The 54,119-nt window shown below is 64.8% G+C and carries 64 protein-coding genes (1 of these 64 only partly in view); 36 read left to right on the top strand and 28 right to left on the bottom strand.

The features are described from left to right. Nucleotides 1-298: 298 nt before the first annotated feature. The 21 genes from ACWV14_RS17010 to ACWV14_RS16910 all read left to right on the top strand — a co-directional run bounded on the left by ACWV14_RS17010 (nucleotide 299) and on the right by ACWV14_RS16910 (nucleotide 10,307). Nucleotides 299-460: a hypothetical protein gene (locus ACWV14_RS17010; RefSeq protein ID WP_455342459.1), complete on the top strand. Its 162-nt coding sequence runs from the start codon at nucleotides 299-301 to the stop codon at nucleotides 458-460. Then, on the top strand, nucleotides 457-642 hold the full coding sequence (locus tag ACWV14_RS17005) for a hypothetical protein (protein WP_455342458.1): 186 nt from the start codon (nucleotides 457-459) through the stop codon (nucleotides 640-642). Before ACWV14_RS17010 ends, ACWV14_RS17005 begins: the two co-directional genes overlap by 4 nt. A 175-nt stretch (nucleotides 643-817) precedes the next feature. Beyond that, on the top strand, nucleotides 818-1,036 hold the full coding sequence (locus ACWV14_RS17000; protein ID WP_455342457.1) for a hypothetical protein: 219 nt from the start codon (nucleotides 818-820) through the stop codon (nucleotides 1,034-1,036). Continuing rightward, a complete protein-coding gene (locus tag ACWV14_RS16995) occupies nucleotides 1,033-1,221 on the top strand; it encodes a hypothetical protein (RefSeq protein ID WP_455342456.1) in 189 nt (62 codons plus the stop codon). The genes ACWV14_RS17000 and ACWV14_RS16995 overlap by 4 nt, the downstream gene beginning before the upstream one ends. Further along, nucleotides 1,218-3,119 (top strand): replication endonuclease, encoded by a 1,902-nt coding sequence (locus ACWV14_RS16990; RefSeq protein ID WP_455342455.1) that lies wholly within the window; start codon nucleotides 1,218-1,220, stop codon nucleotides 3,117-3,119. The genes ACWV14_RS16995 and ACWV14_RS16990 overlap by 4 nt, the downstream gene beginning before the upstream one ends. Beyond that, nucleotides 3,103-3,249 carry a hypothetical protein gene (locus ACWV14_RS16985; RefSeq protein WP_455342454.1) on the top strand — a complete coding sequence of 49 codons (147 nt, stop codon included), beginning with the start codon at nucleotides 3,103-3,105 and terminating at the stop codon, nucleotides 3,247-3,249. Before ACWV14_RS16990 ends, ACWV14_RS16985 begins: the two co-directional genes overlap by 17 nt. 3 nt (nucleotides 3,250-3,252) lie before the next feature. Then, nucleotides 3,253-3,552, top strand: a complete 300-nt coding sequence (locus tag ACWV14_RS16980; RefSeq protein WP_455342453.1) for a hypothetical protein — start codon at nucleotides 3,253-3,255, stop codon at nucleotides 3,550-3,552. Nucleotides 3,553-3,569: 17 nt separating this feature from the next. Next, nucleotides 3,570-4,046, top strand: a complete 477-nt coding sequence (locus tag ACWV14_RS16975) for a hypothetical protein (protein ID WP_455342452.1) — start codon at nucleotides 3,570-3,572, stop codon at nucleotides 4,044-4,046. Beyond that, the gene (locus ACWV14_RS16970; RefSeq protein ID WP_455342451.1) at nucleotides 4,030-4,674 is read left to right on the top strand and encodes a hypothetical protein; all 645 of its coding nucleotides are present in this window, start codon (nucleotides 4,030-4,032) and stop codon (nucleotides 4,672-4,674) included. Before ACWV14_RS16975 ends, ACWV14_RS16970 begins: the two co-directional genes overlap by 17 nt. Before the next feature lie 255 nt (nucleotides 4,675-4,929). Continuing rightward, nucleotides 4,930-5,769, top strand: a complete 840-nt coding sequence (locus ACWV14_RS16965) for a major capsid protein P2 (protein WP_455342450.1) — start codon at nucleotides 4,930-4,932, stop codon at nucleotides 5,767-5,769. A 27-nt stretch (nucleotides 5,770-5,796) separates the two neighbouring features. After that, nucleotides 5,797-6,267, top strand: a complete 471-nt coding sequence (locus ACWV14_RS16960; RefSeq protein WP_455342449.1) for a hypothetical protein — start codon at nucleotides 5,797-5,799, stop codon at nucleotides 6,265-6,267. Beyond that, nucleotides 6,267-6,746, top strand: a complete 480-nt coding sequence (locus tag ACWV14_RS16955) for a hypothetical protein (protein ID WP_454902729.1) — start codon at nucleotides 6,267-6,269, stop codon at nucleotides 6,744-6,746. The genes ACWV14_RS16960 and ACWV14_RS16955 overlap by 1 nt, the downstream gene beginning before the upstream one ends. Then, entirely contained in the window at nucleotides 6,719-7,096 is a 378-nt protein-coding gene (locus ACWV14_RS16950; protein WP_454902728.1) for a hypothetical protein, read from the top strand. Before ACWV14_RS16955 ends, ACWV14_RS16950 begins: the two co-directional genes overlap by 28 nt. Continuing rightward, a complete protein-coding gene (locus ACWV14_RS16945; protein WP_454902727.1) occupies nucleotides 7,093-7,623 on the top strand; it encodes a hypothetical protein in 531 nt (176 codons plus the stop codon). The genes ACWV14_RS16950 and ACWV14_RS16945 overlap by 4 nt, the downstream gene beginning before the upstream one ends. Next, the gene (locus ACWV14_RS16940; RefSeq protein ID WP_454902726.1) at nucleotides 7,620-8,366 is read left to right on the top strand and encodes a hypothetical protein; all 747 of its coding nucleotides are present in this window, start codon (nucleotides 7,620-7,622) and stop codon (nucleotides 8,364-8,366) included. The genes ACWV14_RS16945 and ACWV14_RS16940 overlap by 4 nt, the downstream gene beginning before the upstream one ends. Further along, nucleotides 8,366-9,106 carry a glycoside hydrolase family 24 protein gene (locus ACWV14_RS16935; protein ID WP_455342448.1) on the top strand — a complete coding sequence of 247 codons (741 nt, stop codon included), beginning with the start codon at nucleotides 8,366-8,368 and terminating at the stop codon, nucleotides 9,104-9,106. Before ACWV14_RS16940 ends, ACWV14_RS16935 begins: the two co-directional genes overlap by 1 nt. Next, entirely contained in the window at nucleotides 9,103-9,300 is a 198-nt protein-coding gene (locus ACWV14_RS16930; RefSeq protein ID WP_454902724.1) for a hypothetical protein, read from the top strand. The genes ACWV14_RS16935 and ACWV14_RS16930 overlap by 4 nt, the downstream gene beginning before the upstream one ends. Further along, entirely contained in the window at nucleotides 9,297-9,809 is a 513-nt protein-coding gene (locus ACWV14_RS16925) for a hypothetical protein (RefSeq protein ID WP_454902723.1), read from the top strand. Before ACWV14_RS16930 ends, ACWV14_RS16925 begins: the two co-directional genes overlap by 4 nt. Before the next feature lie 2 nt (nucleotides 9,810-9,811). Then, nucleotides 9,812-9,979: a hypothetical protein gene (locus tag ACWV14_RS16920; RefSeq protein WP_455342446.1), complete on the top strand. Its 168-nt coding sequence runs from the start codon at nucleotides 9,812-9,814 to the stop codon at nucleotides 9,977-9,979. Then, entirely contained in the window at nucleotides 9,976-10,143 is a 168-nt protein-coding gene (locus ACWV14_RS16915) for a hypothetical protein (protein ID WP_454902721.1), read from the top strand. Before ACWV14_RS16920 ends, ACWV14_RS16915 begins: the two co-directional genes overlap by 4 nt. Beyond that, complete coding sequence (locus tag ACWV14_RS16910; protein WP_454902720.1) at nucleotides 10,140-10,307, top strand: hypothetical protein; 168 nt, start codon at nucleotides 10,140-10,142, stop codon at nucleotides 10,305-10,307. Before ACWV14_RS16915 ends, ACWV14_RS16910 begins: the two co-directional genes overlap by 4 nt. On the opposite strand, the gene ACWV14_RS16905 is transcribed toward ACWV14_RS16910, so the two are convergent. The 5 genes from ACWV14_RS16905 to ACWV14_RS16885 form a co-directional block, all read right to left on the bottom strand. Further along, entirely contained in the window at nucleotides 10,304-10,651 is a 348-nt protein-coding gene (locus tag ACWV14_RS16905) for a hypothetical protein (RefSeq protein ID WP_455342445.1), read from the bottom strand. The two genes, ACWV14_RS16910 and ACWV14_RS16905, sit on opposite strands and share 4 nt — an antisense overlap. 324 nt (nucleotides 10,652-10,975) lie before the next feature. Beyond that, nucleotides 10,976-11,326, bottom strand: coding sequence for a Tn3 family transposase post-transcriptional regulator TnpC (gene tnpC, locus ACWV14_RS16900; RefSeq protein WP_454902718.1), 351 nt, complete (start codon nucleotides 11,324-11,326; stop codon nucleotides 10,976-10,978). Beyond that, a complete protein-coding gene (locus tag ACWV14_RS16895) occupies nucleotides 11,323-14,349 on the bottom strand; it encodes a Tn3 family transposase (RefSeq protein WP_454902717.1) in 3,027 nt (1,008 codons plus the stop codon). Before ACWV14_RS16895 ends, tnpC begins: the two co-directional genes overlap by 4 nt. Nucleotides 14,350-14,472: 123 nt before the next feature. Continuing rightward, a complete protein-coding gene (locus ACWV14_RS16890) occupies nucleotides 14,473-14,820 on the bottom strand; it encodes a YkvA family protein (protein WP_454902716.1) in 348 nt (115 codons plus the stop codon). 147 nt (nucleotides 14,821-14,967) lie between these two features. Next, complete coding sequence (locus tag ACWV14_RS16885; RefSeq protein ID WP_454902715.1) at nucleotides 14,968-17,178, bottom strand: copper-transporting P-type ATPase; 2,211 nt, start codon at nucleotides 17,176-17,178, stop codon at nucleotides 14,968-14,970. Nucleotides 17,179-17,252: 74 nt separating this feature from the next. Between ACWV14_RS16885 and ACWV14_RS16880 the strand changes: the two genes are divergently transcribed. Continuing rightward, nucleotides 17,253-17,531 carry a hypothetical protein gene (locus ACWV14_RS16880; RefSeq protein WP_454914112.1) on the top strand — a complete coding sequence of 93 codons (279 nt, stop codon included), beginning with the start codon at nucleotides 17,253-17,255 and terminating at the stop codon, nucleotides 17,529-17,531. 404 nt (nucleotides 17,532-17,935) lie between these two features. Here the strand turns inward: ACWV14_RS16880 and ACWV14_RS16875 are convergent, their stop codons facing one another. From ACWV14_RS16875 to ACWV14_RS16860, 4 genes are all read right to left on the bottom strand, one after another. After that, on the bottom strand, nucleotides 17,936-18,241 hold the full coding sequence (locus ACWV14_RS16875; protein WP_454902713.1) for a DUF2933 domain-containing protein: 306 nt from the start codon (nucleotides 18,239-18,241) through the stop codon (nucleotides 17,936-17,938). A gap of 76 nt (nucleotides 18,242-18,317) precedes the next feature. Then, complete coding sequence (locus ACWV14_RS16870; RefSeq protein WP_454902712.1) at nucleotides 18,318-18,623, bottom strand: cell envelope biogenesis protein TolA; 306 nt, start codon at nucleotides 18,621-18,623, stop codon at nucleotides 18,318-18,320. A gap of 475 nt (nucleotides 18,624-19,098) precedes the next feature. Then, on the bottom strand, nucleotides 19,099-20,511 hold the full coding sequence (locus ACWV14_RS16865) for a heavy metal sensor histidine kinase (RefSeq protein ID WP_454902711.1): 1,413 nt from the start codon (nucleotides 20,509-20,511) through the stop codon (nucleotides 19,099-19,101). Then, entirely contained in the window at nucleotides 20,508-21,182 is a 675-nt protein-coding gene (locus ACWV14_RS16860) for a heavy metal response regulator transcription factor (RefSeq protein WP_454902710.1), read from the bottom strand. Before ACWV14_RS16860 ends, ACWV14_RS16865 begins: the two co-directional genes overlap by 4 nt. Nucleotides 21,183-21,347: 165 nt before the next feature. Between ACWV14_RS16860 and ACWV14_RS16855 the strand changes: the two genes are divergently transcribed. After that, nucleotides 21,348-21,686 (top strand): hypothetical protein, encoded by a 339-nt coding sequence (locus ACWV14_RS16855; RefSeq protein WP_454914111.1) that lies wholly within the window; start codon nucleotides 21,348-21,350, stop codon nucleotides 21,684-21,686. A gap of 115 nt (nucleotides 21,687-21,801) precedes the next feature. On the opposite strand, the gene ACWV14_RS16850 is transcribed toward ACWV14_RS16855, so the two are convergent. From ACWV14_RS16850 to ACWV14_RS16800, 11 genes are all read right to left on the bottom strand, one after another. Next, on the bottom strand, nucleotides 21,802-22,170 hold the full coding sequence (locus tag ACWV14_RS16850) for a copper-binding protein (RefSeq protein WP_454902708.1): 369 nt from the start codon (nucleotides 22,168-22,170) through the stop codon (nucleotides 21,802-21,804). A gap of 250 nt (nucleotides 22,171-22,420) precedes the next feature. Next, nucleotides 22,421-22,876 carry a DUF411 domain-containing protein gene (locus ACWV14_RS16845; protein ID WP_454902707.1) on the bottom strand — a complete coding sequence of 152 codons (456 nt, stop codon included), beginning with the start codon at nucleotides 22,874-22,876 and terminating at the stop codon, nucleotides 22,421-22,423. Then, nucleotides 22,873-23,187, bottom strand: a complete 315-nt coding sequence (locus ACWV14_RS16840; RefSeq protein WP_454902706.1) for a hypothetical protein — start codon at nucleotides 23,185-23,187, stop codon at nucleotides 22,873-22,875. The genes ACWV14_RS16845 and ACWV14_RS16840 overlap by 4 nt, the downstream gene beginning before the upstream one ends. 233 nt (nucleotides 23,188-23,420) lie before the next feature. Beyond that, nucleotides 23,421-26,588 carry an efflux RND transporter permease subunit gene (locus ACWV14_RS16835; protein WP_454902705.1) on the bottom strand — a complete coding sequence of 1,056 codons (3,168 nt, stop codon included), beginning with the start codon at nucleotides 26,586-26,588 and terminating at the stop codon, nucleotides 23,421-23,423. Continuing rightward, entirely contained in the window at nucleotides 26,585-28,198 is a 1,614-nt protein-coding gene (locus ACWV14_RS16830) for an efflux RND transporter periplasmic adaptor subunit (protein WP_454912774.1), read from the bottom strand. Before ACWV14_RS16830 ends, ACWV14_RS16835 begins: the two co-directional genes overlap by 4 nt. A 26-nt stretch (nucleotides 28,199-28,224) precedes the next feature. Beyond that, a complete protein-coding gene (locus ACWV14_RS16825; RefSeq protein ID WP_454908287.1) occupies nucleotides 28,225-29,544 on the bottom strand; it encodes a TolC family protein in 1,320 nt (439 codons plus the stop codon). Between the two features lie 143 nt (nucleotides 29,545-29,687). After that, nucleotides 29,688-30,155, bottom strand: coding sequence for a hypothetical protein (locus ACWV14_RS16820; protein ID WP_454908288.1), 468 nt, complete (start codon nucleotides 30,153-30,155; stop codon nucleotides 29,688-29,690). Next, a complete protein-coding gene (locus ACWV14_RS16815; protein ID WP_454908289.1) occupies nucleotides 30,155-30,415 on the bottom strand; it encodes a hypothetical protein in 261 nt (86 codons plus the stop codon). The genes ACWV14_RS16820 and ACWV14_RS16815 overlap by 1 nt, the downstream gene beginning before the upstream one ends. Nucleotides 30,416-30,464: 49 nt before the next feature. Further along, entirely contained in the window at nucleotides 30,465-30,911 is a 447-nt protein-coding gene (locus ACWV14_RS16810; protein ID WP_454912773.1) for a copper-binding protein, read from the bottom strand. Nucleotides 30,912-31,136: 225 nt separating this feature from the next. Then, a complete protein-coding gene (locus ACWV14_RS16805; protein ID WP_454908291.1) occupies nucleotides 31,137-31,595 on the bottom strand; it encodes a hypothetical protein in 459 nt (152 codons plus the stop codon). Nucleotides 31,596-32,024: 429 nt separating this feature from the next. Then, nucleotides 32,025-33,194, bottom strand: a complete 1,170-nt coding sequence (locus ACWV14_RS16800; protein WP_454908292.1) for a tyrosine-type recombinase/integrase — start codon at nucleotides 33,192-33,194, stop codon at nucleotides 32,025-32,027. Nucleotides 33,195-33,309: 115 nt separating this feature from the next. On the opposite strand from ACWV14_RS16800, the gene ACWV14_RS16795 reads away from it, so the two are divergent. The 4 genes from ACWV14_RS16795 to ACWV14_RS16780 all read left to right on the top strand — a co-directional run bounded on the left by ACWV14_RS16795 (nucleotide 33,310) and on the right by ACWV14_RS16780 (nucleotide 36,697). Then, nucleotides 33,310-34,356, top strand: coding sequence for a DNA-binding protein (locus ACWV14_RS16795; RefSeq protein WP_454908293.1), 1,047 nt, complete (start codon nucleotides 33,310-33,312; stop codon nucleotides 34,354-34,356). A 306-nt stretch (nucleotides 34,357-34,662) separates the two neighbouring features. Continuing rightward, nucleotides 34,663-35,133: a hypothetical protein gene (locus ACWV14_RS16790; protein ID WP_454908294.1), complete on the top strand. Its 471-nt coding sequence runs from the start codon at nucleotides 34,663-34,665 to the stop codon at nucleotides 35,131-35,133. 327 nt (nucleotides 35,134-35,460) lie between these two features. Next, the gene (locus ACWV14_RS16785; RefSeq protein WP_454908295.1) at nucleotides 35,461-35,667 is read left to right on the top strand and encodes an antitoxin VbhA family protein; all 207 of its coding nucleotides are present in this window, start codon (nucleotides 35,461-35,463) and stop codon (nucleotides 35,665-35,667) included. 10 nt (nucleotides 35,668-35,677) lie between these two features. After that, complete coding sequence (locus tag ACWV14_RS16780; protein WP_454908296.1) at nucleotides 35,678-36,697, top strand: hypothetical protein; 1,020 nt, start codon at nucleotides 35,678-35,680, stop codon at nucleotides 36,695-36,697. Nucleotides 36,698-36,711: 14 nt separating this feature from the next. Here ACWV14_RS16780 and ACWV14_RS16775 read toward each other — a convergent pair whose 3' ends face one another. From ACWV14_RS16775 to mltG, 6 genes are all read right to left on the bottom strand, one after another. Further along, on the bottom strand, nucleotides 36,712-37,392 hold the full coding sequence (locus ACWV14_RS16775) for an ankyrin repeat domain-containing protein (protein WP_106934495.1): 681 nt from the start codon (nucleotides 37,390-37,392) through the stop codon (nucleotides 36,712-36,714). Beyond that, a complete protein-coding gene (locus ACWV14_RS16770; protein WP_454908297.1) occupies nucleotides 37,389-38,195 on the bottom strand; it encodes a TatD family hydrolase in 807 nt (268 codons plus the stop codon). The genes ACWV14_RS16775 and ACWV14_RS16770 overlap by 4 nt, the downstream gene beginning before the upstream one ends. Before the next feature lie 87 nt (nucleotides 38,196-38,282). Further along, nucleotides 38,283-38,669 (bottom strand): PilZ domain-containing protein, encoded by a 387-nt coding sequence (locus ACWV14_RS16765; RefSeq protein ID WP_454908298.1) that lies wholly within the window; start codon nucleotides 38,667-38,669, stop codon nucleotides 38,283-38,285. Further along, entirely contained in the window at nucleotides 38,666-39,679 is a 1,014-nt protein-coding gene (locus ACWV14_RS16760; RefSeq protein WP_454908299.1) for a DNA polymerase III subunit delta', read from the bottom strand. Before ACWV14_RS16760 ends, ACWV14_RS16765 begins: the two co-directional genes overlap by 4 nt. After that, nucleotides 39,676-40,347 carry a dTMP kinase gene (gene tmk / locus ACWV14_RS16755; RefSeq protein WP_454908300.1) on the bottom strand — a complete coding sequence of 224 codons (672 nt, stop codon included), beginning with the start codon at nucleotides 40,345-40,347 and terminating at the stop codon, nucleotides 39,676-39,678. Before tmk ends, ACWV14_RS16760 begins: the two co-directional genes overlap by 4 nt. Next, nucleotides 40,344-41,366, bottom strand: a complete 1,023-nt coding sequence (mltG, locus tag ACWV14_RS16750; RefSeq protein ID WP_454908301.1) for an endolytic transglycosylase MltG — start codon at nucleotides 41,364-41,366, stop codon at nucleotides 40,344-40,346. Before mltG ends, tmk begins: the two co-directional genes overlap by 4 nt. A 113-nt stretch (nucleotides 41,367-41,479) precedes the next feature. On the opposite strand from mltG, the gene ygfZ reads away from it, so the two are divergent. Both ygfZ and ACWV14_RS16740 read left to right on the top strand, forming a co-directional pair. Then, entirely contained in the window at nucleotides 41,480-42,415 is a 936-nt protein-coding gene (ygfZ, locus tag ACWV14_RS16745; protein WP_454908302.1) for a CAF17-like 4Fe-4S cluster assembly/insertion protein YgfZ, read from the top strand. A gap of 142 nt (nucleotides 42,416-42,557) precedes the next feature. Next, nucleotides 42,558-43,451: a hypothetical protein gene (locus ACWV14_RS16740; protein ID WP_454908303.1), complete on the top strand. Its 894-nt coding sequence runs from the start codon at nucleotides 42,558-42,560 to the stop codon at nucleotides 43,449-43,451. Between the two features lie 19 nt (nucleotides 43,452-43,470). On the opposite strand, the gene ACWV14_RS16735 is transcribed toward ACWV14_RS16740, so the two are convergent. Continuing rightward, complete coding sequence (locus ACWV14_RS16735; protein WP_454908304.1) at nucleotides 43,471-44,346, bottom strand: YbgC/FadM family acyl-CoA thioesterase; 876 nt, start codon at nucleotides 44,344-44,346, stop codon at nucleotides 43,471-43,473. Continuing rightward, complete coding sequence (locus tag ACWV14_RS16730) at nucleotides 44,343-45,314, bottom strand: alpha/beta hydrolase (RefSeq protein ID WP_454908305.1); 972 nt, start codon at nucleotides 45,312-45,314, stop codon at nucleotides 44,343-44,345. The genes ACWV14_RS16735 and ACWV14_RS16730 overlap by 4 nt, the downstream gene beginning before the upstream one ends. Before the next feature lie 134 nt (nucleotides 45,315-45,448). On the opposite strand from ACWV14_RS16730, the gene ACWV14_RS16725 reads away from it, so the two are divergent. The 7 genes from ACWV14_RS16725 to ACWV14_RS16695 form a co-directional block, all read left to right on the top strand. Continuing rightward, nucleotides 45,449-46,585: an iron-containing alcohol dehydrogenase gene (locus ACWV14_RS16725; RefSeq protein ID WP_454908306.1), complete on the top strand. Its 1,137-nt coding sequence runs from the start codon at nucleotides 45,449-45,451 to the stop codon at nucleotides 46,583-46,585. A 140-nt stretch (nucleotides 46,586-46,725) separates the two neighbouring features. Further along, complete coding sequence (locus ACWV14_RS16720; RefSeq protein WP_454908307.1) at nucleotides 46,726-49,068, top strand: type VI secretion system Vgr family protein; 2,343 nt, start codon at nucleotides 46,726-46,728, stop codon at nucleotides 49,066-49,068. Between the two features lie 12 nt (nucleotides 49,069-49,080). After that, a complete protein-coding gene (locus tag ACWV14_RS16715; protein ID WP_454908308.1) occupies nucleotides 49,081-49,515 on the top strand; it encodes a hypothetical protein in 435 nt (144 codons plus the stop codon). A gap of 7 nt (nucleotides 49,516-49,522) precedes the next feature. Beyond that, nucleotides 49,523-52,168 (top strand): DUF2169 family type VI secretion system accessory protein, encoded by a 2,646-nt coding sequence (locus tag ACWV14_RS16710; RefSeq protein WP_454908309.1) that lies wholly within the window; start codon nucleotides 49,523-49,525, stop codon nucleotides 52,166-52,168. Beyond that, nucleotides 52,165-53,277 carry a pentapeptide repeat-containing protein gene (locus ACWV14_RS16705; protein WP_454908310.1) on the top strand — a complete coding sequence of 371 codons (1,113 nt, stop codon included), beginning with the start codon at nucleotides 52,165-52,167 and terminating at the stop codon, nucleotides 53,275-53,277. The genes ACWV14_RS16710 and ACWV14_RS16705 overlap by 4 nt, the downstream gene beginning before the upstream one ends. Continuing rightward, nucleotides 53,274-54,008 (top strand): DUF3540 domain-containing protein, encoded by a 735-nt coding sequence (locus tag ACWV14_RS16700; protein WP_454908311.1) that lies wholly within the window; start codon nucleotides 53,274-53,276, stop codon nucleotides 54,006-54,008. The genes ACWV14_RS16705 and ACWV14_RS16700 overlap by 4 nt, the downstream gene beginning before the upstream one ends. Nucleotides 54,009-54,026: 18 nt before the next feature. Next, nucleotides 54,027-54,119, top strand: partial view of a DUF4150 domain-containing protein gene (locus ACWV14_RS16695; protein ID WP_422086680.1) — the 5' portion only. Its footprint extends 294 nt past the window's final position; 93 of the gene's 387 nt are visible here — the first part of the coding sequence; it begins with the start codon at nucleotides 54,027-54,029; the stop codon falls past the right edge of the window.

The following is a 54,119-nucleotide window of genomic DNA, read 5'->3' as shown; positions in this document are numbered from 1 at the left end:
GCCAACGTACGTCGGCTTGACGTGGTGACCCGGCCAGGTCTCGCACATCGCTGTCCATTTCGGCGGGTAGCTTTGGGCGGAGGCGCCCGTAACGTACAGGGCGAAGAGCAGCAAAAAGGGGGTGGAAAGGCGTCGCATTCCCGTAACGTACGGGAAACCACCTTGGGCGTCAAAGGTGAAAGGACTTGTGACGGTAAAGGGGGTGTGATTAAATCCGGCCGCCGCGGCGGGTTTTTTCTCCCTCCCACCTCGATCCGTCGCGGCCTTCTGATCGAGGGGGAGGGTAGAGGTGGGCTCTATGCAAAGTTTTGAAAAGCCGTACGTTGCGACGTGGGCGGGCGTCGATGGCCCCTGCGTCCAGCGCTTCGAGGACGCGCGCGGCCTCCTGAGCTGGCTGGTGGGCTGGTGCCATCAGGGGCAATGCGTGTTGGGCGTGTCGCCGATGGAGGTGCGTCTGTGAAAACCACCGTCAAGCTCGATCTGCACAAGTCGGTTGTGATCGAACCCGAAAAGGAGGGCGTCAAGCTCTCGATTCGGGTCGGTTCCGTCGTCGTCGGCTCGCTGGTGCTCCGCAAAGAGCTGGTGGGCGCGGTCCTCTCCGGTATCGAGCACGCGGCCGGCACCCCGGCCCCGCTGCTGTGAGCGCCGGCGTGCCGGTGGTCCCGGCAAACCTGTTTATCGCGGACGTGATCGAGGCAACGGGGGAGGTTTTCGAGCTTCCCCCGCTGCTTCGCCCCGTCCGCCCTGGCGCTGAACGCCGCGCCGTGTGCGGGCGCCGGTCGAACGGCTTTCCGTGCGAGCTGCCCGCGGGCTCGAAATGCCCCGATTGCTCTTCGTGCGGGCTGATGTGAAACAGGCCATCGTCGCGCCGCAGTTCGGCGTTTGGTCCTCCCTGGCGCCGATGACCGACAACCCGGCCGCGCAGCCGCCGAAGCCGGCGCCGTGCGTGCTGGCGCATCTGCGCGTGCTGCGCAACGAGGCGCACGCGCGCGCCGTGGCCCAGGTGCGCCGCGCGCCTGAGGTGTGGCGGCTGTGAAGCGCGTATCTGTCGCCGTGACTGATGAGCAGATTCAAGCGGTCGACCGCTTGATTCAAGAGCGCAATAGAGAGTCGTGGCTGCTGGGCGGTGGGCGCTGGTCACGGGATCGCGTCATCGGTTCACTTTTCGCCGCTGAGCTGCGCCGGCTCGAGAAGTTGAATCAACCGCTCGAGCAGAAATGAGCCTGAGCAGCTACCTCGACCGGTACGACAAAACCCGCCTTCGGTGGGTGATCGATCGTTTCCCGCTGTCGTGGCAAGCCAGGCTCACGAAGTCGCTCTCCAAGCTCACGGACCTGAACTACCACCGCTGGAAAGAGCGCGTTCTCCAGCTGACCGAAGCGGAGCGCGCCGGCCTGCGCCCCGACGCCACCGATGCGGACATCTGCGCGGCGGCCGAGCTCACGGCCAACGACTTCGCGCGCCGGCTGCGCCACATGCGCGCCATCGCGGAGCGCGGCCAGGCGCACGCCCCCATGCGCGAGCGCTTCGGCGCCGGCTGGGTGGGCCTGTGGCTCTCGCACCAGGCGCGCGCCCTCATGGATGCGCGCGGGATGCTCGACCTGTGGCCGGATGGCCCGACCGTGACGCGGGCCGGCGCCGTGGCGCGCATGGCCTGCGCGCGCTGGTGGCGCCGCACGCTGCGCAAGCTGCACGCGCGCACCGTCGAAGCCTGCGCCATCGGGATTGGCCTTGTGGGCCGCCACGCGGGCCTGTACGCCAGCGACGAGGCGGTGAGGCGCAGGGCAGGGCAGAACGCCCGCAACGCCGCAGCGCTGCAGTCCGTCACGGCGGTGAACGACCTGATGCAGGCGCAGACCCTGGCCGAGCTGGCCGCCAAGGGCACCGCGAACAAGGCGATTCGCCGCGTGGAGCTGCTGACCCGCATAGCCGGCTTCGATCTGATCGCGAAGGAAATGGGGCACGTCGGTTGCATGGTCACGATGACCTGTCCGAGCCGCTTCCACAAGAAAACCACCATCAAAGGACGTGTCCATGACAACCGGAAATATGACGGCTCGACCCCCAGCGAGGCGCAACGCTATCTCTCTCTCGCTTTCTCTCGATTCCGAACTGCCGCGGCTCGCGCTGGCCTGGACCTATACGGGTTCCGAATCGCCGAGCCGCAGCATGACGGCACGCCGCATTGGCATTGCCTGTTCTTCTTCCGGGAGGGGCTTTTTGGAAAGCTGTCCGAGCTGGTCCGGCGCTATTTCCTTGATGCCGATTCGCCGGACGAACCGGGCGCCCAAAAGCATCGCGTTGACTTCGAGCTGATCGACCGGGCGAAGGGCTCGGCGGTCAGCTACGTCATCAAATACGTCTCGAAGAACATCGACGGCTACGGCGTGGGCACTGACCTTGAAGGGAACCCCGCCATTGAGTCGTGCCAGCGCGTCGAAGCCTGGGCATCGACGTGGCGAATTCGCCAGTTTCAGCAGCTCGGCGGCGCGCCGGTCGGCGTGTGGCGCGAGCTGCGCCGCATCAATCCCGACAACATCGGCGAGCACGCGCCTGAGGCGCTGCGCGTGGCCGTGTCCGCGGTGAATGCGAAGGGCGAGCCTGGAACACAGGCAATCGCCTGGATGCGCTACACCATGGCGCAGGGTGGAGTCGGCTGCAAGCGCGCGAGCCTGCGCATGCGCCTGCTCAAGGGCGAGCGCAGCGCGGCCGACGCTGGCAGGGTAGGGCGGTACGGTGAGACCGTGCCCGCGCGCCTGCTCGGCGTCGATGCAGACGGCGTGCAGCTCTTCCGCAACCACATTCACGTCATGAACCCGGCCGCGCCGGCATTCGAGCGGAAGCTGTTCGCCTCCGTTGAGTCGGAGCGGTGCGCCTGGGTCGTGACGCACGGCGAGCGCGCTGAGGCAGAGAGCGCGGCGCGCGTGGTATTCGAGCGCAGCGGCGAAGCCGCGAGCACTCGGATTCATGTCAATAACTGTACGCACCGGGACCTCTCGCGAGTCAGCGAGTGGGCGCCCGTTCGTGAGTACAGGCCCAGATTGCGGCGCTTTGTCGCAAGACCGAAGCCACCGGGACCCGTGGCGATACAGGAAACCGAAGATGACAACCCCTACTGAGCACAGCGAAGCCGATCAGGTACTGATCGACGAGCTGAAACGCGTCGAAGAGGAAGGCCCGCACGAATCCGACCCGCGAAAGCCCGCGGTCGATGTCGCCCGCGCCCTGCGCGCCTGGTTCGAAGCCTAAGCCGTGGCCGCCGAGAAAATCGGCGACGGCAAGTGCCCGCTGTGCGCGGGCGCTATGCGCGTCAGCCTGTCCAAGAACCAGCTCGCGGTCATGACGTGCAACAGCTGCAACTGCCAGCTGTTCGCGCGCTCGGGTCGATCTGACGAACTGCTGCGCGCCTGCATCACGCGGGCCGCCAACGCGCCGGAGCCGGCACCCGCACCTACCCCCTCACCAACGCCCGTTGCGCCTGCTGTGGCGCCATCGGCACCCGCTCCGGCGCCCGCCGTGCGGAAAACCTTCGGATTGATCTCATGGCCTTGACAAACGAAACTCCCGACGTGACCGACGTGGTCGCGAAGCCGGGCGGCGCGGCGCCGGAAAGCCTCGACAACATCGCGCGCGAAGCCGACTTGCTCGACACGTCTCCGGAGCGCGAGGCGCAGGCCGGCCAGGTCGCGCAGGCCGAACAGGTCACGGCCAACAACGAAAGCGAATTGCTCGTGACGCTGCAAGCGATGCGCGCGATGGCGTTTCCGATGTTGGCAATGGTCACCGACGAACAGCGCATGAGCGCACTCGCCAACGTCTGGAACGATGGGGTACTCGGCGCGTCGGCAGCAGCTGGCGCCCAGGTTCTGGAAAAGCATGGCTGGTCGATGGGCTCGCTGATGGGCGACTACGGCTGCTACGTGATGTTGGTGGCCGCGCTCGCGCCCCCCATCGTCTTGACGAAAAAGATTCTCGAGACTCCGAAGGAAAAACCTCGGGCCCCAGCGCCCGCACCAGCGCCGGCCGCCAATGGACAACAGCAATAAACCGAGCCTGCGCCTCTACTGCGGCGCGACGGGCTCGGGGAAGGGCGTCAGCCTGCGCGAATACCTGCGCGGGCTGCGCGCGCCGCGCATGCTCGTCTGGGACCCGCTGGGCGAATACGGCGACCTCGTGACGGTCACCACGTCGAACCTCGGCGACGTGGCGCGCCAGGCGAAGAAAGCCAGCTTCAAAGTCGCCTACTACCCTGGCCCGGATGCCCGTACGTACGAGGAAAAGTTCGCCATCTTCTGCCGCATCGCCTTCGCGGCCGGCAAGCTGGTGATGCTGGTCGAAGAGCTGGCCGACGTGACCTCTCCAACGCATGCGCCGATGGCCTGGCGCCAGTGCACGAAGAAAGGCCGGCACGCGGGCTTGCAGATCGTCGCGGCCACCCAGCGGCCGGCCGACATCGACAAGCACTTTCTGGGCGGCTGCACGTACATCCGGTGTTTCACCCAGCGCTTTCCCGCCGACCGCAAGGCCATGGCCGGCGCGATGTCCGTGCCGGTGGCCGACATCGAGGACCTGCACACCATCGAGCAGGGCAACGTGACGGTGCTCAACTGGATCGAGCGCGATTTCCGTACCGGAAAAACCACGCGCGGCAGCAAAAAGATGTCGGGAAAGTGAGCGGGCTACGTAGGCCCTACGTACGGGCCTCGGAGCTATGTGGTGTACGGGCTGTCGGGTGGTAATGGCGGCTCCTTCACCTCACCATTCACAGGACCCGCAAATGCAAAGCAAGCTCAAAGACGCGCTGATGACCACCGCTGTCGTTCTCGCAACGATTTACGTGCTGAACAAGGTTTCGTTCACGCGCAACGTCGTTCAGACCGCACTGGCCTAAGCCCGTCGCCTGACCCCTCAACTCCAAGGAAACACGCGATGACCCGCAAGGTACAGCTGAACCAAATTCAAAACGTCGGCCCGGTGTCGCGTGCAACCATCCGTCTGCCCCTGGGCGTGACGTACAACAAGATCGTGATCTTCACGGCGGGCAACATCACGGCCTCGCTGCTGTCGAATATCGTGCTGAAAGTCAACGGCTCGGAGCGCATCCGCTGGAAGAGCTACACCCAGGTCGCGGCCCGCAATGCCTACAACGGCAACGCCACCGACCCCAACGTGCTTGAACTCGACTTTGTCGAACGCAACGGCAAGGACGAAGCCTCGATGACCCTGGGCGCCTATGCGGCCACGGCAGAGGCCGGCGTGCAGGATATGACGATTGAGTTCGACATCGCGACGTACACCGTCACGGCCGCATCGGTCATCAAGGCCGTGGCCGAAGTGGACGTGCCGAGCGCGAATCGCTTGATCGTGCGCAACCGCTTTTTCCAGAAGACGCTGGCCGGCGCCGTCGAAGAACAGGTGATCATTCCCTTCGGCATGAACGGCGAGCAGCTCAAGCGCATGTACATCTTCGGCACGCTGGCGAACATCGACTCGGTGCGCGTGCGCCGCGAGGGCGCCGACGAATACGAAGCGCTCACCCAGGTGTGGAACGAGTTCTTCCAGAAGACCTACGGCAAGGTCCCCCAGGCCGGACTGTTCACCGTCGATTTCACCGAGCACAACCTGATGGGTCACATGCTCAACACGGCCAACATCAACGTCGGCAGCAAGTCCGTGCCGATCCAGAACCTGGACATCCGACTCAAGACCACCGCGGCCGGCACCTTCGACATCTACACCGAGTCCATCACGCTGAACGACCGTCCCTGATCGTCGGCACCAACACAAGGAGCTGATATGGCATGGGGATCTTTCACGGGCGACGGCCTGTCCGGCAATGTCTTCGACATTGGCGGGCCGACCAGCCTTGCAACCGACTTCTACGACGGCTACGGCGGAAACGGCGTGTCGCTCGCGGAGGCGGCGGACGTGCGCAACGGGTCGTACGACTACAGCGGCTCGTCGGGCGGCATCACGGCATGGGCGGCAACGTCGCGCGATGCCGTCGAGCAGGCGCGCATGGGCGCGGGCTACCCGGACAACGGCAAGCCCTGGGACTGGAACGCGGCAACGATGGGCGTCTCGCGCCTGATCGACAGCGCGAGCCGGGCCTATGCCGTGGCGAACGGGTCGATTTCGCCGACGTACGCGGGCCAGAACGGGTTGACCTACCAGAACGGGCGCCAGGTGCGCTCGCTCTCTATCGGTAGCAATCTGCTGCCCCTGCTGCTGATCGGCGGCGCGTTCCTTCTGCTGAGCAAGAAGTAATGGCATTCAACGCGGCAGGTTCAACGGCCGGGGCGGCTGCTGGCGCAGCTATCGGGTCGGTCGTACCGGGCATCGGAACTGCCATCGGCGGGGCAATCGGTGGCATCGCGGGCGGATTCATGGGAGGCCCCAGCGTTGCGAGCGGCGGCGCGGCCGGTGGCGGCGCTTCGGCAACGCCCCAGGCCACCCAGGCGGCCGTCTTCGGCTCGGGCCTCGATGGCTCGGGCTGGCAAGTCAACTTCGGGTCCGGCGCATCGCTGAGCCTCGACAACCGCCAGGACAAGACGATCACCAGCGAGGGGCCGATTGCATCGGCGAACCCCAGTGCGGGCAAAAGCCCGTACGGCAGCTACTACGACGATCCCTACGCCGTGGGCGGCCTCGGGCTCGATTCGCTGGGCCTGGGCGGCGTGCCTCCCGTGGTCTGGCTGATCTTTTTCGGAGCCGTCGCGTGGAAGCTGTTCAGGTCCAAGAAGTAACCGCGGCCGATGCCGCGGCCACCATGCGCGCGGCGGGGCTGAGCGCGCCGCTGTCGTGCGACACGCCAGAAGATATCGCGGCCTTCGGCAAGTGCTTCGAACTACGCACGCCCGAAGGCGTCGGCGTGTTCGTCGTGCGCGTCAAGGGCGGCGTGCTGTGGATCGACGGCGCCGGCTCGCGCAGCGGGGCAGGGCTGACCGAAGTAGGGCTCGCCCTGTTCGATCAGATGGCGCGGATGTCCGGCTGCACGCATGTGGCGTTCGAAACGAAGCGCGTCGGCCTGGTCAAGAAATCGAAAAGCGCCGGCTACAGGGTGGCCGGCTTCATCATGAAAAAGGCGGTCGCATGATCTTCAAACGATGGGAGCGCAGGCACTGCGCCGACCCGCTCGAAACGCGGCTGTACAAGGGCGGCAGCAGCACCAGCACCAGCGCCTCTCTTGCGACGACGACCGTCAACAGCGACAGCCGCGCGGTGCTCCAAGACTCGGTACAGGTGGGCAGCGGCTCGACGGCCAATGTGAACCTGTACAGCGCCGACGCGGAGGTGCTCAAGACCCTGGCGAACACGCTGCCCGATGCGGTCGCGGCGCTGGGGCAGATGAGCGCTACCACGCTGCGCGACGTTGGCGGGTCCGTGGTGAACCTGAACAAAGACAGCCTCGCGGCCAACTCGAAGGCTTGGGACAGCACGCTCCAATTTGGGGCCGGCGTCGTCGACAAGCTGATCGATCAGATGTCCGAAGGCTACGGCCTGGCGGGCAAGGCCATCGACAGTTTCACCCCGACCGAAAACAAAAACGCCGACATCGGCAAATACGCCATGTGGGCGGCTGCGGCCGTCGCCGTGGCCGTGCTCTTCAAAGGCTCCAAATGATCGAAATCATCGACGGCACGTGGGCGGCCGGGGAAACCAAGACCTTCCACATCAACGGCGAATACCTCGAATTGCTCGATGCGCTGTACCAGTGCGACGTGTACCTGATGGACAAATCGGGCGCGCAGCTCTCGATCATGCGCAAGTGCGAGGTTTCGTTTTTCTCGAAGCCGACGGGAGGTTTCAACAGCCTGCAGATCTACAGCGCCCAAGCGCAGTACATCCGATTCTTCGTGGGCTCGGGCGATGCGGGCACGCGGCGCATTTCCTCGACGGTACAGGTGGTGGACGGCGGGCTGCGGCGCACTCTTGCAGGTTCGGCTTTCATGGGCGCCGTCTACAAAGCGCCAGTGGCCAGTCAGTATTCGCGGGTCCAGCTGTGGAACCCGGCGGGCAGCGGCAAAAATCTGATCCTGAAAAGCACCACGGCAGGATCGGCAACGGCGCAGGCCCTCAAGGGGGCGTTCTATAACACGGCGTTCGGGACCCTGGTTGCCACGCCGTCCAAGCTCAACGGCGGCGCGCCAGGTGCTGCCATGTTCGGCACGGATGCGGGCGCGGCGACGTTGTTCCCGTCGATGACAGCGGTGTCCGACTACGTGTTTGCGGCGGCGTCGCTGAGCTCGTTCCGCATCCTTCAGGAACCGCTTTTGATCGGCCCGGGAAAGGGCTACGTCATGGAAACGTCAACGACAAACGTTGACGTGCTCGCGGTCTTCGAATGGACGGAAGAGGCCATCTGATGAGCCGCGCCCGCGTCCTCGTCTCGTTCGCCGTGCTGGGCCTCGGCGCCCTGGCGCTGGCAGCGTACGCGCGCGGGCAGCACACCAACACGGACATCGAAGAGGCGCCCACCGACAACGGCGGCGCCTGGGGATCCTTCGACCCCGGCGCCTGGTTCGATTCGGCGTTTCCGATCGATGACATCACCCAATCAATTGCGAACCTCGGCAGCGAGGTGGAAGCCATGACACAGCAGCCCTCCGGATTCAGCGTCGAAGCCAACGTGCGCGCCTTCCTCGAAACCATCAAGCAATGCGAGGGCACCGCCAACGCCGCGGACCCCTACCGCGTCTGCTACAGCTACCGGCACACCGTGCAGGACCTGTCGGACCATCCGGCCGTCACGGGCGAGTGGCGCGGCGAGACGCTGCCCGCGGCGATGTGCGCGGCCTCGGGCTACGGCCCGGGTTGCGTGAGCACCGCGGCCGGCGCCTACCAGTTCATCAAGCCGACGTGGCTCAAGCTGAAAAACAAGCTGGGCCTGCCGGACTTCGGCCCGGCCTCCCAGGACGCGGCGGCCGTCCAGCTGCTGCGCGACTGCGGCGCCTATGCGCGCCTGTCGGTCGGGGACCTGGCCGGCGCGGTGCGCAAAGCCTCGTCGCAGTGGGCCAGCCTGCCGGGCTCGACGGCAGGGCAGGGCGGGCGCTCCATGGGCCAGGTGCAAGCCTGGTACGGCGGCTTTGGCGGCGGTGCTGCATGAAGCAATCCGAACTCCTGATCGTGTGCGCGGTCGCCGCGGCGGCCGGCTACTACTTCTGGAAGATCAAGCCGACAGAGAAGCCGGCCGCGGCGCCCGCTGTGCCGTCGCCGGCCGGCGCGCAGCTGCAGGCCCAGGTGGGCCAGCTACAGGCGGAAATCGACGCTGCTAAGGCCGTCGTGCCGACACCCGCATGAAGCTGAACACGGACACGAAGGTCATCATCGCTGGCGTGCTGGTGCTGGGCCTCGGCGCCTGGTACGTGCAGCGCCAGGCGCGCGCGGCTGCGAGCGGCCTGATCGACGGCGTCGGCGATGCCTTCGGAAACTTCTACTCAAGTCTCGCCGACGGCGTCGGCGGCGCCTGGGATTCGGTCAGCACCACGGTGCGCGATTCCGGCGATGCCGTCGCGGCGGCGCTCGGCACCCAGGGCCAGATCGATCCTGTGACGGGCGGCTATGTGCCGTTCGGCGCGGTCCCGAACCCTCCGCCCGGCACCTCGTACAACGTGCCCTGGTACCTGGGCGGCGGCACGTCGAACCTGTTCAGCGCGGACGGAACCTACCTCGGGCCCGGCGTCTGGAACTCGACGGCCACGCGCCAGGCGGAACAGGCCGACGTGCGCCGGCTCGACAACGCCATAGCTGACGGCAGCTACCGTGCCCCTTCGAAGTGGGCTTTCCTCTTTCCCAACTACGCAATGTGACCATGGACATCCTTCTCAAACGAATTCGCGAGCCCTCGACCTGGGCCGGTATCGCTGCGCTCGGCGCGCTGTTCGGCCTGCCGCCCGACACCATCGGGCTGGTCGGCCAAGTGGCGATGGGCGTGGGCGGCCTGGCCGCGGTCGTGCTGGCCGAGAAAAAGCCGTCGTGAACTCGCCCGAACTGCTGGCCGTCTGCGCGGCCTCGATGGTCGGTAGCGCGCTGGCGGTTTGGGGCGTGGTGCGCCACGAACTGCACAGCATGCGTGCCGAGATTCAGCGCGCGCATGCGCGCATCGACGTACTGCCGCACGCGCGGCCCGCGGGGGTGAAATGAAAGCCTGGATCCCGACGCTGCCAGAGATTGGCCGCGAGACGCTGATCATCATGGCCGGCGCGCTGATCGCGGCGCTCGTGCTCTCGCGCATGCCCAAGGTGCGCGACTTCATCCAAAGCAATGCGGCCTTCGGCGGCTGTAACTGCGACAAAGAGGCGGCCTAGACCGCGTACACGGGCGCGTTCGCGCTGCCCCAGTCGTACTCCGTCTCAAGCCTGGCTACCACGCCCGCCAGGCGCTCGCATTCCCGTTTCCACGTCGCGGCCTCGGCCGCGCTTTGCCGTGCCGCGTTGAATGCATCCGTCTCGATGTGCTGCACGCCGTAGAAGCTCTCCCAGTACAGCGCCAGCTCGACGGTGCGCGGAGCCGCGCCACGCGCCCGCCAACGGGCTAACGTGCGCGGGGTGACACCCAGGTAGCGGGCTAGCTTGTCTAGGCCATGTGGGTTGGCCTCGATGAGGGCGTCAAGCGCCGGCAGCGAGCGGGGCGCACGAAAAAGCGGTTGCACGGTCGTTGTCTCTCTGATCCTTCTCCGGCTGAACACTTTGGTTCGCCAGGAGGGGTTCGGGCATCCCGTGAACAAGCGATTGCCACAGGCGACGGATACCGCGAGCGACAGCGCGACGAACCCTGCGCACTCGATTTAACATAATGCACATTGTGTGGATAAACAAAGTTCCCGACGCTCCCGCACAACAACCCACATGAACATGGGACTTTCGTCCCATGCGCCATCAGCGCATCCCACCTGAGGGCAAGCCAGGATAAGGCCAGTTTTGGCTCATAAGCCCTCAGGTTGTTTGGACCAAACCTTTTATGCGATTTTCGCCGCTCAATCGCGAGACTGAAGGCTCTCCAACGGTTCGATCAGTTTCACCCACCCTTGCAGCGTAGAGATCGTTTGCAGAATCTCTGCAGTTGCATCGAAGGCCAGCTCCGGCAGACTTTCCTGGCTCGTGGAGACCGACAGCCCTGCGCCATTGATCACAGCGTGGGCCATGCCGTGCAGCCGCAGCAGGATGTCTCGAAGGCCATCCTGCCCTCGCGCACGCCCAACAATCTTGTCCAGTTCCTCGACCGCACTCAGCAGTGCTGTCGTGTCGTAGCTAGTCTGCGCACGCGTCAGCGCAGCCCGGTCCAGCCGGCCGTAGGCCGTGACGATGGTGAGGTCCAGATCGCTCATGCGCCAGCTCCTTTCTGGTTGGCGCGCTGCGCCTCCGCGGCCGCAGCTCGCGCGCGCTTGGCCGCCTCCCGAAACTGCGACTCCTTGACCCAAGGCTCCGGCGGCCGTTTCAGGTCGAGGTGGTAGTTGCCGAAACGCTTGATGCCCGAAGTCATGTACGGACTCAGGTATTCGACGTCAGCGGCGGAAACCGGCTCCCCGTCGGCGTACATCTCCTGCAGCACCCGCATCATGTCGACCGTGTTCTGCAAGATCACCGACGACGCTACCAGGTCGATGAAGCGAACCCGCTTCTGCTGCTCGTTGGGGTCGTTCTCGTTGATCACGTCACCGCCGAAGTCCAGCCATTTTGTGAATGCGTGGTACGACTCGATCTTGTTCGTCGTGGCGCTCACCTCCTGGCGCATCTCCTTGCTGGAAATCCAGCGCAACAAATAGACGGTGCGCAGCACGCGGCCGAGTTCGCGCGCCGCGGCAAAGAGCCGGTTATGCCGTCCTTCCTGGCTGAGCTTGCGTAGCAGCATCGGCGAGGCGATCCGTCCGGCCTGGATCGAGATGGACACCTGCATGAGATCTCGCCAGTGGTCCCGGATCAGCTTCCAGTCCACCACGTCAGTGAACAAGCGATCGACATGACGGTAGCGTGTGCCCTTCTCGGGTCGGTAGAAGCGCAGGTCCTTCCAGTTCCGGATGCGGGGCATTAGTTGGATGCCCGCCAGGTGTGTGAAGGCGAAAACAGTTTCCGATTGCCCATGGGTGTCCGAATACACCGTATCGGCCTGCACGCTCAGACCGGCCTTCATCAGGCCCTCAATGACATAGACCGCTTCGAGTACCCCTGGTGGTATGAAATGGCGAAACACCGCGATGTAGTTGTCGGCCACATGCCGATAAGCCACCGCACCCATGCGCCGGTACCGGAAATGCATGCCCACCAGCAGGTTCTGGTCGTAGAAATCGTGCTGTGTGCCGTCGGCCGCCACCTTCTTGCCCTCACCCCACAGCTTGGGCAATTCGAGCCGCAAGTACAACTCGGTCAGATCGCGGCAGGCGTTGTCCAACTGGTCCAGGCTCATGTGCCGCTGGTTGGCATAGGACAGCTGATGCGGCGTCACACCGTTTGACAGGTGGCGCGCGGCCTGGTTGGGTCCGAGGTTGCAGCCCATCGCGAACACGGTCAGCAAGTAGCGCTCGCGTGCGTTGCGCAGTTTGGGATCGTCGCCTGACTGGGGACCGAAATTGCGAGTGAATCCGGTCCAGTGCTCGATGTTGGCCAGAACATCCAGCAGGTTGCGCGGCACCGTGCGATTCTCGATGGCTGCATGCAAAGCGATGGCCGACGCCGGCACTTCGCGTGCGGCGACACGCCGCAGGGTCGGCTCGCCAGTGCTGCCGATCACCACGTCGCCCGCATGCTGTGGGAACTCTTCGTCGACTTTTTCGGCGGTCTGGGTGAGCAGTTGCTTGAGACCGTCGACGAAATCATCCGCCGCGGTCGGTATGCCGATCCGGTCGCAGTACGTCGGCAGGAGCGCTTCGCACTCCTTCCAGGGCAACAGCTGCGCGCGATAGTCGGCAAAGGATTCCGAGCCTTCAATGCACACATCGCCTGAGCGAAGATCACCGCTCAGATAGCTGAACACGCACACCTCCAGGTAACGCCGGTTCGTCGGATGGCCCAGGCCATGCGAACGGCGCACCAGCTTGCGCCAGCGCTCGGAGGCAAACGACAGCGTCAGGTCGTCTGCGATCCACTCGACCTTGCGGTGTTCGTTGGCCAGCACAACCTCCAGGGCATCGAGCAGATTGCGGTCCTGGGTGGCGGCTTGGAAGCGCAGCGCCTTCGCCATGCGGAACATCGCCGCGCGCCAACTGCTGAAGGCCTTCCAGATCAACGGCAGGTGGTTGCCGCCGCTCCACACGCGGATGGCCTCGCAGTCCGTCCTCAACTGGTCCAGGTTACCGTGCGGAGCGAGCAGATCGCGCACGCGCTGGCCGGTACTCGCGTCGTCCAGGTTTTCGGCGAGGATCTCCAGCACCTGCTCCAGCGTGGCGACCAACTCCTCGCTCAGTTCGCGCTGGCGCGCCTGGATCACCTGCAGTTCCTCCTTGGCGCACTTGTGGATGGCTCCAATGCGGCGAATGAACATTTCGGCCACGTCATCGCGAGCCCTCACGCGCATCTGACGGATCAATGCCAGGATCAGTGTGTAGCGCTTGGCTGGCAGCAAATCCTTCATGTCGCCCGCATCGAGCGCCGATGCCATGTCGGCCATGTGCTTGAGCTTGGTCGCTGGCACGCCGTCGAGCAGCGCATCGCTGTCGGGCAAGGACTCGAGCCAGGTCAACTGGTCCAGCAGCAGATCGAGATGCTTGCGCGAGGCCTTTTTCGCGGACCTCTTGATCTGGTTGTACAGCGTGCGTCGGGCAGGCAGTTCGGCGGCCAGCAACCGATCCAGCCAGTTTCGCTGGGCCAGGGTCAGGCGCTGGTTGATTCGCTTGTGCAAGGCAGCCTCGGCAGCCGAATGCGCCTGCTCGGCGATTTCGTCGAGTGTGCGAAACACCGGTAGTTCGTAGCCCAGCCGCACCAACTCCTCGATCGTGATGTTGATGATGTCGACGCGGGTTTCCACGATGCTGGCGGCCTGTTGGGCAGCCTGGATCGTCAGCTTCCGTGTCTGCCCATCGGTATAGGGCCTGACACCGAGCAGTTCGCGAATCGCCTTGTGATGACGATACAGCGTGGCCAGCGACGCGAACTCGATCCTCTCGGTCGGCGCCGTGCCCAAGGTGGCTGAAACATGCTCGACGAGCTCGACAGGAACGGTTTCGAGCGCCGGAAAGTGACGCAGGAACTCAAAGCATTTGAGCAGCACGAGCAAAGCCAGGCGACGTTCCGCGGTTCGCGAATGCCGCTGCGCCCATTCAATTTCCTCGGGCCTCGGAGTGAACGACGCCTGCAAATCTTTGAGCGTCAACGTCCGAGGAAATCGAGGGTAAGCCGTACGTTCAATGCTCGCCATGGCACAAAACCTCCGCTGGTCAGGGTCGACCTGGACACGCAGCGTAGCCGATGACAGCTCGTGTGCGCAGCGCGTCAGAGAGGGATGCCATCTCCGGCGACGTCGATTAGATCGGGCGGCACCTCATTGACCAGACCATGCCACGAACCACAACCAGAGCCACGCCGCGATCACCGACAGCACGAAAGCGAGCATCAAAGCCGCGGATGCGCGGCCAGCCCGCTGCGCGAAGACCCAGATCGCAACAACCAATGCGATGCCCCGCCAGGTGCGTGGCTTGCCTTCGCCGCGCCGCATCCAGTCGTCCGCCTTGACACGGCATTCAGCCAGCAGGTCATTGGGAAGCAGCCGGATCGTCAGCCAGATCAAACCGGGCGGCACGAGCGCATCGTCGATATACCCCAGCACCGGGATGAAGTCCGGAATCAGGTCGATCGGACTGAGCGCATAAGCGACGACAAAGGCCGCCATCAGCTTGGGCAGCCACGACGTGCCCGGGTGACGGCGCGCGGGACCACGGGGGCATGGCATCGCGCTTGACGCGACGGGCCCACAGGCGAACGTCTTGCGGGATCGACAAAAGAGGACTTCTTGCCTGTGACGGCTGTTCGAAGGTGATTATTGCTGTGCGCGGGCCGCCCCAGCGTCGGCGTTTCGATCGGCCACCGTGCTCGTGCGCAGGCGCAACGAATTGGCAATGACGCTGACCGACGACAACGCCATCGCTGCTGCTGCGATCACCGGTGACAAAAGGATGCCGAAAAACGGGTAGAGCACGCCAGCGGCCAACGGGATCCCAGCCGCGTTGTAGACAAAGGCAAAGAACAGGTTGGCCCTGATGTTCTTCATCGTCGCCTGCGAGAGTCGACGGGCGCGCACGATGCCCAGGAGGTCACCGTGCAAGAGCGTCACGCCCGCACTTTCCATGGCCACGTCCGTGCCAGTTCCCATCGCAATACCGACGTCCGCTGCAGCCAGTGCAGGCGCATCGTTGACGCCGTCGCCTGCCATGGCCACGACGCCGCCTTGCGCCTTCAGCCGTTGAACCACCGAGGCCTTGTCCTGCGGCAGCACGTTCGCGATGACTTCGTCAATCCCGAGCTGCCGACCCACGGCCTGCGCCGTGGTCTTGCCATCACCGGTGAGCATGACGACGCGAATGCCTTCGCTGCGCAACGCCGAGATCGCCTGCTGCGTATTTACCTTGATCGGGTCGGCAATGGCAACGAGACCTGCCATCCGGCCGTCGATGCCCACAAAGATGACCGTTGCTGCCTGGGCGCGAAATCCTTCCGCCGCCGCACTCAAGGCGGCGGCGTCGATGCCGTTTTCGTTCAGGAACTGCTCGTTTCCCGACACCACCCGCATCCCGTCCACCGTTCCCACCACGCCCCTGCCGGCAGGAGAGTCGAATTCGGTGACTGGCGCCAGCTGCAACTGACGCGCCTGCGCATCGGCCACGATGGCAGCGGCCAGCGGGTGTTCGCTGGCACGCTCCACACTGGCGAGCTTCTGGAGCACAGTGGCGGCATCGAAGCCCGGCGCCGGCTCGATGTGCACCACCTTTGGCCGCCCCTCGGTCAGGGTGCCGGTCTTGTCGAGCACCAGTGTGTCCACCTTTTCCATACGCTCCAGCGCCTCGGCATCGCGGATCAGGACGCCATGCTGGGCGCCTTTTCCGACGCCGACCATGATGGACATCGGGGTAGCCAATCCCAAGGCACAGGGGCACGCGATGATGAGGACGGCGACCGCTGAAACGAGCGCATACGACAAGGCCGGGCTGGGGCCCCAGATGAGCCAGGCAACGAAGGCCGCGAGCGCGACGGCGATGACGAGCGGCACGAACCAACCAGCGACCTGGTCGGCCATGCGTTGGATCGGCGCGCGACTGCGCTGCGCCGACGCGACCATGTGGACGATCTGCGCGAGCAAGGTGTCCGCTCCCACTTTCTCGGCACGCATGACGAAGCCGCCGGTCTGGTTCATGGTTCCCGCTGTGACCTTGGCGCCCGGCGCCTTGACGACGGGGATGGGTTCACCAGTGACCATCGATTCGTCGACCGTCGCCTTGCCTTCCACCACTTCGCCGTCCACAGGTACTTTTTCGCCGGGACGAACCCGCAGGTGCTCGCCCACGCCAATGGCGTCGAGGTCGACGGTCTCGTCGGAGCCATCGCTCTTGACGCGCAGGGCCGTCTTCGGTGCCAGATCGAGCAGCGCGCGTATCGCGCCGGATGTTTTTTCCCGCGCGCGCAACTCCAGGACCTGTCCCAGGAGAACCAGCACCGTGATCACCGCGGCCGCTTCGAAATAGATCGCGACGGCCCCGCCTGCGGCACGCAGCTGCGCCGGGAACAAATTCGGCGCCACCGTCCCGACAACACTGTAGGCCCATGCGACGCCGACGCCCAGGGCGATGAGGCTGAACATGTTGAGGCTGCGGTTCTTCACCGAAGCCCAGCCTCGCACGAAGAGCGGCCAGCCGGCCCACACAACCACGGGTGTGCCGAAGAGCAATTGCAGCCAGTTGGATGCTTGCGGGCTCAGCAGGCGGTGCAGGTCGACGAGGTGCCCGCCCATCTCGAGCACCACCACCGGCAGACTGAGCGCCAGGCCGATCCAGAACCTGCGGCTCATGTCCTGCAACTCTGCACTGTCTCCGGGTGCCGCCGTCGCAACAACCGGCTCCAGGGACATGCCACAAATCGGGCAGCTCCCGGGCCCTACCTGCCGCACCTGCGGATGCATGGGGCATGTGTACTCGACGCTCGCATCGACGCCGGACTTCATTGCAACATCGGCGGATGCGTGGGAATGCGGCTTCATGGCAGGACAGCTCCTTCTTTCTTCGGGCAGTTTGAACCCTCCCATCATGTAAAGGTCAAGCAATCCCCACACGCTTGACCTTGGCACCGTGGCAAGGTTTACGGTATGTGCCGTGGCAACAAGCTTTCATGAAGGCTGCGATGGTGCGCAACAAATTCGAGATCTGCCGCTGCTCTCTGGAGCAGGAAGTGCTGCGGCTCTACCAACGGGCCGTGGCCGAACGGCGCTGGGAAATTGCCGAGCCGCTGATGTGCGCGCTGGAACAGTTGGCCCAGGCCGACCCGGCCTGTGAAGCGGCGCTCGACCAGGCGTACCTGTGCGTGAACCCGTCCAATATGGACCGAGTGCGTTGAAATTGACATCATGGCCCGGCCAAGGACTCGATCCGCCTTCGCCAGCCGATGGACCTTTTTCAGCGTAGCCATAGATCAAGGTGTCGCAAACCTTTGATGAGCAGGATTTAGCGCTTGAAGCGCCAGTTTTTTCTCTTTCCATTTGTGCGACGGGGCCTTTTTCGCTTGCCGGCGACGGTTCGTCGCCGGCTATGCCAGAACACAACCAACACCAACACCACAACGGAAAGACCCCAGAGGATAAAGATGGTGTTCACCACTTCCAAGGGAACCCAGCGCCCGAGCATATACATGATCGATTCCCCGGCTACCGCATGTCCATTCGTCCTGTCGCATTCGGTTCTTTAACTTCATGCGAGGACTGCGCCACCGATCGCGCGTGAATGCATGATCGGAATTCGTGGTTAGGTCTTGTCCGACCTGGGCTCGTCCAGGGGGGAATTTGCTGCTTTGCCTTTGACGTCCTTGGCACGCTCTTCCCCGGTCGTGCAATTCATGCTCTTCATCATGAAAATCATTGCAATCGGGCAGACGAGAAACAACAAGAATGGGGCGGCGGCCAGAATGAACGCATGGGATGTGGGCAGCACGACGTACACCGCGGCCAGCGCAATTCCTAGCCCAACGGCAATCTTGATCAATGTTTTCGAATCGCAGTTCATAACCAAATCCTTTGAATTGAAGTGCCGCAGCGAGATGGATCCTGCCATCTCGCTGATTGGCGGTCGCCTACGTTGGTCAAACCGGCAAGCTGCCGGTTCCGAAGAGATAGCCCCTTGGGACGACTCACCGAGATTCCTGGGGAGTGCCGCCTTGCGTCGAATCCCGATGAGGGCGTGCCTCGCGCGCCGCTTTCCGGCTTTCGCCGGCCATTTCGGACTTGCTCGTCACTCTCACGCCGGAGCCTTGCCCAACGGCCGTGCTGCCATCTTTGATTCGAACAACTCCTGCAGGCTTGGCGTTCTTCCTGGCCTCGGCCACGGCTTGCGGCTTGGTGTTGGTCGGTGGGACTGCTTCCTGCGACTGGCTTTGCGCATAGGCGCCGGACAGCAGCAGCGTCGTTGCCCCGAGGGCGAACAGGATTTTTTTCATTTCAGGCTCCTCAAGAGTTATGAGACGTGACGCCTAGGGCGGTTGGCTTCATCGCGTGCCTTTGGCTTGATCACGGTTCAAACTTTAGAAAGCAAGGCGCGTCAACACTCTGACCATCGCATGACGATCTCGTCATCTGCAGGTGGCGTTGAACGGGGCGCTTCGTTTCGATTCATCGCGCCTTGCGCGGGCAGGTTTGCAAGTCCCTGCGGATCTTCCGTGCGCGCTGTGGACACGCGATCTGCAAAGCTCGGATTCTGTCGCCCAGCGCCAGCCATCCGGTTGTGGGCGATGTCACGGCAGAACCGCCACAGCACTACGCTCGGCCTGACCAGCCCGCTACTTAATCGGCCATACGCTGGGCATGCTGCGCTGGGCAGACGCGAGCATCCGGGACAAACCTGGGACACGCATGGTGTCGGCCCCCACCTTCTGGGCCCGCATTACAAAGTTGCCGGTCTAATCAGGCCTTGAGTCATCGTCCCAGTACTCCCTTGCCCGAACGGGGAAAGTAGAGTGTGAAGCGCGTTTCACCTTGGATATTGCTGGCGGCCGCGACCTGCCCGCCATGGAGGCTCATGATTGCTTTGACGATGGCTAACCCGAGCCCAGTGCCGCCCAGATCTCTGGCGCGGGAGCTGTCCACGCGGTAAAAGCGATCGAAGAGTCGTTCCAGGTGCTGAGGCGCGATCGGATCTCCCTGATTGACCACCTCCAGCGCCGCATGACGTTCGTCGGTGTATGACAGTGTCACTTTCACCGGCGTTCCCTTCGCGCCGTGACGCACCGCATTCGAAAGCAAGTTGGTGATGGCTCTTTGCACAAGGCCTCCGTCCGCGGGAACGACGGCGCTGCCCTCCACCGAAATCTTGATGTCACGTTCGTCGGCCATCAACTGCAGAAATTCGGCCACGGTGCGCGCTTGGTCTGCCAGATCGATATCGCGCTGCTCCACGGCGGCTTGCGCATGGTCGGCCTGCGCCAGAAACATCATGTCGGACACTAGTCGACTGAGGCGCTGCAGTTCGTCGACATTGCTTTCAAGCAGGTCGGTCAATTGCTCGGCTGTACGCGGCTGCGAGAGCCCGACCTGCGTGCGCCCCAACAGCGTCGCCAACGGGGTGCGCAGCTCATGGGCCAGATCTTCCGAGAACTCCGACAACCGGCGCACGCCGTCATCCAAACGCTCCAGCATCGCGTTGAAGGCCACACCAAGGTCTTGCAGTTCGCTTGGCAGACCCTTCGAGTCGATTCGCGCCGAGAGGTTGCGCGCGGTGATGTCGGCAGTGGCCTTCTGGAATCGCCGCAACGGCTGCAAACCCCAAACGGCGATCGCCAACGCGCTGACGATCACCAGCGCAAGGCCGAATGGCGCCGCCGTCGCCGAGGTGAGCAGAAGGCTGCGCAGCAATCTCTGGTCGTCGCTGCGATCGACAGTGGCGACGATCTCGTAGGCTTCGCCGTTCTGGAGTTGTACAGCCCCTGCCTGCGACAGCATCAGGGCACCGCTGGCGTTCGCGCGCCATTCCAGGAAGGCGTCCGTCCCCCACGTGTCGTCCTTCAGTCGGCTCAGGGATTCGTTGGCTTCGCGGCTGAACGCGACGATGGGCGCCGTCGCCCCTTGCCGAGCGATCGCCAGATGCAATTCGGCGTGCCCGGTCACGAGATCGACGAGCTCGAAGGCCTTGGCGCGAATGGCGGCCTCATCCGGCATGTCGCCGATCAATTGGCGCGCTTGATCCACCTTGTCGCGCAGCACAGCACGGCGTTGTGCCGCGAATTCCTGCTGCATCGTGAGATAGGAAAACCACAGAACACCCGCACCTTGCAGCAGGCCCAGGAGACCGACCCAGAGTGCCAGCCGTATGGACAAGCTCTTCAGCTTCATGACCGGAGCTCGAACACGTACCCCACGCCCCGCACGGTGTGGATCAGCTTGGTCTCGAACGGGTCGTCAATCTTGAGACGCAACCGACGCACCGCCACGTCCACGACGTTGGTGTCGGAATCGAAATTGATATCCCATACCAGCGAGGCGATCTGTGTTCTGGACAGCACTTCGCCGCTCCTGCGCACGAACAACACCAGCAACGCGAATTCCTTGGCCGAAAGATCGATGCGCTGGCCGGCCCGGGTTGCGCGATGCTTGACCGAATCGACCTCGAGATCGGCGATGCGCAGCACATCGTCGGAGGCGACCTTGGCACCGCGCTTGAGCAGCGCGCGGATCCGCGCAAGCAACTCCGGGAACTGGAACGGCTTGACCAGGTAGTCGTCGGCGCCGAGCTCGAACCCCTTGACCTTGTCGTCGACCTTGGATCGGGCCGTGAGCATCAGCACGGGCGTCTGCTTCGACGTTCGCAGCGCGGACAACACCGCAAAGCCGTCGATACCGGGCAACATCACGTCCAAGACCACCAAGTCGTGGTCGCCGTTCATGGCGGCATGCAGTCCGTCGCTTCCGTTGGTCGCGATCTCCGCCGTGAAGCCGCTCTCTGTCAGGCCCTGCTTCAGGTACGCAGCCGCACTCGCTTCGTCTTCGATCAACAGGATTTTCATTTCCTTGAACCTTTTGCAGCCCCCAGAGGTTGCTTGCTCGCATTACAAAAACGTCATCAACTCATCAGATTCTGGTGCCTGGCCGGTTTTCACAATCTCCCCATCACGACGCACCCCTATATCTTGCGGAACGCGTGAGGCCGTCAGTCTCCGCTGACGATTTGAATGACCAATGACGAGGGCACGAACATGTCAAACCAACTTTTTGCTTCTATTCTGGCTGCAGCGCTGTCGCTGGGAGCTGCCGTTTCCTTTGCAGCACCTCCTGCCGTGGCCCCTGATACTGGAGCGCCGAATCAGGCCACGCCAGCCAACGCCGAAGGCGGCAAAACTCATTATTGGATGCATCCGAGGCTCGGTTTGGTGAAGGTCGATGCCACCGGCCGTATGCTGAGCGGACGCTCGGCTGCGAGTGACGCAGCACAAGCAGCCGCTCAATCCGGGCATCCTTCGACCCGTGTGCGTCGCGTCGAAACGCCTGCGAATCCCGAAAAGAGCCTGTAGGTCTACGCTTCGGCGCATGGCTTGATCGCTTGGCGCCTCGTAGTTGAGTGGCTGACTGGTGGCGCGCGCCCGCAAGGAAGAAATGGGCGGCGCGCCGCTGACTCGATCGTCTTGCCTATTTCACGGCCGTGACGACATACTTGCCGTCCTCCTGCACGAATTCGAGCTGGACCTTCTTGCCGACGACCAGCTTGTCCATCAGCATCTTGTCCTTGACCACGAATCCCATCGTCATCGCCGGCCAGTTCAACGATTTGATCGGCTCATGCGCCACGTTGACCACCTGGCCCTTGGGATCGACGCTCTTCACCTCCCCCATGGCCATGTGGGTGACTTGAGCGGTGCTTGCCGACTTCTTGGGCATGTTCATGTCTTTCATGTTGGACATGTCCATGCCTTTCATGTCGTCCATCTTCTGCTGCGCCAAAACGGTTGCGGGCAGCAGCGCTGCGACGATGAGGGAAGCGAATGCGATTTTCTTCATAGGAACTCCTGGGTAATCGATTGATGGGTAAATTGGGTAATGCGTGCAGGTGTGGCCGCCATTCGGCGGCATTTGGATAGAGATGGGGCGTTCTCCTTATTTGTGATTCATCATCATTTCGTGGCACTTGGCCATCATTTCCTTGTCCATCCAGCTCGTGTTCATGTCGGGCAGGCCAGCACAGGCAGTGTGAGTGCTACGCAAAGCATGGCGGCAAGCGCTGTGCGTGAGGTGTTCATTGGGTTTCCTTTCATTGATAGGACTGGTAGATCGTGGCGCTCTCGTCTCGATGAACGAGCAGCACCTTGAACGGATCTCGCCGTCCGCGGTACGCCGGACCGTCCATGCCCGGCGATCCGCGCGGCATGCCGACAACCGCCAAGCCGATGGCGTCGGGGCGCTCCAGCAACAGCCGCTGGATTTCCCTGAAGGGAACATGCCCTTCCAACACATAGCCGTCGGTGCTGGCGGTGTGGCATGCGCGATATTTCAGAGGTATCCCAAGGCGCGCATGCGCCTCCTTGTTGCCAACGTCGTGCACCGTCACGTTAAAACCCGCGCTCTCCAGGTGCTTGACCCAAGCCTCACAACAAAGACAGCCACGTCCTTTCCAGACGTCGACAACCCGCGAAGCTGCCCTGGCCCATGTCGGGACGGCCAGGGCGATCGCGGTCGCCGCCAAGAAGCGTCGGCGAGGCGGGCTCATTGCACGGGTCCCTTGGAGGTTGCGGCCAGGCAGTCCTTCACTTCGGCTGCAAAGCGCTGCTTGCGAAGCTTGTTTTCGTACGGCGTTGTTTGCGGGCGCGGGCCGTGATCGAGCGGCAATACGAGGCGTTTCTCGGCGCACTGCTCGGCCGTCGCTGGTGCCGCAGCCTTGGTGTCGCCTTGCACCCCCGCGCTGGTGCATGCGCCCAGAACCGTGCCCAGCGCGACAGCGCCGGCAGAAAACATGAGTAGCTTCGGCGCAATCCGACCACCCGCATTCCAGCGGTGACGCAAAGATGAAATCGTCTTCATGTTTGACTCCTTTTGATAAATCGAATGGTGTCGTTCGATACCTCGTCGTTCATCGCATACGCCTGCCACGACGCCTTCTCCAGCGGCTCGGAGCTGGCGCGGAACCCGTCGCCGGCGTCTTCACCGGCCGCGCTTCGCCCGCGTGCGCCATGGCTAGCTGACCTGCGCCTGAGAAAAACGCCAAGAGCAGGAACTTGCAGGTGCCGCCGACGACGCGCCAATGACCGTGAGACTCATTCGGCATCGCGTCGCCTCCCAAAGCGCGATCTCCCTGCGCGTTTCTCACGCGTCTTTCGCATCAGCAGGTAGGCCGCCGGAATCACGAACATGGACAGCAACGGCGCAGTCACCATGCCGCCGACCATCGGGGCGGCGATGCGCCGCATCACCTCCGAGCCCGTGCCCGAACCCCACATGATCGGAAACAGGCCCGCCAGGATCACTGCAACGGTCATCGCCTTCGGGCGCACGCGCAGCACCGCACCTTCGCGAATTGCATCCAGCAGGTCGTCGTTGCTGATCGTGCCGTGGATGACCCGTTCATCCCAGGCGTGCTTGAGGTACAACAGCATGATCACGCCGAACTCGGCGGAGACGCCGGCCAAGGCGATGAAGCCGACCGCGCCGGCCACCGACAGGTTGTAGCTGAGCAGATACAGCAGCCAGATGCCGCCCACCAGCGCAAACGGCAGCGTGGCCATGATCAGGAGCGCTTCATCGAAGCGCTTGAAGGTTAGGTACAGCAACACGAAAATGATGAGCAGCGTGAACGGCACGACCACCTTCAGCTTGGCGGTGGCGCGCTCGAGGAACTCGAACTGTCCCGACCATGAAACCGAATACCCCGGAGGCACCTTGACCTGCTCGGCGACGGCACGCTGCATGTCTTTCACCGCGGACCGCAGGTCGCGGCCGCGGATGTCTACGTAGATCCAGCCCGACAGGCGCGAGTTTTCGCTCTTGAGCATCGGCGGGCCGTCGACAACCTCGACCTTAGCGATATCGGACAGCACGATGCGGGCGCCGCGGTCGGTCACGATGGGAAGCTGACGTACCCGCTCGACCGAGTCGCGAACCTCGCGCGGGTAGCGCACGTTGATCGGGAAGCGGGACAAGCCCTCGACCGTCTCGCCGACGTTCTCGCCGCCGATCGCCGATGCCACGATCGACTGCACGTCGGCGACATTCATACCGAAGCGCGCCGCAGCGTCGCGATCGATCTTGATGTCGACATAGCGGCCGCCGGACAGGCGCTCGGCCAGCGCGGACGACACCCCGGGCACGTTCTTGACCACGCGTTCGATCTCTGCGGTCACCCGGTCGATCTCGGCCAGGTCGGTGCCCGCGACCTTGACGCCCACCGGGCTCTTGATGCCGGTGGCGAGCATGTCGATACGGTTGCGGATCGGCGGCACCCAGATGTTGGACAGGCCCGGCACCTTGACGATGCGGTCGAGCTCCTCGACCAACTTGTCCTGGGTCATGCCCGCGCGCCACTGATCGCGCGGCTTGAACTGGATGGTGGTCTCGAACATCTCCAGCGGCGCGGGGTCGGTGGCCGACTCGGCACGGCCGGCCTTGCCAAACACGGTGGCGACTTCCGGCACAGTTTTGATCAGGCGGTCGGTCTGTTGTAACAACTGGGAGGCCTTGCCCGCCGAGAGTCCCGGCAGCGCCGAGGGCATGTACAGGAGATCGCCTTCGTCCAACGGCGGCATGAATTCGCCGCCGATGTGCTGCAAGGGCCACAGGCTGGCCACCAAAAGCACAGCGGCCACGCCAATTGTGAGCTTCGGCACTTTCAGCGCCGCATTCAAGAGCGGGCGGTAAACAGCAATCAGGAAGCGATTGAGCGGGTTCCTGTTCTCGTCCGGAATCTTGCCGCGGATCAGGTAGCCCATGAGGACGGGGATCAGTGTTGCGGATAGCCCTGCAGCCGCAGCCATCGCGTATGTCTTCGTGAATGCCAGCGGCGAGAACAAGCGGCCTTCTTGCGCCTCCAGCGTGAACACCGGAATGAACGACAGCGTGATGATCAGCAGCGAGAAGAACAGGGCCGGGCCGACTTCGGCCGCCGAGTCGCCGATCACCCGCCAGTGCTCCTCCCCCTTGAGGGCCTCATCGGGATGGGCGTGATTCCATTTCTCGATGTGCTTGTGCGCGTTCTCGATCATCACCACCGCCGCGTCGACCATCGCGCCGATCGCGATCGCGATGCCCCCCAGGGACATGATGTTCGCGTTCACCCCCTGGTACCGCATCACGATGAAGGCGGCCAAGATGCCAATGGGCAGCGAGACAATGGCGACGAAGGCCGAGCGCAAGTGAAACAGGAAAATGAAGCACACCACCGCGACAACGATGAACTCTTCGATCAATTTGTGCGAGAGGTTTTCGATGGCACGCTCGATCAGATTCGATCGATCGTAGGTCGGCACGATTTGCACGCCCTTGGGCAGGCTAGACTGCAGGCTATTGAGCTTGGCCTTCACCGCTTCGATCGTTTCCATCGCGTTCTTGCCCGAGCGCATGACGATGACGCCCCCGGCAACTTCGCCATCGCCGTCGAGCTCGGCAATGCCGCGTCGCATCTCGGGACCCATCTGGATGCGGGCTACGTCGCCCAGGCGCACGGAGACGCCTGCGTCGGTGGTCATGAGTGGGATCTTGCGAAAGTCCTCGAGAGTTTTCAGATACCCGGAGGACCGGACCATGTACTCGGCCTCGCCCATCTCGAGCACCGAGCCTCCGCTTTCCTGGTTGGCCTTCTGGATCGCCTCCACCACCTTGCTGTGCGTCAGGTTATAGCCGCGCAACCTGTCTGGGTCGAGCACGACCTGGTACTGCTTGACCATGCCCCCGATCGAGGCAACCTCGGCCACGTTGGCAACAGTCTTCAGTTCGTATTTCAGGAACCAATCCTGCAGCGCCCGCAGCTGCGCCAGGTCGTGGTTGCCGCTGCGATCCACCAGCGCATAGGAGTAAACCCAGCCCACTCCGGTGGCATCAGGCCCGAGGGCTGCCTTTGCGCTCGGCGGCAGGCGCGATTGCACCTGGTTCAGATACTCCAAGACCCTGGAGCGCGCCCAGTAGAGGTCGGTGCCATCCTCGAACAGCACATAGACGAACGAGTCGCCGAAGAACGAAAAGCCACGGACCGTCTTCGCCCCCGGGACCGACAGCATCGTCGTGGTCAGGGGATAGGTGATCTGGTTCTCGACAATTTGCGGAGCCTGCCCGGGATAGCTCGTGCGAATGATGACCTGCACGTCCGAGAGGTCGGGCAGCGCATCGAGCGGCGTGCGCATCACGGAATACACGCCCCAGGCGCTGACCATCACGGTGGCCAGCAGCACCAGGAACCGGTTGACGATCGACCAGCGAATCAGCTTGGCGATCATTGCTTCTTCTCCATCGATCCCATCGGCACCGTGTCCTTCACGCCGGGCACGGGCGCCGGCGCGGACATCGCTTGTGCGCCGGCAGGTTCGATCCGCGTCAGCACCGGCAGGCCTTCCTTGTTCATCTTGAACGCGAAATTCACGGTCTGCCCCGGTTTAAGGCTCTCCGGAAGGCCACCGGCCGGCTTGCCGAAGTCCATCGTCATCGCATTCCACTGCATCGAGGGGATGGGTTCATGCGACAGGGAAACGGCGTCCTTGCCGATCGATTCGATCCTGGCTTTGCCGGTGTGCTCGCCACCTGCTGGGGGCGCGCCGCCTCCGGCGGGGGCAGCCCCAGCGGGCTGGCGCGCATCTTCCATGCGTGTGGCGGTACCCCTGAGGCTTGCCTCGGAGTCAATCAGGAACTGGCCGGAGATGACCACCTTTTGACCGACTTCGAGGCCCCGCTTGATTTCAGTCTGGCCGTTGAACTCATTGCCGATATCGACGTCCACCGGTCTGAATTTCCCATCGCCCTCGGCCACCATCACCACCATGCGTCGGCCGGTCTGAATGATCGCTTCTGTCGGAACCATGAGCCCCTGTTCAACATTGGCGTTCAGCGCAACGCTCACGAACATGCCCGGCGAAAGTTGACCCTGTGGGTTGCCCAGTTCGACGCGGGCTTTGATGGTGCGGGTGGCTTGGTTGACCTCCGGCAGGATCGCCTGCACCCGCCCCCTGAACACCTTCCCGGGGATCGCAGGAGAACGCGCTTCCACGGTGGTTCCCGGGCGCAGCAGGGCCGACTGGCCTTCCGGCACGTCGGCGTTCGCCCACACTGTCGAAAGACCGTTGATCCGGAAGAGCGTGGCGCCTGGCATGACGGTCATGCCTTCGCGTGCGGTCAATTCGACGAGCACCCCGCTGGTGGGCGCGACGAGCGTGATGCGGGGTTGAACTCGGCCAGCGCGCTCGATGAGGCGTATCTGGTCCTCGGTCATGCCCACTTGGCGCATGCGCTGACGCGCGCCGTCGACGAGCACGGCCAGATCGGTCCCCTGCATGCGGCGTACAGAGAGGAATTCTTCCTGCGCAGCAATCCAGTCCGGCACGTAGAGTTCAGCAAGCGGCTGACCTTTGCTCACAGGATCCAGCGTGGCGCGAACGAACAATTTCTCGACGTAGCCCGTGGAGCGCGCTTGAACAAAGGCTTGGTCTCGTTCGTTGAATGCGATGCTTCCGGCGGCTTCCACGCGCGGCGTCATTTCGCCGCGCGCAACCTCGGCGGTTCGAATGCCAAGATTCTGTTGCACGCGAGGACTCACAGCGACGCTGCCCGAATCGCCGGACTCATCGGCATAGACAGGCACCAGCTGCATGTCCATGAAGGGCGACTTGCCCGGCTTGTCGAACTTCTGGCCCGGCACCATCGGGTCGTGCCAATACAGCACTTTCCGCCCAGTGGCTGGGTCCACCTTGTCGCCTGGAGCGCTCGACGCAGCCGCTACCGGCGCTGCCGACCCGTTGTTGCCGCCGTGGCGCTTGCCGAGCGTGTAGAGCCCATAGCCACTGAGGGCAAGCGCACTCGTGGCGATCAGTCCGAGTACAAGAGGGTTGAGTTTCATAAGGCTTTTCTCCGGTATTCTGGGCTTCAAGGACGCGTGGCAGCCTGCGCGTGGCCTTTAGGAATCAGGTAGTTCAATTGCGCCCACAGGCGCCCAGCATCCATCTCGAGACGAATGCGTTCCATGCGGACGTCGATCTCGTTGCGTCGCGCTTCAAGGACCCCATAGAGGGGCGCGGCGCTGCCTCGGTAGGCGGCGATCGCCGCCCGCGTACGTTCTGCGGCCAGGGGAATGAGCGAGTTGTCGTACCGGGCCAGCCGGTCGTGATCGCTTTGCCACTCCTGCAGCATCGCCAGCGCCTCGGACACATGGCTGCGCGTCGCCTCTTCGCGTTCAGCACGCATGCGCTCGACCATGGCCAGCTTGGATGCCAGTTCGCGGTCTTGCCGGTTTGCCTGGTCCCACTGCAAGGGCACCGACAGGTTCACGGACAGCATGTTGGAATACGCCGAGCCGCGCTGGCTGTACATGAGCTCCACCGTCCAGTCCGCTTTCTTGTTGGCGCGGGCAATCTCAGCCTCGGCCTGTGCCGTTTCCTCCTGCTTGAGCATCAGCTGGATCTGCGGATGGTGCGCCAGGCGCGTCTCCAGGTCCTGAGGGGCAAGAGGAACTTGATCGATCCTCGGCATGCCCCCCAAGGGCAATGCAGCCGGCGCACCGACCCAGCGCGCGAGCGCGGTGGTGGCCGTCGCGATCTGGCGCTCGGCCTGGACGATCCGGTCTTCGATCTGCGCCACTGCCGTGCGGGCCGCAAAGACGTCCGCCTGATTCCCCTTGCCTCCGCGGTACGCGGCATCGGCGGCCTCGATCTGCAGCCTGGCTTCGTCGCGCTGTTGCACCAACACCTCGCGCATGCGTTCCTGGAAATAGCGGTCCAACCAGGCGGCAGCTGTTCCAGCTTGCAATTTCGTCACTGCCAGGCTCCGACCTGCTTCGGCCACATCGGCTTCCTTTTCGTAGCGCGCGGAGCGTGCGCTCAGCTTCTCGCTGCGCGTGATTTCCTGCATTACCCCGACGGTGCGCATCGTCATGAAATCGCGGGTCAGGCTGAAACGGTCCTCTCCGTTCAGCGGCAGGTTGCTAATGCCCAGACGCAGCGTGGGATCGGGGCGCTGGCCCGCGGCGACTGCCATTTCGCGAGAAGCCGTGGCGAGGGCATCCTGGGCGACGAGTTGCTGCGACCGGTCCTGCGACAGGCGCAAGGCATCCGGAAGTCCCAGTACGCCAATGCCGGTCGTCTGAGCCAGAGCGCCAGCGCTGAGGCCGCTGATCAACAGCACACAGGCAAGAGAGCGACGCATCAATGCCGTGGCCGGCATAGCGTACATAGCTGGATAAAAACGCATTAAAAATCTCCCAACGAGGACGGTGCGTCCGATCTTGGGCCATCGTCTTCGCTGCGCCAAGAGGCGAGCGCCGAGAGAAAGGAGCCCAAGCGGCCACGACGAACTCAGGCCCGATGCCTAAGTACAACGTTTCTCGCGAGAAATCAGGTTCGCAGGCAGCAGTGCGCTATCGCATGCGGCGGGGCCGCAGCCCGCAAGAGCAAGCCGGGCGCGTAGTAGGCGTCCTCGGCGACAGGTGACGCGGTGGAGAGCGTCACGCGGTACAACTCCGTGAGAAGAGCCGGCGCAACGGCAGGAGCCGGGGTATGGTCAGCGCTTTGCTGACCTTGCTTGCAATGTTCAGCGCAGAGATTCGGCGCCTCAGGGTCGACTTGTCCGCAATCCGCTGGCATCTTCTGCGCTGCGTCAGCCACCATGGCTTGGCTGTCGTGTTCCGAGCGAGATGATTCGGCGAGAACTCCTGCTTGCACTTGAGTGCGAACGCTCGCGCCCGCAGGCATGGAGTTGAACAGGCCCGGACACGCATATGCCGCGATCGCCAGTTGGGCAAACACCAAAATGCCAATCATCGCGCGGATGACAGAACGCCGGAGCGAGCGCAGTCTTCTCATCACCGCGTCCCGATGCAGTGGCCACGAAAATCGTCGTATCGGCTGGCCATGCCGCTCGCAACGCTGGAGCAGAACCCCGGTGCCAGTGCTGCAATACCGTTGTCCACGTCAACGCGAGAGGGGTTGGTAAATTTCAGAGTGACGGTGGAGGTGCAAGCGGACACGATGGAACTTTGATTGAAACGCTCTTGCTCGTCAAGATCAACATTATCGCTGGCATCCACGTGTGCAAATCCGCCCTGTCGCTCAAAGGTGTTCATTTGCACCCAATTTTGGGATGCCAAAAGGCATTCGGTTTGCCATCGGGCTTTATTGTCGCACGATCTCCACGACGAACAGTGTGCCGTTGGCTTTTTCCGCCTTGAATTGAATCCTATCGCCGTTGTTCAGGTTTCTGAGGAGAGAGCGCTCCGACACGCGAAAGAGCATCGTCATCCCTGGCATGCCGAGGTTTTCGATGGGGCCATGCGAAATCAATACCTTGCCTTGATCCCAGTCGACTCTCTTGACCTGGCCAGTTGAATACGCGGGGTCTGGCGCTTTGCCCTGCGGGCTTGTAGCTGGCGATAGTTCCATCCTGGCCTCGATTGGTGTAGCGCTGACTTCTTGCAGGCCAATCGCACAGACGGCCGCCAGAATCGAGGCGCAGGCTGCATTTTTCATACGCATAGACGGTGATGGTGAGCATTGTTCAAACTGCCGGCGGTGGTCGATGACCAAGAAATTTCGAATCTCGGGGAAAGCCAATGCAGCCATGACCCATCTCTTCCATTGAAGTTTTCTTGTCAGATCCCGCCGGGTCATCGGCGCAGCGCGCTCATTGGCAAACGCATGTCGCCTCCTTGGCGAAAGCCACACCACGTATCGTTGCGCGCTCGGCTGGGCATCTGATACGACCATGGTGGGCCCGCTGGTGGCCATCGCAGCACGACGACTTCCTAGACCAGAGGCAAGCGCCTCGGATCAAGCTCTTCATTGCGCCTATTGCGCGGCCGTCGCATTGCGGAACGCCTTGTTGGCTGCTGCCATGTCCTTGCGCTCGATATCTTGCGCCAGCGCTGTGAATTCGGGGCTGTTGCGGCGACGCGCATATTCGGCCGCGGCGCGTTGATAGACAGGCCGGGAAAGATCGGCGCCGGCTTCACCAAGCTGCGCTGCAGCCAACCCAGATCGCACCCAAATCAACGTGTCGGCCTGCACCGCCGCACGGGTATTGCTCGAGACATTGACGACTGCCCGCGGATTCCCCTGGGGATACCCTAGATCCGGTGCATCCTGGAGCCAACGCTGGGTATCCGCGATGACGGCGGCGCGGCTCATGGAGGCGGTCGCCGGCGCAGGGCGTGGATCGCCCTCGGCGTAGTTCCCCGCGAAAGCGGAGCCTGCGAATGCAGTCAAAAAGATCGCGATTGCGAAAGGGGTCTTGAAAGAGCGCTTCATTGAGAGTCCTTGGTTGAAGAGTACGGTCGAGGTTGTCGGTCGAGGCGTTTTCTTAAGTGGTGCCTCATCTCGTTCGGTGCGATGACTGTATGAACGCGGCTCAATCCCAGGTCTGACCAAACCATGACAGTTTTGTAATCTGCAATCTGAGCACCATGGCAAGGTCACCATGGCTTGCAATCTCACCTTTCCAGCGGCAGTTGGACAACGCCTGCACCTGGCTCCCGCGAGTGAAACTTCTCGGATCTGTCCTTCCTGGCAAACCTTGTTGCTCAGGTGGCTGTTGGGGTCATTGCCGCTGGAGATCTCGTTGCCCATTTGGCAATGGGCATCATGATGTTCGCGATGAAGGGGAGAGCACCAAATTCAAGCAGGACGGATCGGCACCGCCCATAGGACGCGAATCCAAACAGGACAAATCGTGACCCGCTACGGCGTGCGCCAGCCCACCCGATGCCCGACCGCTGTCGCGTCGTGGCGGGCATCGTCCTCGGTGTGCAAATAGATGCTGGTCGTGCTGATGTTGGCGTGGCCCAGGTTGTCGCGGACCACTTTCAGGTCGACCTTTTCGCTCAGATGGCTTCCGGCCGTGTGACGAATCCAGTGCGTCGAGGCCTGCTCAAGATGGGTGGCTGCAGCCTCGAAGTCAATGCCGCGTTGCCGCAGCGCGGCCGCGGCAGCGTGCATCACCCCCTTGACGAGTTCGTGAATGGCGCTTCGTGCCATTGCTTTGATCGGGGCAGTCAGCGTCATCACCAGCGGCGTGCCTTCGCCTTCCAGTGGAAGCGCGCTCAACGAATGCGCTTTGCGATAGCGCATCAACTCGGTCATCAACTCGCCCGTGGCCGGCACCAGACGGGTCTTGCTGCCCTTGCCGGTGATTTCGAGCCACCAGCGCTCGCGCCCATCAGTTCCACGCCGGCTAAAGAATCCGCCCATGCTGGCGTCGCAGATCTCGGACACGCGCAGCCCGCCGATGTAGAGCAGCGAAAACAGCCACCGGCAGCGCGATGCATGCATCCTTTCGCGTTCGCTGCCCACGGGCATCGTTTCGATTGCGGCCTTCACCACGTTCCAATGTTCCTCCGGCAGAAAGCGGCTCACGCGAGGCGCCGCCTGCCGGCGCTTGCGCCGGCTCAGTGCCAGTGGATTGCCGGCCAGGTACCCAGCTTCAACAAGCCACGAGAACATGGCGTTGAGGATCGACAGCGCCTGGCGCAGGCTCGAGGGCCCCAGCGGACCGGCAAAGGGCCGCCAGCGCGGCGAGTTGCGCCCCGGCTTCTGGCCCGGCGCCATGACCCAGCGCTCGGCCGGCTGCGGGTCCCCGAGGAAGCGCTGGTAGAGCAGCAGATCCTCGTGCGTGAGGTCAGAGAGGGCTGCGCCACGCTGCAGGACGCACCACAGCAGGAGGCGTTCGGCTTCCTTGCGATAGCTGGCGAGCGTGGCGGGTGAATCGGCGTAGCGGGCCAGCCAGGCCAGAACGGCCGAGCGGTCATCGACCGCGGTCAACTGCGATCGCGAGGTGGCGCGATTGCGGCCGCGGCTGCCATCCAGGTGGATCGGCACCATCATCTGATCCAGGCTGACGAGGGCATTCATGGGGAGCTACGCGCAAAAGCAGAGCATCATCCGAATTATGGACATTAGAAGGATTATGTCCACAGATAAGAAAAGAATTCAATAAATTCAACGTATTACGTTGTAATATTCATTGATGAATTCAGAAATCGAACTCCAGAGCGACATCGAAGCCCTCAGGGGGCGATTTACGGAAACAAAAGACCTCTATCGCGAGGTTTGTGCGTTGCTGTTCTTCCGCTACGGCATCACGCCGACGGCGAGCAAGCTGTACCAGTTCGTTCGCAAGGGCTCGATGAGTGCGCCGGCGGAGGCGCTGGCCAGGTTCTGGGAGGACCTGCGCAGCAAGGCGCGTGTCGAAATCGATCATCCGGATCTGCCACCGGAGCTCAAGGCGACGGCGGCTGAGGCCATAGCCGCGTTGTGGCAGCAGGCCACGGCTGCCGCGCGCAACGAACTCGCAGCGCTGCGCCTAGAGGATCAGGCCGCGGTCGAGCAAGCCCAGGGGGGGGAAACCCGGGCCCGCCAGGCGGCAGCGGAGGCCATGGCCAGCGTCGAAACCCTGCGTCCGCAACTGAGCGCAGCGCAGGAATCACTCCAACAACGGCAAACGGACCTGGAGGCGGAAAGGCGCGCCCATGCAGGCGCCGTGGCGCGCCTGCAGGAGCTGCAGCGCCATCTTGAGGAAGCGCGCAATCAGCTGGAGCGAGTTCGGGTGGATTTCAGCGCTGAGTTGGCCAAGGCGCGGGAGGCCGTGGACGTCGCGAACGGCCGGTCGGATGCCGCCGAGCGGCGCGCGCTACTGGAGATCGACCAGGAGCGTCAGGCCCGGATCAAGGTCGACAAGCAGCTCGAGGCGCTGCGCGGCCAATTGACACAGACCGAGGCCCGCCATCGCGAGAGCATGTTGGCGCAAGCCGATGCCGTCACGCGGCTGCAGGTCAGGGCCGATGCGGCTGAGGATTCGCAACGAGAAATGGCGGCCAGCAACCGCAGCCTTGTCGATGATCTTCAAGCGACGAGGGAACGGCTCGCGGTGGCCCAGCAAGAAGCAACGCAGTTCAAAGCCGAAGCACAGACGCTGCACGCCCTGCTGGAGCGGCTCTCGCCGCCGGAACCGGTGCCGCCGCAAGAGGTGGCAGCATCAAAGGTCGCCAAGGCCGGTGCGCGAAAAACACGATAGCGTGGTGAGTGCCATGTGCGCGGCACGCGTTCAGACTCGTGGGTCGGCGGCTGCAGCCGCCTTGCGCAGGGCTTGTAGCTCCAGGCGCGCAGACTCGCGGATATCTTCCCGGTCCAGTTCGACCGCAGTGTCATCGACCCAGGTTTCCCAGAGGCTTTCGAGCCAGGCCTGCCGGGTGCTGAACCCCTCGACTGCGTAGTCGAGCCAACTGGCGTACCCAGCGGGCGGTGGCAATGGTTTTTGAATGGTGAAGAGAATTCTCCTTGGTGAGTCGGAACAAGGCTGAGATCATCCAACACGACAACGATGTCCGGCAAGTCCAATCCGGACTGCCATTGCAGGCGGCATGCCGCGAACGAAAGCCGCGATGGTCACTGGATCAATCGACAAAGGAAAATCGACGCGATGATCGGCTGGTGGATAGTTGTGGCGGCTCAGACACCTGAGGAACGCGACCAGGCACTCGACAGCAAGCTGGCGGTGCTGGCGAATTGGGAAGTTGGACCCGGCGGAATCGATTGGCTGTCCCAACTCGTCAAAGCAGGCAAGGCCAGCCAGCTGTCCTTCAGCGGCTACCCGAACCGCTACACGGCCCAGGCGATCGATGTCCTGCCGATGCTTGCCGACGGACCGCCGGCACACCGTGGCCCCGCCATCATCGGCGACGACTACCTCATGCCCGCGAACTGGAAGGGCAACGTGATCTTCCACCAGGACAAGATCGCGGCCTGTCCACCCGACCAGCTACTGACCATCGACGCCTGGGACTTGTCCTGAGGCCTACTGCAGGCCCATGCAATGACTTCTGCGCTGCGGCTCCTTGGTCACGGCATCTCGCTCCCAGGTCCCATTACGGCCTATCAAGCGACGAGGTGGCAGATTGCTTGACGTCGCGTGGCGTTCCAAGAGGAAAATCACGAGCATGACCAAGAAAGCAAGTCAGAAGAAGGTGCCTCGCCCCGCTTCACGGCCACGGGGATCTCACGCTTCATCCAGGCCTCGGATCGAGGCGCGCACGCTGGAGAACCTACTGGAACGGTTCGACCCAAAGTTGCATGGTGGAGAGGTGATGGCTTGGCGTCCTCTCGGGGTTGAGGTGTTGCCATGACCGCGAAAGAGGAGCGCCGCGCTGCGATGGCCCAGGCGCTCGCAAACACGCGGATTTCGGGCCATGAGCCCACGCCAAGATTTCTGGCGGATGTCGCGGCGGTGGTTGAGGGCATGATGACGCATGACCAGGCAATCCGCGATAGCGCGGCAAGGGTTCGCGGTCGCAATGGCTCCGAGCAGCCCGGATTTTCCAAGACATAGAGAGCCGATCGTGAGCTACGGGGGACCGATCCCGCGTGGCAACCTGGGCAGGCTGCATAAGCAGGTCATCTTTAATGACTTTGACGCTTATGAGTTAAAACTGGCTGCATCCTGGCATGACCTCGAGTACTGCGGCAACACCGCCGACGTGCAGCGGCTGGTGGTCAAGGGCGTCGCAGCCCTGGCCCGGGCCGGGTTGGGCAAGATCCCGATTCCCGGCGCCTCGGTGCTCAAGACCCTGGTGACCAAAAGCGTCGGCATCGGCGTTTCCGCGGTCAGCGGCATCGAAGGCGGGATCGACGGCTATCTGCACGGCAAGAGCATCAGCGAGGCCGACACCGTGCTCACCAATCGCGGCAACCAGGAAACCGCCGCGCTCTTTCGCGACGACCGCGAGGCAATGGAGGCCGCCGAAGCTGCGATGAAGCAGTACAAGCACATCGCCAACCTGATCAACTCCATGCCGGACCAGATCACCGATCTCAACGACGCGGTGCTGTATCCGGGCGTTGCGGCCAAGGTGCGTATCTCCGCCTCGGATCTGCGCCAGCAGCTGATCAAGATCACTACCTTCGTGGAAGGCATGCAGATTCGTGCCGAGCGCGTCGCGGAGCTGATGCACAAGGACTCCGACCAGATCGCGGCGCGCATGGTCGACGTCGCCAGGGACGTGGTGCTCAACGCCTACTACACGGCCCTCGCCGACGGCAAGCAGGCCCTGTCGGGCATGGCCACCAAGGGCAAGCCTTACGAATACACCGCAAGGCCGATGCTCAAGCCGCTGTCCGCGTCCGAAGGCGGCATCACGCAACTGGCCAACCTGGTCGCCTATGCGCTGACACTCGGGCAACACGATGCACTCGAGATCTCGCAGCCGACGCTGGTGAGTTCGTCGAACCCGGCCGTACAGGTAGGCCGTCCGCGCAGCAATGCGGTGATTTCGCCCGGCGGATACCGCCCGCCTGTACCGCCGAGGCCACTGCCGCCGCGGCCGGTTCCGCCTCCCCTGCCCCCGCGGCCGATCAGGTAAGCCCCGTCAGGCGCTCACCACTTGCCGTCCTTCGGCACGGCCTTGGGCGCATTGGCTCGGGCGCTGGCCGCTGCGGTGATCATCGAAGCGGCCTCCGAGCGGCTCGCCTTGTTCGCGAAGTCGACCGCCGTCATGCCCAGCTGGTTCTTCATGGTGATGTCCGCGCCCTCGTCCAGCAGCAGCTTCACGGCATCGTTGGAGCCATACATGGCCGCCATCATCAGAGGCGTGGTGCCGTTGGGCGACTGCGCATCGATGAACGCGTAGTTCTCGAGCAGCAGCTTCATGATGGCAATCTGGCCGCTGCTGGCCGCGTAGTGCAGCGGCGTCCAGCCGGTCTTGTTGACGGCGGCGTCGCGCTTGAGCAGTTGCGCCACCACATCCTGCTGGCCCTTGATCGCGGCCAGCATCAGCGGGGTTTCGTCCTTGGGGCTGGCGATGTCGACATTGGTCTGCGGCGCGTCGATCAGCACCTTGATGACCTTCGGCGAGGGCTCGCGCAGCGCGATCAGCAGGCCGGTCTGGCCATGCTCGTCCAGCGTGTTGGGGTCGAAACCGCGCTGCAGCAGGTTGCGCACGCCGCTGGCGTTGTCGCCGCGCACGGCCCGGAAAAAGTCTTCAAACGATCCGGCATGCGCTGCAAAAGATGCAGCAATGACAATGAGATAAATCGATTTCTTGAAGTAGTTTTTCATGATTTGACTTCCCTGAACAATGTTTCGAAGTTGTCGCTCGTGGCCTTGGCGATGGCCTCCACAGGCATTTTTCGCAGCTCGGCAATCTGCTGCGCCACATACGGCACGTACGACGGATTGTTGGTCTTGCCCCGGTACGGCACCGGCGCCAGGTAAGGGCTGTCGGTCTCGATCAGCATGCGGTCGAGCGGCACGAAGGCGGCCACGTCGCGCAGGTCCTGCGCCTTCTTGAAGGTCAGGATGCCGGAAAACGAGATGTAGAAACCCAGGTCGAGCGCGGCGCGCGCCACCTCGGCGGTCTCGGTGAAGCAATGGAAAACGCCGCCGGCCGCCCTGCCGACGCCATCCTCGCCCTCCTCCTTCAGGATCGCCAGCGTGTCGGCAGAGGCCTCGCGGGTGTGGATCACCAGCGGCTTGCGCGTCTGCTGCGCGGCACGGATGTGCACGCGGAAGCGGTCGCGCTGCCATTCCATGTCGGAAATGCTGCGGCCGCCCTTGCGCTCTTCCATCTGGTAGTAGTCGAGCCCGGTTTCACCGATGGCCACCACGCGCGGGCGGGCCGACAGGCGCACCAGGTCTTCGACGGTGGGTTCGGCGATGTCCTCGTTGTCGGGGTGCACACCCACGCTGGCCCAGAAGTTGTCGTAGCTGGCAGCCAGCGCCTGCACGTCGTCGAACTCTTCGAGCTTGGTGCAGATGCACAGGGCCCGGTCGACCTGCGCGGCGGCCATGGCTGCACGGATCTGCGGCATCTGGTCCGCGAATTCGGGAAAGGTGAGGTGGCAGTGGGAGTCTGTGAACATCGGAAATGGAAAGGTGCGCGGCACCGGCCCGGGTTGTGGGAGACGGTGCCGTGTACGGAGTTCCGCGTCACGAGGACGGCGGGAAACTCAAATGGTCTGTGTCGGGCGATCGGAGGCCATGGAGCCGCCCAGCGCCGCTTCGATGCGCGCCTTGAGCTGGCGCGACTTCTCGTCGGAAGGAAAACGGATGCCTACGCCCGGCGCCCGGTTGCCGGCTGCGCGCGGCGGCGTGATCCAGGCCACCTTGCCAGCCACGGGGTAGCGCTGCGGGTCTTCGGGCAGCGTCAGCAGCACATAGACATCGTCGCCCAGCCGGTACTCGCGCGAGGTCGGGATGAAGATGCCGCCCTCCGCGAACAGCGGTATGTAGGCCGCATACAGCGCACCTTTCTCCTTGATGGCGAGCTGGATGACGCTCGGCCGGGCGGGTATAGGGGCTGCTGCGGGCGCAGCGGAGGCGACGGGTTGGTTCATGTTCGACGAGCGGCAGAGTTTAGGGTCGTTCGCGCTTCGCTCACAAGCGCTTCGAGCATGAGGCCCGCGTTGAACGGATGTTCCGCGGTCCTTGCGGCACTGGCCAGGGACTTCGACCAGCGCGCCAGCGCCAGCCGCGAAGGCGCCGCCGGCAGGTCGGCCGCGTCGAAAAACCGGGGTTCGGCACCGTTGCCGACCGCCATCAGGTCGTGGCAGAGCTTCTGCAGCGCGCCCACCGCCTGGGCCGGCGCGTGGTCGGCCAGCGCGCCCACGTCGCCGCGCGTCATGGCCTTGGGCAGCAGCGACCAGGCCTTGGGCGACTGGCCGGAGCGGGCGAGCCTCAAGGCATCGCTGGGCCGGCCGCCGGCCGCGCGCAGCAGTGCCGCGGCATCGGCGGCGGGCACGCCCTGCGCCGCCAGCCACGCTTCGGCCTCGGCGGTTTCGGGCCACGGCAGCGTGAAACCCAGGCAGCGGCTGCGGATGGTCGGCAGCAGCTGCCACGCAGCCTCGCTGGCAAGCACGAAGCGCACGTCGCCCACGGGCTCCTCGAGCGTCTTCAGCAGCGCATTGGCGGTGATGGTGTTCATGCGCTCGGCCGGATACACCAGCACCACCTTGCCGCGCCCGCGCGCGCTGGTGCGCTGGGCAAAGCCGACCGCGTCGCGCATTGCCTCGACGCGGATCTCGCGGCTTGCCTTGCGCTTCTTGTCGTCGATGTCGGCCTGGGCTTTTTCGTCGAGCGGCCAGCCGAGTTCCTGCATCGCGACCTCGGGCATCAGCACGCACAGGTCGGCATGGGTACGCACCTCGATGGCATGGCAGCTCGGGCAGTGACCGCAGGCGGTGCCTTCGTCCGTCGGCTGCTCGCACAGCCATGCGGAAGCCAGCGCCAAGGCCAGTTCGTACTGGCCGATGCCGGACGGGCCCTGAAGCAGCCAGGCGTGGCCGCGCTGACGCAGCAATTCGGCCAGCGGACGGCGCAGCCAGGGAGACAGTGCCTGCGTGCTCATCGTGCAGTTCCACCCAGCGGCAGCAGCACGCCGCGCGCCAGCAGCGCGGTTTCGATCTGCTGCCAGACCTGGTCGCGCGCCTGGCTGGCGTCGATGCGCAAGAAGCGCTTGGCATCGGCGGCGGCACGGTCCTCGTAGCCCTGCGCCACACGGCGGAAGAATTCGACCGGCTGGGCTTCGAACTTGTCCGGCACGCGCGCGCCGGCCAGCCGCTGCGCGGCGATCTCGGGAGCCAGGTCGAACCACAGCGTGACGTGCGGCTGCAGCAGCGCGGACGCGGGCAGCGCCGCCCTGCCCGCCTGCACCCATTGCTCGAGCGTCGACAGCACGGCCGCATCGAAGCCGCGGCCTGCCCCCTGGTAGGCGAAGGTGGCGTCGGTGAAGCGATCGCACAGCACCACGTCGCCGCGCGCCAGCGCCGGCTCGATGACCTGAGCGACATGGTCGCGGCGCGCCGCGAACACCAGCAGCGACTCGGTCAGCGGGTCCATCGGCTGTTCCAGGATCAGCCCGCGCAGCGTTTCGGCCAGCGGCGTGCCACCGGGCTCGCGCGTGCGCACCACCACGCGGCCCTGGGCCTTGAACAGCGCCTCCAGCGCGTCAAGGTGGCTCGACTTGCCCGCGCCGTCGATGCCTTCCAACGTCAGAAACAGACCTTGGTCGCTCATTGGGTTCCCTTGGGTTTGGCGTCGCCGCCGCCGCGCTGGTAGCGATTGACCGCGCGGTTGTGGTCGTCGAGCGAGCTGCTGAACTGGCTGGTGCCGTCGCCGCGCGAGACGAAATACAGCGATTTGCTTTGCGCCGGCTGTACGGCAGCCAGCAGCGCTGCCTTGCCGGGCATGGAGATCGGCGTGGGCGGCAGGCCGCCGCGGGTGTAGGTGTTCCAGGGCGTGTCGGTCTGCAGGTCTTTCTTGCGCAGATTGCCGTCGAAGGCGGTGCCCATGCCGTAGATGACGGTCGGATCGGTCTGCAGCGGCATGCCGATGCGCAGGCGGTTGGTGAAGACCGCCGCGATCTCGGCGCGATCGTTGGCCTTGCCTGTCTCCTTTTCGACAATGCTGGCCAGAATCAGTGCCTCGTCAGCCGACTTGAGCGGCAGGTCGGAGGCGCGGGCGGCCCAGGCGGCTTCCAGCTTCTTGTCCATGGCCCGCATCGCCCGCTGCAGCAGGGCGATGTCCGTCGAGCCCTTCGAGTAGGTGTAGGTGTCCGGGAAAAAGCGCCCCTCGGGGTGCAGGCCGGGCTTGCCCAGCTTGGCCATGAGCGCCTCGTCGGTCAGGCCGACGCTCTCGGGCTTCAGTTGGTCGGCCTTGGCCAGCGCGGCACGCACCTGGCGAATGTTCCAGCCCTCGACCAGCACCAGGCTGCGCGTGGCTTCCTCGCCGCGCACCAGGATGTTGAGCAGCAGCTTGGGCGTGACGCCGCGCTCCAGCTCGTAGCTGCCGGCGCGCATCTGGCGGTCTTGTCCCGACACGCGGAACCAGAGGTAGAGCAGTTGCGGCTGCACGTCGACGCCGGTGTCGGCCACCGCCTGCGCGATACCGCGCGGCGTGGTGCCGGGCTCGACCGACAGGTCGACACTGGGCGCAGGCAGCTTGAGCGGCTGGTGCACCCACCAGAGACCGGCACCGCCGAGCGCGAGCACGGCCAGGGCGGCGAGCAGGAAGAGCGTGAGGAAAAAGCTGCGCACGGATCCGATATGGGGGAAGACGAAAGAAGGAAGAAAAAGAGGTGGCCCCGCGAGCCGCAGGGAGGGAACCCCTGCCGCTCCGAAGGAACAGGCCCGGCCATGATAATTCAGCGATGACCACTGTCGTTCTCAATGGCGTGACCGCCCTCTCCCCCGCCGGCCACCTCGGCGTGATCCGCGCCGAGGGCCCCGACGCCGCCAGCTTCCTGCACGGCCAGCTGACACAGGACTTCTCGCTGCTCGGCGCCGCCGACGCCCGGCTGGCTGCCCTGTGCACGGCCAAGGGCCGTGTGATCGCGAGTTTCATCGGCATCAAGCCGCAACCGGAGCTGATTCTTCTGGTTTGCAGCCGCGACATCCTCGCCGCGACCCTCAAGCGCCTGTCGATGTTCGTGCTGCGCGCCAAGGTCAAGCTGACCGACGCGACCGACCAGTTCGCGCTCTACGGCCTGGCCGGCACCGCGCTGGCGGACAACGGCCTCGACGCCTCGCTGCCCCCCGGCAAGCGCATTGGTGCGGGCGACGATGTGAGCGTGGTTTCGCTCTACCCGGCCGATGGCGTGCCGCGCGCGCTATGGATCGCCCCGGCCGGCCATCCTGCCCCCGTGGGCCCGGCGCTCGACGACAGCCTGTGGCAGTGGAGCGAGGTGCGCAGCGGCATCGTGACCCTGACCACCCCGGTCATCGATGCCTTCGTGCCGCAGATGATCAATTACGAGTCGGTCGGCGGCGTCAACTTCAAGAAGGGCTGCTACCCCGGCCAGGAAGTGGTGGCGCGCAGCCAGTTCCGCGGCACGCTGAAGCGGCGCGCCTACCTCGTGCAGGCCGATGCGCCAGTGAGCGTCGGCCAGGAAGTGTTCGCGGCCAACGACGCCGAGCAGCCCGTGGGCACCGTGGCACAGGCCGCGCCCGCGCCGGACGGCGGCTGGGCGGCGCTGGTGTCGATGCAGATCGCCGCGCTGGAAGCAGGCGGCCTGCGTGCCGGCGCGGCCGACGGGCCCGCGCTCACGGTCGAGCCGCTGCCCTACCCGCTGCTCGAAGACATCTGATTTTTCGGACCCCCAACGCCCCGCGAACGGGCGTTTGGCGCTGTCGAACAGGCAGCGCCATTTTTTTGTGCGTCGTCTAACCCCGTTGCCGAAGCTGCGCCGTAGAAGCCTGCACAGATCAACTCCCGGCAAGGAAGACACCATGCAGCGCAGACTTTTCTCCACCGCCCTGGCCCTGAGTGCCATGGCTTCTTTCGCGAGCGGCGCACAGAGCCAGGAGCGGCCCTACATTCCGATTCCGCCCAGCCTCGTCGGCTCGCTGATGCAGGTCGGCGTGGTCGACCGCAGCACCGGCGCCGAGCTGACGGTCTACCGCTACCGCGGCGAGTACTGGGTAGCCGGCCGCCCCGGCGCGCGCTACGCCATCCGGGTGCGCAATGCGATGGGAGAACGCATCATGGCCGTGATGTCGGTGGACGGCGTCAACGTCGTTACCGGCGAAACCGCGAGCGTGGGGCAGAACGGCTATGTCTTCGGCCCGCGCGAGCGCAGCGACATCGCAGGCTGGCGCAAGAGCGACTCGCAGATCGCGGCGTTCCAGTTCGCCTCGGCCGGCAACTCCTACGCCAGCCGCACCGGTCGCCCCGACGACGTGGGCGTGATCGGCGTCGCCCTGTTCCGCGAGCGCATGCCGGAACCGCCGCCGCCGCCCGTCATGCCTTCCCCGCGCCGCGACGAATACGGGGAGCGCGAGCGCCGCAGCGATTCTTCCTTGGCAAAGGCCGCCCCGGCCCCGAGCGCGGACGCTCCGGCATCAGCCGAAGCCCCGGCCGGCAGCATGGCCCGCCAGACGGCGCCGAGCCCGAGCCTGGGCACCGCCCACGGCCGTCGCGAGACTTCATACGTCGGCAAGACGACCTTCGAGCGCGCGCAGTCGTCGCCCGACGAGGTGATCCGCATCCGCTACGACAGCCGTGAAAACCTCGTGGCCGCAGGCGTGATACCGCAGCCGCGGCAGTGGCCCCGTCCGGCCGGGCCGTCGGCATTCCCAGGCTCCGACAACGGCTACGTGCCCGACCCGCCGCCCCGCTACTGAAAGCAAGGCCGCGCGCCGCTCAGCGCAGCGCGCGGCGCATCTCGATGTGCGGAATGCCGGCTTCCTCGAAACCGTCGCCGTGCGACACATAGCCGAGCCGCGCATAGAAGCGCTCGGCGCTGCGCTGCGCGTTCAGCGCCACCATGCGGTCGCCGCGCGCCCTGGCCGCTTCCTCGAGCATCTGCATCACGGCCGCGCCGTGTCCGCCGCTGCGCAGGTTGCGGTGAACCGCCATGCGCCCGATGTGCGAGACACCGTCCTCCGCGTGCAGCAGCCGGCCCGTGGCGATGACCTGGCCCAGCCGGTTGCGCGCCACCGCGTGAAGCACGGTCGCGTCGTGTTCGTCCCACTCCAGCGATTCGGGAATGTTCTGCTCCTCCACGAACACCGCGCGCCGTAGGGCGCCTGCCGATTCACCCAGCGTGGCCCAGTCGCCCGTTTCAACGGTGCGCATCGACTCGCCTGCTTCGTAGCCGGTCAGCAGGCTGCGCAGCTTTTCGGGAACCGGCTTGGAGGTTTGCGTGGCCGGGTCCGCGAACACATAGACCAGCTCGCAGCCGACCAGGAACTGGTCCTGCCGGAACAGCCCGCCCTCGAACACCATCGACGAATTTCCGATACGTGCGCAGCGCATGCCCACGTCGAGCATGTCGTCCATGCGCGCCGAGCCGCGAAAGTCGATCGTCGCCTTGCGCACGTAGAGGTCGCCGGCCAGCGAGTGCATGGACTCTTCATACGGCAGCGCCAGCGCGCGCCAGTAGTCGGAGATGGCCGTGTCGAAGTACATCAGGTAGTGCGCGTTGAACACGATCTTCTGCATGTCGACCTCGGCCCAGCGCACGCGCAGGCGGTGGAAGAAACGGAAATTCTCGCGTCGTGTGGCTGTCTCGCTCATGGTTGCAGTGCTTCCTTGATGGCACGGGCCGCGTCGTCCTGCGCCTTCAGCGCCTCCGGGATCGCCCGGCCCATCTTGATGAATTCGTGGATCACGCCCCGGTAGATTTCCAGGTCGACCGGCACGCCCGCGGCACGCAGCTTGTCGGCATAGGCGATGCCTTCGTCGACCACAGCGTCGCATTCGGCGAGCCCGATCCATGCGGGCGCCACGCCGTCGACGTCGTCGGCCAGCAGCGGCGCAAAGCGCCAGTCGTCGCGGTCGGCCGGCGTGCGGACGTACTGCGCGAAGAAGAAGTCGATCATCGCCTTCGTGAGCAGCGGGCCGTGCTCGTGGCGCTTGTGCGAGGCCGTGTCTTGATGGGCCGTGGTGCCGGGGTAGATCAGCAGCTGCAGCGCCAGCGGCAGGCCCGCGTCGCGCGCCATGATGGCGCACACCGCGGCCAGCGTGCCGCCCGCGCTGTCGCCTGCCACGGCCATGCGCGACGGGTCGAGGCCCAGGCTCGCGCCCTGCGTGGCAATGAACTGGAAGGCGTCCCAGGCATCGTTCGACGCGGTCGGGAACTTGTGCGCCGGTGCGAGCCGGTAGTCGACCGACACCACCGCGCAGCCGCTCTTCAGGCTCAGCACGCGGCACAGCGTGTCGTGCGTGCGGATGTTGCCGACGGTGAAGCCGCCGCCATGAAAGTACACCAGCACCGGTATCACCTCGGCCGACGGCGCATACAGCCGCGCGGCAATGGCATGGCCGTCGCGCGCCGCGATGCTGAAGTCTTCGATGCGCGCGAGTTCGGGCTTGGGCACTTCGAGCACGCCCGCGCCTTTTTCGTAGGAGGCCTTGGCCTCATCGGGCGTGAGCTGGTCTAGCGTGGGGTGGCCGGCGCGCGCCATGCGCTCGACTACGCTGGCCATCTTGGCGGTGAGCGGGTGTTGCTGTTGCGCCTGTGTCGTCGGGGGATTCGTCGTCATGTCTGTAGGAAAGCGGCCGTTGCGTGCGGTGTGCCGTGCGCGACAGCGGCAAGGGTTTCTTGCGTGGGCAAGACAGGCCCCTGTTGGTAGATTTGCACAGTCTGCAATCGTACCGCCCTGCGCATCACCACCCCATGGCACTCATCCAATACCTCACCCAGATCCAGTTCGAATTCGGCGCGATCAAGCTGCTGTCCAGCGAATGCGCGCGCATCGGCATCAACCGCCCGCTGATCGTGACCGACGCCGGCGTGCGCGCCGCGGGCGTGCTGCAGAAGGCGCTTGACGCCATCTCGGATCTGGAAGTGTCGGTGTTCGACCAGACGCCTTCCAATCCGACCGAGGCCGCCGTGCGCGCCGCCGTCGAGCTGTACCGCAGCGGCCGCTGCGACGGGCTGATCGCAGTGGGCGGCGGCTCGGCCATCGACTGCGCCAAGGGTGTGGCCATAGCAGCCACGCACGAAGGCCCGCTCAAGACCTACGCGACCATCGAGGGCGGCTCGCCCCGCATCACCGAGCGCGTGGTGCCGCTCATTGCCGTGCCCACCACCAGCGGCACGGGCAGCGAGGTGGCGCGCGGCGCCATCGTCATCGTCGAAGACCACCGCAAGCTGGGCTTCCACAGCTGGTTCCTGATGCCCAAGGCCGCCATCTGCGACCCCGAACTCACGCTCGGCCTGCCGCCCAAGCTCACCGCCGCCACCGGCATGGACGCCATCGCGCATTGCATGGAGACCTTCATGTCGTCCGCCTTCAACCCGCCGGCCGACGGCATCGGCCTCGACGGGCTCGAGCGCGCCTGGGGCCACATCGAACGCGCGACCAAGGACGGCAGCGACCGCGAGGCACGGCTGAACCTCATGAGCGCGTCGATGCAAGGCGCAATGGCTTTCCAGAAGGGGCTGGGCTGCGTGCATTCGCTGAGCCACAGCCTGGGCGGCGTCGACCCGCGCCTGCATCACGGCACGCTCAACGCCCTCTTCCTGCCGGCGGTGATCCACTTCAACGCGGGTGCCGATTCGGTGCGCAAGGAGCAGCGCCTGCAGCGCATGGCGCAGGCCATGCACCTCGACTCGGCCGGCGACCTTGGCGATGCCATCCGCGACATGAACGCGCGCCTGGGCCTGCCCAAGGGCCTCGCCGAAGTGGGCGTGACGCCCGCCATGTTCGAGAAGATCATCGACGGCGCCATGGCCGACCACTGCCACAAGACCAACCCGCGCCTGGCCACGCGCGACGACTACAAGGCGATGCTGGAAGCCTCGATGTAAGAGCTTTTTCTACTCCTGTTTCAGAGGGAAACAGGTCGGCATCGGCGGCTTGTGCGTCATGCATGTGACATGAGGAATTTCTAGACTGGTTCACAAAGGGTTTGCATTTGTGCAAGCCTGCAGAGTCAGGGAAGTTCCGAATGCCGCGTACCGTCCAAGTCCACACCGTCCTCGGCGCCGAGCAACTCAAGTTCCGCGCAATGCGCGGGCAGGAGGGCCTCTCGCAACTCTTCGAGTTCGAGGTGGACATGGTCGGCACCAGCTTCAACATCGAGCTCAAGCAGCTGCTGGGCACCTCGCTCACGCTGGAGCTGGCCGACGATGGCGGCCCACGCTTTCTCAACGGCACCGTGGTGCGCTTCGAACTGGTCGGCCGCGCCAACGAAACCGGCCGCCACTACGTCTACCGTGCACTGGTGCAGCCCTGGCTCTGGTATCTCACGCGCACCACCGACAGCCGGATCTTCCAGAACAAGAGCGTGCCCGAGGTGCTCGACGAGGTGCTGGGCAAGTACGGCTTCGAGTTCGAGAAGCGCCTCACGGCCAGCTACCGCCCTTGGGAAAACTGCGTGCAGTACCAGGAGAGCGACTTCGCCTTCGTGAGCCGGCTCATGGAGCACGAAGGCATTGCCTACCACTTCGAGCACGGCAACGGCAGCCACCTGCTGGTGCTGTGCGACGACACCGGCGGCTACGCGCCCCTGCCCGGCCACGCCACCATTCCATACCGCCCGCGCGACCGAGTGCTCAATGCGATGGAGCCCTGCATCGACCAGTGGCGCGTGTCCGAGCAGATCACCTCGGGCCGCGTGATGCTCGACGACTTCGACTTCAGGAAGTCGCGCGCCTCGCTGCAAAGCGTGCAGCAAGACCCGAAGGGCCACGACCACTCGACCTACGAAGTCTATGAATGGCTCGGCGGCTACAGCGAGCACCAGCAGGGCGACGCCTACGCCAAGATCCGCCTGCAGGAGTTGCAGTGCGCGCACGAGCTGGCCATGGGCCACACCAACGTCGTGGGCATGGCGCCGGGCTACCTGTTCCAGATGACGCACTGCCCGCGCGAGGCCGACAACCGCGAGTACCTCGTCACCGAGACCCGCTACGACCTGCAGGAGCCCGAGTACTCCAGCGGCGGCAGCAGCGAATCGGTCTGCGAGTTCGACTTCACCGTGCTGCCTTCGAGCGTGGCCTACCGACCCGCGCGCAAGACGCCGCGACCGCGCACCAACGGCCCGCAAACCGCCACCGTGGTCGGCCCCGAAGAAATCTGGACCGACCGCTTCGGCCGCGTGAAGCTGCAGTTCCGCTGGGACCGCTACGGCCAGTCCGACGAGAACAGCTCCTGCTGGGTGCGCGTATCGAGCAACTGGGCCGGCGCCAACTTCGGCACCATGCACATGCCGCGCGTGGGCCAGGAAGTGATCGTCGATTTCATCGGCGGCGAACCCGACCGCCCCATCATCACCGGCCGCGTCTACAACAGCGACCAGATGCCGCCCTGGGAACTGCCCGCCAACGCCACGGCCAGCGGCATCCTCACGCGCTCCAGCAGCGGCGGCGCGGCCAACCAGGCCAACATGCTGCGCTTCGAGGACCGCACGGGCGCCGAGCAGATCTGGCTGCATGCCGAGCGCAACCTCGACGTGGAGGTGGAGGCCGACGAGACCCACACCACCGACGGCACCCGCACCACGCTCATCAAGGGCCACGAGTCGGCCACCTACCAGGACGGCGAAACGCGCGACATCACCGCCGGCGCCAGGGAAACCATCACCGGCGGCGACACCCGCAGCGTGACCGGCGGCTTCACCGAAACCGTGACCGGCGGCGTGAACCAGACCATCTCGGGCGGCAAGACGCGCATGCTCAGCGGCGGTCTGAACGACACCATCACCGGTGGTGTCGAGCTGGCCATCACCGGGGGCTTCCAAGGCACCATCGACGGCAAGGAAATCCGTTTCGTCAGCGACGGCCGCAACGACACCATCAACACGTCGAACGACGTGCTGGTCAACGGCCCCTCGACCACCACGGTCACGGGCCCCACGGTACACACCTCGCCGGATGTGACCTTCAACACGACCAACCACATCCACAACACGACGCAGCACGTCATCAACACCACGGTCTACAACACCACTTCCGTCAACTACAACAACCAGAGCTCGGTCTACATCAACAACACCACCAACTACACCAACAACTACGCCAAGAGCAGCGACTGGAAGTGGTTCCGCCTGGGCGGCATCGGCCTGAACATGGACGTGTCAGGCATTTCGCTGGGCGTGCTGGCAGTGCGTTCGGCGGCCATCGGCGTGCAGGCGCAGGCCATCGGCGTGAAGCTGGAGGCCGTCGGCGCGGAGTGGAAGAACAAGGCCATGTCGCTGGGGGACGCCGGTGCGCTCATCCAGCTCGTGGGCACGGAGATCACGACGGGCGGCCTGCGCGCCGGCATCCAGGCGCTCAAGGTCCTGCTCTGAGGCGTGGAAAGCGTGCTCGAGATCATTCTGTGGGGGGTGTTCGGTATCGTCAGCCTGGGCGTGATCGCGCTCGCCGGAATCGTGCTCGCGGTGTCGCTGATGAGCCATCGCGCCTATGCCGAGGAAGGCCGGCTGTGGCAGCAGCTGCAGGCCGACGGGCGCCCGTTGCAGGGCGTCGCGGTTTCCGTGCTGCGCTCGCCCAGCGGCTATTCCCGGCGCGGTCCCGTCGGACAGCGGATGATGGCCGTGCAGTTGGGCGTCGCCTACACCGATGCCGCCGGCATCGAGCAGCAGACCACCTTGCGCACGCTCATCGACGAGGACCTGCTGGCCCATTTCTCCGCGGGCCGGCCCGACGTTCATCTGCTGCAGGACCCGCGGGACCCTTCACGGCTGGCCATCGACCGCACGCGCACCCCGCTGGTGATCCGCGGCGCAAGGCGCTGATCCAGCCGTGAAGACCATCAAACCCCTGCGCCTGAGCGTCCTGACGCGGCCCTTCCTGCGCGCGCAAAGCCAGCGCCTCGCGATCACCGTGATCGGCATGCACACCCTCGGCGAAGGGGGCGTGCTGCTGCCGGAGACGGAGCTCTGGAAGACCGTCTCCGCCGAAGTGGGAAACCAGTCGGCGATCGATCTCGGCATTCCCAAGCTGCGCCCCGAGTTCCTGGTGAGCGGCCAGGCCTACACGTGCCACCAGCAGGACAAGACACGCTGCGCGGTCGACCTGCGTGTCGGCGCCCTGCGGCGCCAGTTCCTCGTTTCGGGCGACCGCTACTGGCTGGATGGTCGCGCCACCGAACCGCAAGCTTTCGACACCATGCGCCTGGACTGGCAGCACGCCTTCGGCGGCCCCGGCTTTGCCTCCAACCCCGTGGGCATCGGGTACGCACCCGAGATGGTCAACGGCCTGCTGGTGCAGCGGCTTCCCAACGTCGAACGCCCGGGCCATGGCATGGACCGCCCCGACCGGCGTCCGGCCCCCGCCTGCCCGGGTGCGATGGACGTCGATCTGCCCGAGCGCATGAAGCTGCTGGGAACGGACTACGGAGACCAATGGCGCGAGACGCTCTATCCCGGCTTCGCGCGCGACATGGACTGGCAGTTCTTCAACGCCGCTGCTGCGGAACAACGCTGGCCCGACGAACTGTCCATTCCCGCGGCCGCGCCCTACGAGATCTGGAACATGCACCCGGAGCATGCGGTGCTGCGCGGACGGCTTCCGGACCTGCGCGCACGCGGCTTCGTGGCGAGAAAGTCTGCTCAGCCCCTTGCGCTGGAAGAGGTATCGCTGCGGCTGACTACCGCCTGGTTCTTCCCGCATGTGGCGCAGGTCATGCTGATCCATCACGGCGAGACGCTCATTAGCGAAGACGATGCCGCGGACATCACGCACGTCATGCCGGCGATGGAGTTGGCAGACAGCCCGCCGCGCCCCCTCTCCCACTACGGGAAGGTCTTCGAGAACCGCTGCAACCTCGAGAAAGGCGCGATCCATGCGCTCCTCGATGAGGAACTGCTGCCGGCCTCGGCCATCGGCCCCTGGCTGGACCAGATCGACGCGCGCGAATCGATCCTGGCAAGGAACATCAAGGACAAGGGCGAGCGCCTGCGCGCCGAACTGACGGCGCGCGGCCTGGAGGCAGGCCACAAGCCACGCCATTTCCGCGAACGGCCGCTGCCGAAACCTTTCGACAAGATGCCCACGCTGGCCGAACTGCCCGAGTTCATCGAGAACACGCGCGCCTACCAGCGCGAGCAGGAACGCAAGCTGGAGGAAGCCAGGCAGGAAGTCGCGAAGGCGGCCCGCGACAACGCGTCCGAGTCGCGCAAGGCGGGCTTCGACAGCAGCCGGATCATCGAAGAAAGCCAGAACGCGCAGCTCAAGGGCCCGCCGAAATTCGAGGCCGAAACCATCGTCAAGGGGCTGGGCGGCATCGCCGCGGCCACGGGCACCCCTGCCATGAGCGCCGCCGAGCACTCCGAGCTGCAGGCCCTAGGACAGCGGGGCCAGAAGGACATGCTGGCGCTGTACCGCATGGGGGCCCACCACCAGGCCGCTGCCGAACCGATGGTCGCCGAACAGAATGCGCAGGCGCGCGAACGCGTTCTCGCCGCCATGGCCTCGGACCGCGATCTGTCCGCCATGGACCTGACGGGCTGCGACCTGTCGGGCCTCGATCTGCGAGGCGCCCGCATGCATCAGACGTTGCTCGAAGGCGCCCGCCTCCAAGGCGCCCGCCTGGATGGCGCCGACTTGAGCCAATCGGTGCTGGTGCGCGCCGACCTGCGCCAGGCGTCGTTGACGGGCTGCAACCTGGAGCGTGCCAACCTCAGCCTCGCCCGCTGCGAAAACACCAACTTCGCGCAGGCCCGCTTCGAGCGCACGCAGATGGAAAAGCTGCGCCTCGAAGGCTGCTGTCTCGACGAAGCGACGTGGAGCCATCTGCTGCTGCAGGGGATCGAGCTGGCCGATTGCAGCCTGCGGCGCGCCGACCTGAGCTACGTGAGCATGGCCGAACGCTGCCGGCTGACGCGCTGCGACTTCGGTGAGGCGCGATTGGAAAAGGTGCTTTTCGTGCAGGCCGAATTCGAGTCGGTGGATTTTTCCGGCGCCACCGTCGAAGCCTGCAGCTGGGCCCACACGCCGCTGCACAAGGGCATCCGGTTCAGGCATGCCCTGCTCAAGACCACCAGCTTCGTCGGCACCACCGATCTTCGCGAGGCCGACTTCGAGGACGCCACGCTGGTGCATTGCACCTTGCGCGAGTTGCCGCTCGATGGCGCGAGCTTCAGACGGGCCACGCTTGATACCTGCGACTTCTCCTGCGCGTCGCTCAAGGGCGCGGACCTGCGCGCGGCGGCGGCGCCCGACAGCCTCTTCATCCGCGCCGATTTCACGCGCGCCTCCCTGCGGCTCGCCAATCTCATGAATGCCAATCTCCAGAAGGCCTGCCTGGTCGATGCCGACCTGGGCGAGGCCAACCTGTTCCGTGCCGATGTCGCCCAGGTCCTCATCAGCCCCGGCACGCTCACCCTGGGCGCACATATCGACCAGATGAAGACACTGCCCCGGCGCCCCGAGGCGGGCAAGGCGTGAACGCCGAGACGCTGGCAGCCCAGGTCCGCAACGGTGAGCCGATCCGCGAGAAGGACTTCAGCGACATGGACATGAGGGGCATCGACCTGCGCGGCGGCGTGTTCAGCGAATGCAGCTTCCGGGGCGTTCAGGCCGATGCCGCGCAGCTGGGCGAATCCATCTTCGAGAAATGCCGCTTCGACCAGTCGCGGCTGCCGGCGGCAGAGCTGACGCGCACTGCATTCCACGAGTGCAGCCTGCAGGACGCGGTGCTGGATTCGGCCTCCATGCCGCATTCGGTGTTCAGCGGCTGCACGCTTTCGGGCGTTCGGCTGGAAGAGGCCTTCATGGACCAGGCGAACTTCCACCAGAGCAAGCTGCACAACGCCTGCCTGGACCACGCCAGCCTTGAAAAGGCCGTGTTCTCCGAGTGCGACCTGACGGGTACGTCCTTCAACGGGGTGGCTTTCTCGTCGACCATCTTCTTTCGCGCGACGCTGAAGGACACGTGCTACGCCGGAGCCAGCTTCACGAACGCGATCTTCAGCGAGGCGGATCTTGCGGGACAGGACTTCTCCGGCCAGCAGTTCCATCTCTGCCAGTTCATCGATGCTGTGCTGACGGCGTGCCGGTTCCGCGATGCACGCCTCACGCAGTGCAACTTCAAGGGCGCCGACCTGCGCAACGCGGTGCTGGCAGGGGCGCAGGCCATGCAGTGCCTGTTTCCCGAGGCCGACCTGCGCGGCGCCGATGCGCGGCGCGGCCACTTCCAGAACAGCATCTGGGTCGACGCGCATCTCGACGGCGCGGACTTCTCGCAGGCGCAGCTCGAGCAAGGCGTCTTCCATCGCGCGCACTGTGGGCAGGCCTCGTTCGCCGGCAGCCGCCTGGACTACGCCGATTTTTCCCGCGCTTCGCTGGTGCAGGCCGACTTCCGCGACGCCGCCTTCCTGCGCACCGTGTTCCATCGCGCCGATCTGGACGGCGCCAGGTTCAGCACCCGCCTGGGTACGCTGGACCGCGACCCTGCGCTGCACGAAGCCGAGAAGGTGACGTTGGAGCAGCCCGAGCGCGCATCCCGCCTGGACCGCGACATCCATGGCCGCCGACCCAAGAAAGACAACCCATGACCGCCACCCGGACCATCGCCGGCGACACGATCGCAACCGCACACTATGAAACGCAAGGCGTGCTGGATCCGCTGATGCAGCGCCCTTCGCATGCAGCCCGCACGGACTCCGGCATGCGGACCGCCACGGTCATTGCCAGCGATGGCGACCTCTGGTTCGAGGTCGGCCTCGACGACGGGCAGGGATCGCTGCGCTGCCGCCGCGTTGCCAGCTGCCTGCTGCTGCCTGCGCCGGGCGATACGGTGCTGATCACCTCGACCCGCCAGGGCGAGAGCTTCGTCATCGCGGTGGTCGCCCAGGCCGACCCGCGGCAGGCGACGCTGGCCGTGGACGGCGACCTGACGCTGGTGTCGCGCTCGGGCGGTATCCGCGCACATAGCGCCGGCCCCATGGCGCTGGAGTCGGACACCTCGATCGCCATGCAGTCGCCCGAGTGGCGCGCCCAGGCCCGGCAGGCCCATTGCGAGATCGGCGAGATGGACTACCAGGGCGCCAGCATCCGCTTCAGCGTGTTGGTGTCGCGCTTCGTCGGGCGCGCCTGCGAGGTGGTGCTGGATCGTCTCAACCTGCTCACCCGCTCGAGCTTTCGCCTGACCGAGGAAGTGGAACAGGTGCGTGCCGGCCAGCTCGACATCCAGGCCGAACAGACCCTGCGCCTGCATTCGAAGAACACGCTGCTGACCAGCAAGGGGCTGGTCAAGGTCGATGCCGAGCAGATTCACATGGGTTGACCCCAAGGAGCCGTTGCCATGTTTGCCAATGCACAGATGATGGGCGTCGACCTCGCCTTTCCCGACGTCTGCAAGACGCCGCCGGCGCTGCCGATTCCCTATCCCAACTTC

Source organism: Variovorax durovernensis (genome assembly GCF_977011995.1).
This window is presented reverse-complemented; position numbering and strand designations above follow the sequence as displayed.

Bases quoted from the DNA above. Each gene is read 5' to 3' on its own strand.
- ACWV14_RS17010 (WP_455342459.1), top strand. From the start codon at position 299: ATGCAAAGTTTTGAAAAGCCGTACGTTGCGACGTGGGCGGGCGTCGAT.
- ACWV14_RS17000 (WP_455342457.1), top strand. From the start codon at position 818: ATGCCCCGATTGCTCTTCGTGCGGGCTGATGTGAAACAGGCCATCGTC.
- ACWV14_RS16990 (WP_455342455.1), top strand. From the start codon at position 1,218: ATGAGCCTGAGCAGCTACCTCGACCGGTACGACAAAACCCGCCTTCGG.
- ACWV14_RS16985 (WP_455342454.1), top strand. From the start codon at position 3,103: ATGACAACCCCTACTGAGCACAGCGAAGCCGATCAGGTACTGATCGAC.
- ACWV14_RS16970 (WP_455342451.1), top strand. From the start codon at position 4,030: ATGGACAACAGCAATAAACCGAGCCTGCGCCTCTACTGCGGCGCGACG.
- ACWV14_RS16965 (WP_455342450.1), top strand. From the start codon at position 4,930: ATGACCCGCAAGGTACAGCTGAACCAAATTCAAAACGTCGGCCCGGTG.
- ACWV14_RS16960 (WP_455342449.1), top strand. From the start codon at position 5,797: ATGGCATGGGGATCTTTCACGGGCGACGGCCTGTCCGGCAATGTCTTC.
- ACWV14_RS16955 (WP_454902729.1), top strand. From the start codon at position 6,267: ATGGCATTCAACGCGGCAGGTTCAACGGCCGGGGCGGCTGCTGGCGCA.
- ACWV14_RS16945 (WP_454902727.1), top strand. From the start codon at position 7,093: ATGATCTTCAAACGATGGGAGCGCAGGCACTGCGCCGACCCGCTCGAA.
- ACWV14_RS16940 (WP_454902726.1), top strand. From the start codon at position 7,620: ATGATCGAAATCATCGACGGCACGTGGGCGGCCGGGGAAACCAAGACC.
- ACWV14_RS16935 (WP_455342448.1), top strand. From the start codon at position 8,366: ATGAGCCGCGCCCGCGTCCTCGTCTCGTTCGCCGTGCTGGGCCTCGGC.
- ACWV14_RS16930 (WP_454902724.1), top strand. From the start codon at position 9,103: ATGAAGCAATCCGAACTCCTGATCGTGTGCGCGGTCGCCGCGGCGGCC.
- ACWV14_RS16925 (WP_454902723.1), top strand. From the start codon at position 9,297: ATGAAGCTGAACACGGACACGAAGGTCATCATCGCTGGCGTGCTGGTG.
- ACWV14_RS16920 (WP_455342446.1), top strand. From the start codon at position 9,812: ATGGACATCCTTCTCAAACGAATTCGCGAGCCCTCGACCTGGGCCGGT.
- ACWV14_RS16910 (WP_454902720.1), top strand. From the start codon at position 10,140: ATGAAAGCCTGGATCCCGACGCTGCCAGAGATTGGCCGCGAGACGCTG.
- tnpC (WP_454902718.1), bottom strand. From the start codon at position 11,326: ATGAGCGATCTGGACCTCACCATCGTCACGGCCTACGGCCGGCTGGAC.
- ACWV14_RS16895 (WP_454902717.1), bottom strand. From the start codon at position 14,349: ATGGCGAGCATTGAACGTACGGCTTACCCTCGATTTCCTCGGACGTTG.
- ACWV14_RS16890 (WP_454902716.1), bottom strand. From the start codon at position 14,820: ATGGCGGCCTTTGTCGTCGCTTATGCGCTCAGTCCGATCGACCTGATT.
- ACWV14_RS16885 (WP_454902715.1), bottom strand. From the start codon at position 17,178: ATGAAGCCGCATTCCCACGCATCCGCCGATGTTGCAATGAAGTCCGGC.
- ACWV14_RS16875 (WP_454902713.1), bottom strand. From the start codon at position 18,241: ATGGCAGGATCCATCTCGCTGCGGCACTTCAATTCAAAGGATTTGGTT.
- ACWV14_RS16870 (WP_454902712.1), bottom strand. From the start codon at position 18,623: ATGAAAAAAATCCTGTTCGCCCTCGGGGCAACGACGCTGCTGCTGTCC.
- ACWV14_RS16865 (WP_454902711.1), bottom strand. From the start codon at position 20,511: ATGAAGCTGAAGAGCTTGTCCATACGGCTGGCACTCTGGGTCGGTCTC.
- ACWV14_RS16860 (WP_454902710.1), bottom strand. From the start codon at position 21,182: ATGAAAATCCTGTTGATCGAAGACGAAGCGAGTGCGGCTGCGTACCTG.
- ACWV14_RS16855 (WP_454914111.1), top strand. From the start codon at position 21,348: ATGACCAATGACGAGGGCACGAACATGTCAAACCAACTTTTTGCTTCT.
- ACWV14_RS16850 (WP_454902708.1), bottom strand. From the start codon at position 22,170: ATGAAGAAAATCGCATTCGCTTCCCTCATCGTCGCAGCGCTGCTGCCC.
- ACWV14_RS16845 (WP_454902707.1), bottom strand. From the start codon at position 22,876: ATGAGCCCGCCTCGCCGACGCTTCTTGGCGGCGACCGCGATCGCCCTG.
- ACWV14_RS16840 (WP_454902706.1), bottom strand. From the start codon at position 23,187: ATGAAGACGATTTCATCTTTGCGTCACCGCTGGAATGCGGGTGGTCGG.
- ACWV14_RS16835 (WP_454902705.1), bottom strand. From the start codon at position 26,588: ATGATCGCCAAGCTGATTCGCTGGTCGATCGTCAACCGGTTCCTGGTG.
- ACWV14_RS16830 (WP_454912774.1), bottom strand. From the start codon at position 28,198: ATGAAACTCAACCCTCTTGTACTCGGACTGATCGCCACGAGTGCGCTT.
- ACWV14_RS16825 (WP_454908287.1), bottom strand. From the start codon at position 29,544: ATGCGTTTTTATCCAGCTATGTACGCTATGCCGGCCACGGCATTGATG.
- ACWV14_RS16820 (WP_454908288.1), bottom strand. From the start codon at position 30,155: ATGAGAAGACTGCGCTCGCTCCGGCGTTCTGTCATCCGCGCGATGATT.
- ACWV14_RS16815 (WP_454908289.1), bottom strand. From the start codon at position 30,415: ATGAACACCTTTGAGCGACAGGGCGGATTTGCACACGTGGATGCCAGC.
- ACWV14_RS16810 (WP_454912773.1), bottom strand. From the start codon at position 30,911: ATGGCTGCATTGGCTTTCCCCGAGATTCGAAATTTCTTGGTCATCGAC.
- ACWV14_RS16805 (WP_454908291.1), bottom strand. From the start codon at position 31,595: ATGAAGCGCTCTTTCAAGACCCCTTTCGCAATCGCGATCTTTTTGACT.
- ACWV14_RS16800 (WP_454908292.1), bottom strand. From the start codon at position 33,194: ATGAATGCCCTCGTCAGCCTGGATCAGATGATGGTGCCGATCCACCTG.
- ACWV14_RS16795 (WP_454908293.1), top strand. From the start codon at position 33,310: ATGAATTCAGAAATCGAACTCCAGAGCGACATCGAAGCCCTCAGGGGG.
- ACWV14_RS16790 (WP_454908294.1), top strand. From the start codon at position 34,663: ATGTCCGGCAAGTCCAATCCGGACTGCCATTGCAGGCGGCATGCCGCG.
- ACWV14_RS16785 (WP_454908295.1), top strand. From the start codon at position 35,461: ATGACCGCGAAAGAGGAGCGCCGCGCTGCGATGGCCCAGGCGCTCGCA.
- ACWV14_RS16775 (WP_106934495.1), bottom strand. From the start codon at position 37,392: ATGAAAAACTACTTCAAGAAATCGATTTATCTCATTGTCATTGCTGCA.
- ACWV14_RS16770 (WP_454908297.1), bottom strand. From the start codon at position 38,195: ATGTTCACAGACTCCCACTGCCACCTCACCTTTCCCGAATTCGCGGAC.
- ACWV14_RS16765 (WP_454908298.1), bottom strand. From the start codon at position 38,669: ATGAACCAACCCGTCGCCTCCGCTGCGCCCGCAGCAGCCCCTATACCC.
- ACWV14_RS16760 (WP_454908299.1), bottom strand. From the start codon at position 39,679: ATGAGCACGCAGGCACTGTCTCCCTGGCTGCGCCGTCCGCTGGCCGAA.
- tmk (WP_454908300.1), bottom strand. From the start codon at position 40,347: ATGAGCGACCAAGGTCTGTTTCTGACGTTGGAAGGCATCGACGGCGCG.
- ygfZ (WP_454908302.1), top strand. From the start codon at position 41,480: ATGACCACTGTCGTTCTCAATGGCGTGACCGCCCTCTCCCCCGCCGGC.
- ACWV14_RS16740 (WP_454908303.1), top strand. From the start codon at position 42,558: ATGCAGCGCAGACTTTTCTCCACCGCCCTGGCCCTGAGTGCCATGGCT.
- ACWV14_RS16735 (WP_454908304.1), bottom strand. From the start codon at position 44,346: ATGAGCGAGACAGCCACACGACGCGAGAATTTCCGTTTCTTCCACCGC.
- ACWV14_RS16730 (WP_454908305.1), bottom strand. From the start codon at position 45,314: ATGACGACGAATCCCCCGACGACACAGGCGCAACAGCAACACCCGCTC.
- ACWV14_RS16725 (WP_454908306.1), top strand. From the start codon at position 45,449: ATGGCACTCATCCAATACCTCACCCAGATCCAGTTCGAATTCGGCGCG.
- ACWV14_RS16720 (WP_454908307.1), top strand. From the start codon at position 46,726: ATGCCGCGTACCGTCCAAGTCCACACCGTCCTCGGCGCCGAGCAACTC.
- ACWV14_RS16700 (WP_454908311.1), top strand. From the start codon at position 53,274: ATGACCGCCACCCGGACCATCGCCGGCGACACGATCGCAACCGCACAC.